Genomic DNA, 55,848 nt, shown 5'->3' with positions numbered 1-55,848 from the left:
CCGCTGTACCCGGACGGGATGTACAGGCCCTGCTGGTTGGACGAGGACCAGATGTCGTCGAAGCGGTTGTAGTCGGTGCGGGTCTCCGGGATGCCGACGCCCTTGCTGTCGGTGTGCAGCCAGATGCCGTCCAGGAGCTTCTTCGCCGTGGTCTTCGCCGCGGTGTTGTTGGCCTTCGCGCCGTAGTAGGTCAGCAGGCGGGCGTACGCTGCCGCGATGCCCACGTCGGTGCCGGTGCTGACCACGCTGACGTGCAGGTTGGTGTTCGCGGCCGGGCTGGCCGGGTTCCAGGTCGCCGGCGCGCCGGTCCACTGGAGCGTGTCGGGGATCTTGAAGTCGCCGTTCGCGGTGAACGTCGTGTTCGCGATCGCCCAGGCCACCCACTTGTCGAGCATCGTCTTGGCCTTGGCGTCACCGGTCGCGTAGTAGTACTCCGCGACCCGCTCCACCGACCACGCCTGGAAGCCGAACCACTGGTTGGACGGCGGGTCGTGGTAGACGGGCTTCTCGTCGTAGAACATGCCGTAGAACGTCGGCGTGCCGGCCGGCGGCACCGAGTAGTTGCCGCCCCAGCTGTTGGTGGCACCACCGGCGAACGCACCCTCGGAGGACTGCAGCCACTGGTAGAACTCCAGCTGCCGGCCGAGGCTGGTCTGCCAGTCGCCCTTCGCCGACGGGGAGCGCGGCGCGAACCCGCTGACGTTGGACAGCACGTACGCCGCCAGGGGGTTCTGGTAGCCCTGGTGGTTGTGGCTGGAGCCGATGCGCCACGACCACTGGCCGCCCGCGTCGCCGCCCCACGCGTAGTACCAGTTCAGCAGGTACGCGGCGGAGTCCTTGCCGGTGCCGGCGGCGCAGCCCGTCGACGTGCAGCCGGGCTTCTTGAAGTACTTGTCGTACATCGCGTACCGCAGGTAGTCGCCCATCTTGGCGGCCTTGCCGACGACGGTGGCGACGTCCGCGGCCTTGCCCTGGGCCGAGGCCCACTGCTGCGCCCAGTACGCGGCCTGGATGGCGCGCGCGTCGGCGTCGGGGGCGTTGGTGTAGCGCCACTGCTTGGCCGGCGAGCCGTCGATGAACAGCGGCAGGAAGCCGCCGTTGGCCTTCGCGCCGAAGCGGAAGTCCTCACAGGACGGGTGGGCGACGGTCTCCCACACCGACTCCTGCGGGCCGCGCTGGTAGGTGTTGATGTACGACACCGTGGAGCCCGGCTGCGGGGTGCACGAGCTGAAGCCGTAGACGTTGTCGACGTCCTCGAGCCAGTGCATGCCGTACACGTCGGTGTTGCCGTAGGTCGAGGTCAGCTCCGTGTACAGCGGGTCGACACCGACCTTCACCGACGAGTCGAGGTGGCCGCCCTGCTGCGGGTACAGGCTGGGCTGCCCGGCCTCGGGCGCGTAGTCGGCGGGGTCGTTCGGGTTGTAGCCGCCGGTCGGCTGGTTGGCGTGGGTGGGGATGATGTACTTCTCCATCGTGTCCCAGGCCTTGTTGAACGGGGCCCAGTCCTGCTTCACCCGGCCGTACTGCGCCTCCAGCCACAGCCAGAAGCTGAACGCCTCGGACGTGGTCTCGTGGCCCCAGTCCGGCGCCTCGACGACGAGCGTCTCGATCGAGTGGTAGGGCACGCCCTCCGGCGAGAAGTACCCGGAGCTGTGCAGCTTCTGGTACTGCTCGAGGAACCGCTGGACGTACACGCCGCCGGCGACGTCGTCATCGCTCTCGTTCGCCGGTACCGACGCCGACGCCCAACCCGTAGCGGTCAGGTTGATCGTCGCGGCACCGTTGGTGGTGTCCGCGTCCTGGGCGCCGGAGACGGTCACGACCTGCGCGACGTTCCAGTTCGCGGTCGTGAACGTCAGCGAGGTCGGCGACACGGTGATGTCGGTGTCGCCGGTACGGGCGACCGCCACCGTCACGTTCGACGTGGGTGCCTGGTTCAGCTTGACCGACAGCGGCGTCGAGCCGCCCTCGGGCACGGTCAGCGGCGACGGCGTGGCCAGGATCGACGGCCCGACGAACGGGTCGACGAACACCGGCACCGCCGCGGACGTGCTCACCGCGCCCTTGCTGTCGTAGGCCTTCGCCTGCAGGCTGTACGCCCCCGTCTGGCTCGGCACGTTGGCCCAGCTGTACGTGTACGGGGCGGTCGTGTCCTGCCCGAGCAGCAGGCCGTCGTGGTAGAACTCGACCTTCGCGATCGAGTCACCGGCGTCCGGGTCGCTGGCGGTGACGGCGATCGGGATCGTCGCCGGCGCCGTGTACCGGGTGTTGGCGGCCGGCGAGGTGATGGCGACCGTCGGCGCCTGGTTCGGCCCGGTGCAGGTCACGCCGTTGAGCGAGAAGCTCGTCGGGTTGACGTTGGTGCCGCTGTACCCGGCGTTGAAGCCCGGGTTGACGGTGCCGTTGCTGGGCAGGCTGCCGTTCCACGGGGCGTTGCGGATCGTCACCTGGCTGCCGGTCTGGGTGTAGTCGCCGTTCCAGCTCTGCTGCACCTGCTGGTTGCCGGCGAACGTCCAGGACACGTTCCAGCTTGTCAGAGGGTCGCCGAGGTTCGTCACCAGCAGATCGCCGGTGAAGCCCGTCGGCCATTGGCTGCGTACCGAGTAGACGACCGTACAGCCGGCGGCGGCGTGTGCGGGTCCTGCCGGCATGACGAACAGCGTGCCGGCGGCCAGGAGGCCGACGGACGCCACACGCATCCAGCGTTGGGTCCGGGTGGTCATGTGTGGGGTGCTCCTCGTGAAAGTTTCTGGGCGGAATACGGGCACGCGACAGCGCGGCGGCGTTGGTACGTAAGCCAGTCGCTGCGTGTGCCCCGTCGGCTCCCAGACGCGAGGTGGCGCTGATTCTGGCATGGGAGCGCTCCCGGGACAAGCGTCCTGATTTCACCTATGGTCGCGACGGCTATCGATCCACCGGAGGTGATGCCAACCCTTTTCGCGGCTCCCATCGCGAACCGGGGTACGGCGGCCGGCGTCTGCAGCGCCGCCGCCGTGCCCACCCATTTCGTGTTAGTTCTCAGCGGTACGGGTTAGACAACCCCGATGTCGACAAGGAAAGGGGACCGTCATGACCCGTCCGATCGCGGACCTCGAACAGCACCCGGACATCCTCGAGCTGCGGGCCCACTACGACCGCGCGGCGGAGACGCCGACCGCGCACATCACCGACGGCGGGCTGCTGCTCGCCGGGATCTACCTCACCCTGTCGCCCTGGATCGTCGGCTTCGCGCCGTTCGAGGGTGACCTCGCGGTCAACAACTTCATCTGTGGCGTGGCCGTCAGCTTCCTCGCCATCGGCTTCGCCGCGGCGTACGGGCGCACCCACGGCCTCACCTGGGTGCCGGTGGTGCTCGGCGTGTGGACGTTCGTCGCCCCGTGGGTCATCCAGGGCGCCCACCCGTCCGGCGGCTCCATCGCCAACAACATCGTCATCGGCCTCGTCATCATCGCGCTCAGCCTGATGACGATGATGACGATGCGCCTGCCTTCCGGCCGTGGCCGTGGCCGTGGCCGCGACCGTGACCGTGACCGCGAGCGGGACCGGCGGTGACATGGCGGTCATGTGAGGTGACCACTGGTCACATCGGGGTGAATTCTTCCCGGCTCGGCGTGCGCCGGCCGGGAAGAGTGGCTAGACATTCAGCGTGAACCGCGACAGCCGCCTACCGGCCCTCACCGGTCTGCGCTGGGCGGCGGCGCTCGTGGTGTTCGGCCAGCACACCCTGGAGCTCTTCTACGACTCGGACCTGGTCGCCCCGCGACCGGTCCGGGCCGTGCTGTGGGCGATGCTGGTCAACGGCGGCGCGGTGGGCGTCTCGTTCTTCTTCGTGCTGTCCGGCTTCGTCCTGACGTGGTCCGCCAAGCCCGGCCCGTTCTACTGGCGGCGGTTCACCAAGATCTACCCGGCGACGCTGGTGACCACCCTCCTCGCCCTGGTCGTGGTCGGCGGCGCCGCACCGCTGCAGCTGGCCATCCACCTGACGCTCACCCAGACCTGGTTCCCGCATGCGTCGGTCTTCCGCGCGCTCAACCCGGTGAGCTGGTCGCTGTCGTGCGAGGCGTTCTTCTACCTGTGTTTTCCGCTCCTGTACCGGCTGCTGCGCCGGCTGGGACCCAGAGGTCTGTGGACGGTCGCCGCCCTCCAGGTCGCCGTGGTCCTCGGGATCGGCGCCGCCCTCACGTACGCCGACCGCCCGTTCGCGCTCTGGTTCGGCTACGTGTTCCCGCCGGTCCGGATGGCCGAGTTCACCCTCGGGATCGCCGTGGCGCTGCTCGTGCGGTCCGGCGCGTGGCGCGGCCCGGGCCTGCGCTGGTCGTTCGTGCTGGTCGGGGCCGGCGCCGTCCTCGCGCTGAAGGCCCCGTACCCGCTCAACCAGCACGCCCTCACGCTCGTGCCCGTCACCTTCGTCGTCGCCGCGGCCGCCCGCGCCGACCTCACCGGTGTCCGCACCGTCTGGACCCGCCCGTCGCTGCGGTACCTCGGCGAGGTGTCGTTCGCGTTCTACCTGGTGCACTACCTGGCGTACCTGGCCTATGACCGCCTCGGCCTGCTGCCGCACCGCGCCGGCCCGCTCGTCGCCGCCCTGATCACCGTGTCGGTGTTCGCCAGCAGCCTCCTCGGCGCCATGGCCGTCCACCACGGCGTCGAGCTGCCCGCCCTGCGTCTCCTGCGCCGCCGGCCCCCCACCGCCACCGTCGCCGGTTCCGACGCGGCCACCGTCGCCGGGGCTGACGCGGCCACCGTCGAAACCCCGCTCCCGGCCGCCGCCCGTCCCTGACGGCGTCCGCCCGCTGTGCGACACCGTCCGGATCGCCGTCGTGCGGGGCGCCCGGACCCGTTACGCTGCCTCCCCGTGATGGACTTTCTCGAGGTGTCGGCAGGGTTCCCGAGCCAGCAGGACGCGGCGTACGTGGCACGCTCGGTCATCCACACGCGGCTCGCCGTCGCAGCGCGGGTCGAGGGCCCTGTGCTGTCCATGGGCTGGCGCGACGGCACCCTCGTGGAGGCCGAGGAGTGGCGGCTGCTGCTCACCGTCCAGGCGGAGCGGTTCGACCAGCTGGCCGCGTACATCATCAGGCGCCACCCGCGGCCCGACCCGCAGATCGTCGCCGTCCCGCTGCGCCGGCACGTCGGCGTCGAGGCCGTCGAGCCCGCGCCGTCGGGCGGCGTCCCCCTATGACGGCAGGCGTTCGAGGGCGGCCTCGACGCGGGTGGCGGCGCCCGCGTAGTGCAGCTTGCGGGCCAGTCGCAGCGCCTCCTCGGCCTCGGCCGCGTCGCCCTTCGCCAGGGCGTGGATGCGGCGCAGGTCAGGCTCCGCGAGGCCGCCCTGGCCCGGCAGGCCCCGCTCCAGCGCGGCACCGGCGACCTCGGCGGCCTCGGTGTCCCGGCCGAGGGTGAGCAGCGCGTCGGCGTAGAGCGCCTCCAGCCGGCCGAAGCGGCGGATTCCCTCGCCGAGGGCGACGCGCGCCTTCGCCATCCGGTCCACCCCGGTCAGGTCGCCGGTGCGGACCTCGGCCCAGCCGAGCACCATCGCCGCGAGCGCCTGGTACTCCAGGTGCCCGCCGCGCTCCGCGAGGCGCAGCGTGGCGCGGGCCGCCGTGATCGTCGCCGGCCCGTCGAACCGGTCGGCGGCGACCGCCGCGGCGTAGTGGCTGATGTACATGTCGAGGAACGGCTCACCGACCCGGGCGGCACGCTCCCGGGCGGCACGCAGGTGCCGCTCCGCGGCCTCGTGATCGCCCAGCATCCCGCACACGATCGCCGCGGGTGCCTGCGCGCCGACGACCGGGTCCCAGTTGACGATCGGGAACGCCGGCAGGTCCCCGCCGGGCAGCGCCTCCAGCGCCGTCTCGAAGCACCCGCGGGCGCGTGGCAGGTCCAGCACCGACAGCGCCGCCGCGCCCTCGTGGACCTCCGCGACGATCGTCGCCCACGGGTCGGTGCTGCCCTGCTCGCTCGCCGAGCGGGCCATCGCGACGCCCCGCGCGACGTCGCCGGCGGCGGTGTGGAACGACGCGTACCCCCACAGCGCCGGCAGGATGTCCAGCACCGGCCGGCCGCGCAGCCGCACCAGCAGCGGCTCCATCGCCGCGTACTGGGCCGCCACGAACGGCGCCAGGTAGCCGTCGGTCGCCTGGTGCATGTACGCGAGCCGGATCCGCAGGTCGAGCTCCGCGACGTCGCGGCGCTCGCCGGCCGGGGCGCGGTGCAGCACCCCGATCGCCTCCACCAGCAGCGCCGACGCCTGCTCGTGGGCAGTCAGGTCGTACGCCTCGCCGGCCGCCTCGACCAGCGCGGGCACCACGTCGAACGGCGACAGCACCGGCAGCGCGGCCCGCAGGTGGGCGGCCAGCTCGGCGACGGTGGCGAGGCCCGTGTCGCGCAGCGCCTGGGCGGCCCGGGCGTGCAGCCTGGCCCGGCGCAGCGGCCCCTGGTCGAGGTACGCGGTCTGGCGGACCAGGTCGTGGGAGAAGCGCAGCAGCCCCGGGTCGTCGGTCGCGGTCAGGACCCCGCTGACGACCGCGGTGTCGAGCGTGTCGAACAGCGCCAGCTCGTCGATCTGCACGACCTCGCGCAGCACCGGCACCGACACGTCCCGGCCGAGCACCGACGCGACGGCGATGACCGCGTTCACCTGCGCGGGCAGCTTGGCGAGGCGGCGGCGGACCACCTCCTGCACCCGCACCGGGACGTGCTCCGGCGCCAGGGTGTGCTCGGCGACGAGGACCCGCAGCAGCTCCACCACGAAGAACGGGTTGCCGCCGGTCCGGTCCAGCAGCATCTCGACGGTCTCGGCGGGCACCTCGGCGCCGGTCACGTCCCGGGCGAGCGCGGCCACCCCGTCGGCGCCGAGCCCCTGCAGCGGCAGCCGCACCGCGGACGGGTCGGCGAGCAGCTCCCCCAGCGCACCCGCGAGGGGCGCCTCCGGGGCCAGCTCGGCCTCCCGATAGCCGACGGCGAGCAGCACCGCGCTGCGCCGGACCGCCTTGGCGAACATCGTCAGCAGCACCGTCGACGGCGCGTCCAGCCAGTGCGCGTCGTCGACGACGAGGACCAGCGGCCGGTGCGTGGCGAGCCGGCACAGGCCGTCGACGATCCCCTGGTACAGCCGGGACCTGGCCAGCTCCGGGTCGGCGATCCGCTCGGCGGCGGGCAGCGGCAGCGCCTCGCTCAGCGTCGGGTCCAGGACGGCAGGCAGGTTCCCGTACGGCGCGAACGCGGTGGCGAGGGCGTCGGCGGCGCCGGGTGCGGCGGCGACGGCCCGCAGGATCTGCGCCCACGGCAGGAACACCGGCGGCGCCTCCCCGTCGACGCCGGTCCCGGTGCCGACGAACCCGGTGGCGCGGGCGGCGAGCTCCCGCAGCAGCGCGGACTTGCCGATGCCCGGGCTGCCGGAGACGAGCAGCAACCGTCCCCGGCCGGCGGCCGTGCCGGCGAGGAGCTCCTGCACGGTCCGCAGCTCGGCGTCCCGCCCGACCAGGCCGCCGTCGTCGGCGTCGCGCCCCTCCGCACCACTGTCACTGTGGTCACCCGGGCCACCCGACTCTGGCGGCATTTCGGACATATCGCCCGCGGCCGGGGGGACGACCTTGGAACTTGGCGGAGTGGACGTCGGGGCGGCCGGCGCCGGCTCGGCCAGGTGCGGGGCCTGCCGGAGGATGTCCTGCTCGAGCTGCTGCAGGGCCGGGCCCGGTTCGATGCCGAGCTCGTCCACCAGGCCGGCCCGGGCCCGGCCGTAGGCGGCGAGCGCCTCGGCCTGCCGGCCCGACCGGTACAGCGCGAGCATCAGCTGACCCCAGAGCCGTTCGCGATACGGGGCCTCCGCCAGGGCGCTCTCGCTCAGGTAGGCGACCTCGGCGGCACGTCCGAGCCGCAGCAGCGCCTCCGACCGCTCCTCCACGGCGATCAGGCGCAGCTCCTGCAGGCGGCCCCGCTCGGCGCGGGCCAGCGGGGAGTCGCCGAGCTCGGGCAGCGGATCCGCGCGCCACAGGTGCAGCGCGTCGGTGAGCACCTGCAGCGCCATGGCCGGGTCGGTGCCGGTGCGGGCCTGCTCGACCGCGGCGGCGAACCGGGCGGCGTCCACCGCGTCCGCCGGCACCATCAGCTGATACCCGGGCGCGCGGCTGACCAGCACCGTCGACCGGTCGCGGGCGGTGCGGCCCGGTTCGAGGGCGCGGCGGAGGCGGGACACGTACGCCTGCAGGGAAGCGATCGCCCGCTCCGGCGGCTCGTCGGACCACAGCTCGTCGATGAGCCGCTGCACGGACACGGTCCGGCCGGGCTGCATCGTCAGCATCGCCAGGACGGCGCGCTGCTTCGGGGTGCCCGTGTCGACCGGGCCGCTCTCCCCGACGACCTCGAGCGGGCCCAGGATCCGAATCTGCAGGATGCGTTACTCCCGGAGCTCCACCTCGGCCGCGGACGCTGGCTACAGCTCCACGGCGAACGATCCGTCGTCGTACGGTCCGAAGCCCGCGGCCTCCAGGAGCTCCTCGCCGTGCGCCAGAGGCGCCGCGACGAGCCTACGGGCTGGACCGGCCCGCAGGGCGTCCACCAACGAGATCAGCACCTGAACGGCGAGGTCGGAGCGTCCGCCCGGCGCGACGAGACCGACCAGTCGGACGATGGACTCACCCGGCCGGACGGCAGCCAGGGCCGCGGCGGGCTGCTCGTCCCCGTCGGCCGGGTCGATGAGCTCCCACCACTCCAGACCGTCGAACAGGAACTCGTCGACGACGGACACGCCGAGCGCGAGCCGGGTCACGGCGCGCCGCCCGGCCGGCACCCGCCGCACCAGCCGAAGTGTTTCTTTCACGTGCCCCAGCTAACCCCGCCGTTCTTGCAAACGGCTTGCTGCCTCGCATCCGGGCGCTCATCCGCCCGAATAGCCGACACTGAGCCGGGTGCCGCCACTCGTCCGCCACTCGATCGGCCGCCCGGCCCGCAGGTGGGTGCCCATCGCATACCAGTCGTCCACCGGCAGTCCGACGACGAACCCGTCCTCCATCGGGTCGACCGTCACCGCCGAGCCGCCCTGGATGAACAGCAGGAAGTGCACCCCGGGCTGGTTCTGCGACCGCGGCCGCGCGGCGACCACCTCGCTCGGCGCCGACCGGTCCGGCCACCACACCCGCACCCGGCCCGTCATCGTCGTGTACCGCGGGATGAGCGCGAACCGCGGCGGCATCTGGATCCAGGCCCCGCCGAGGACCGCGTGCCGCTCCCGGTCCACGATGATCATCAGCTCGCCCGGGCCCTCCACCACCATCACGTTCTCGTCGCGGAGATTGCTGACGTCGTCGAGGACGGTGGACCCGTCGTACGTGTCCGAGTCGACGACCGGCGGCCGGGACGGGTCGAACCACCACGGGTAGGGGAAGCACGACTCGGTGGCGGCGAGGTTCGCCAGCACCCTCCCCCCGCCGTGCCGCCCGACCGCCTCCATCTCCCCGTCGAACAGCGGGACCAGCAGCAGCGGCGGCCAGTCCGCCGGGAACCACGCGCCGTCGCCGGCGGCGTGCAGGATCAGCGCCCCGCCGACCTCCCTGCCGCCGACGTCGATCGGCTGGCCGAACCCGACGACGTGGTTGACCCGCATCCGCCAGCCCTGATGCACCGCGGCGGAGTACATGCCGAGGATCAGCTCGATCAGCCCGCTGTCCAGCGGCTCCTTCCCACCGCCGCCGGGTGGCAGCACGACCGCCGTCACCTCCACCAGGCCCGCCGCGGCCAGCCCCATCGTGGAGTACACCCACAGCATCGTGCCGGCGGGCAGCCCCGGGAACCCGTCCGGGTCGTCGGGGACCTCACACTCGTCGACCGTGATGACGAGCGCCCCGTCCGCGGCGACCACCCGGCCCGCCTGCGCGACCGCCGGCAGCCGGACCGGCCCGTCCGCGCCGCGCGGCAGCGGCACCGACCCGACCGGCCACCGCGACTGCCAGTGCTGCGGAAACCGCTCGTGGACGGGCACGGGGACCGGGCCGCTCCCGCCCGGCACGAACTTCCGCATCACCGGACGGGCCGAGACCCGCAGATCCCACCCGAGCTGCCAGGTCCGGCCGCCCTGCGTGACCACGGCGTTCAGCCGCCACCGCAGCAGATCCACCTCGTCGGTGACAACCGCGAGCACGATCCGGCGGGCCTCGCCGGCCGGCACCTCAAGAGGCCACACCGGCCCGGGCCGCAGGCGGCGCCCGTACGCGTCCCGGGCCGGCCGCCGGCGTTGCGGTCGCAGGCGGCGACGAACGCCTCCACGAAGCCCCAGTCGGGCACCGTGCGGCCCTGCAGCTTGTCGTCGATCGTCGCCCGCGGGTACGGGCGGCCGGCCTGCCGGGTCAGCCGCTCGATCTCCCGCAGTGACGGCTCCCCCGCCAGGCGCCTGCATCCCCCGAGGTGTTCAGCGAAGGCCGCCAGCGCGGTCGGTGTGGACACCCGAAAATCGTAAGTGGCCGATGCCCGTCCGGATGTCCGGCAACTGTCCGGAGATCCGGACGCGCTGTCACACGTGTTTGAAGCGGGAGACCAGCCGCTGCAACTCGCCGGAAAGGCCCGCCAGCTCGCCGCTGGCCTCACGGCCGGCCGCCACGCTCCGGTTCGTCTCCTCCGCGGCCGCGGCCACCTCCGCGATCGTGGCGGCGATCGTCTGCGCGCCACCGGCGGCCTCGGCGACGTTGCGGGTCATCTCGCTCGTGGTCGCGGTCTGCTCGTCGACGGCCGAGGCGATCGTCGTCTGGTACTGCGAGATCTGCCCGATGATCATGCTGATCTGCTCGATCGCGGCGACCGCGCTGCCCGTGTCGGCCTGGATCGCGCGGACCCGGGTGGCGATGTCCTCGGTGGCACGGGCGGTCTCCTGCGCCAGCTCCTTGACCTCGCCCGCCACGACGGCGAAGCCCTTGCCGGCCTCCCCCGCCCGGGCCGCCTCGATGGTCGCGTTCAGCGCGAGCAGGTTCGTCTGCTCCGCGATCGACGTGATCACCTTGACCACGTCGCCGATCTCGGCCGAGGACTGGCCGAGCTTGGACACGGTGTCGTTGGTGGTGGTGACGACGGTGACGGCCTGCCCGGCGACCCGGGCCCCCTCGCTGGCGTTGCGGGCGATCTCCCGGATCGACGCCGACATCTCGTCGGACGCGGCGGCGACCGTCTGCACGTTGCCGGAGACCTGGGCGGCGGTCTGGTCGGCCTCCCGGGCCCGCGCGGACACCGCCTGCGCGCTGCCGGCGACCCCGGCCGTGACCGCGTCGAGCTGGCTGGAGCTGCGGGCCACCAGCTCGGCGCTGCGCGCGAGGGCCGCGACGGTCTCCCGGACGCTGGCGGTGGCCCGGTTGACGGCGCCCGCCATGCTGCCGATCTCGTCCCGGCCGCCGACCGGCGCGGTCGTGGACAGGTCCCCGGCCGCCATCGCGTCCATGGCCCCCACCACAGGGGCGAGCCGGCGGGTGATCGACGCGGCGACGTACAGGGCCAGCGCGGTCGCCACGACCAGTCCGACGATCAGGGTGAGCAGGACCTGCAGCCGGGCGGTGGAGTACTGCGAGTGGGCGTCCTGCACCGCGGCGTCGGCGTCGGCGGCCTGGTGGTCGGCCAGCTCGGCGACCGCCGCCTCCATGCCGGGCACGACCTTGTTGAAGTCGATCGTCGCCGGCTTGCCCTGGGCGAGGTCGGCCATCGCCCCGGTGAACTGCTGCCACAGCGACGTGAACTCGTCGACGGTCCGCTGCGCGGCGGCGCTCCTGGGCAGCTTCAGGTACTCCTCAAGCGCCGTGTCGAGCTGCTTGATCGCGTCGCCGGTGCCCTTCTGCGCCAACGCGATGACCTGCGGGTCACCGCCCGACCCGAGCTGCATCGCCGCGTTGTGGTTGATCAGCGACTGGGCGCCGCGGATCTGGCTGAGCAGCACCAGCTCCTGGACGTTCTCCACGCGCAACTTGCTGACCTTGCCGTCCATCGCCGACATCCGCGACAGCGCGAACGCCCCCGTGATGACGGCGGTCAGCGCCATCGCCGTCAGCGCGAACAGGATCTTGGTCCGAATCCTGCGGTCGGCCAGCCAGCCGCCGCCCTTGACCGTTCCCGTGTCCGCCACTGTGCACCATCCCGGAATCCGGCGAGTCTCGCACTCCTCGACATCGGCGCCACATCGCGAAACTTGAGCCACTCGAATGCGGCCGCACACACCCCCTATGCCGTCCTAGGACGCTAGGATCTAGATGGTTGTGTCGTGGCGTCGCATCGTACGGGGGATGAAACATGAACTGGAGCCAACGACTCGGCACCATCGGCGTGTGGCGCGGCGTCACGCTGCTCGATCCGCCGATGGCCAGGTCGATCGAGGAGCTCGGGTACGGCACCATCTGGCTGGGCGGCTCCCCCGGCTCCGACCTGCGCCCCGCCGAGGCCCTGCTCGACGGCACCGACTCGGTCGTCATCGCCACCGGCATCGTCAACATCTGGTCGTCCGACGCGGCCGAGCTCGCCGACTCGTTCCACCGCATCCACGCCAGACACCCCGGCCGGCTGCTGCTCGGCATCGGGTCCGGGCACCGCGAGGCCAACCCGGACCGCACCCGCCCGGTCGAGTCCATGGCCCGCTACCTCGACGTCCTCGACGCGCGCGGCGTGCCCGCCGAGCACCGGGTGCTGTCCGCGCTCGGCCCCCGCATGCTCGCCCTGGCCGCCGAACGCAGCGCCGGCACCCACCCGTACCTCACCGTGCCCGCGCAGACCCGGGAGGCCAGGACCGCCCTCGGCCCGGCCGCGCTGGTCGCCCCCGAACAGACCGCCGTGCTGGACCCCGACCCGGCCACCGCCCGCCGCAGCGCCCGCGCCTTCCTCGCCATGTACCTGCAGCGGGTCAACTACACCACCAACATGCTGCGCGCCGGCTTCACCCCCGAGGACCTCACCGACGGCGGCAGCGACCACCTGATCGACAGCATCGTCGCCCACGGCGACGCCCCCACGCTTGCCGCCGCCCTACGAGCCCACCTCGACGCCGGCGCCGACCACGTCTGCGTCCAGCTCCAACCCGCCGACACCGACGTCATCCCCGCCCTCCGCGCCATCGCCCAGGGCCTCTAAGCCTCCGCCAGGCGTTCGGACAGACGCGCCTTCGCCGCGGGCCAGTCGGTTCGGGCCATCGTGTAGACCAGCAGGCTCGGCCCGCCGGCGACCCGCGGTTCGCGGCCGTTCAGGGTGGCACCGATGCGGGTGATCGCCGCCTGCGAGCGCACGTTCTCCGGCCTGATGCGCCAGCCGACGGCCGCGTAGCCGAGCGTGTCGAAGGCATAGGTCATCGTCAGGAGCTTCGTCTCGGTGTTCGCCGCGGTACGCCACCACTTCCTGCCGAACCACGTGCCGCCGATCTCGATGCGCCCGTCGCCGCGCTGCCAGCTGTGCAGATTCGTGGTGCCGATCGCTGATCCCTCGTCCCGAGCCACCACGGCGAACGCGACCCGCTTCCCGTCGTCGACGTCCTTGATGCGCCTGGACACGATCTCCCGCAGTTCCGCCTCGGTACGCGGAGTGGGCGCACTCAGCCACCGCCACACCTCGTCATCCCGGCCACCGGCGCCGAACAGCGCGGGCACATGCGACTCGGCAAGCGGCTCAAGACGTACATGGCGGCCTTCAAGGACTGTCGAACTGGGAACCAACGACATGGCGCCGACGCTACCCAGCATCCGCGCCACGCCGCAGCCCACACACGCCACGATCCGTCAGCGACGACTGTCAGCTCAGCGTTGACGGCTCGCGCTGAGGGCACCCGGGCACCCGCCGAGTCCGGCGCGACTCGCGCCCGAGCTCGCGCACGGAACCAACCTTCACCGCCACCAACCACCAGCGCCGGCCACCCCAGCCGCCGCCACAGCGCAACGGCCGGACACGAACAGCATCGCCACCAGTTCGGCCGCCGACCGCCACCTCCGCCGACCGCAGGCCACCAAGCTCCACCCACTGCGGGCCACGGAACCAACCACCACACCATTCACCGCCACCAACCACCAGCGCCGGCCACCCCAGCCGCCGCCACAGCGCAACGGCCGGACACGAACAGCATCGCCACCAGTTCGGCCGCCGACCGCCACCTCCGCCGACCGCAGGCCACCAAGCTCCGCCGACCGCGGGCCACCGAGCTCCACCTACCGCGGGTCGCCAGCCCCAAAAACCGCCGCCACCAAGCTCCACCTACCGCGGGCCACCGGCGCCGGGACGCCGGCGCGCCGCTCCCCGACCGGCACTCGCCGGCCCTTCTGCCGCCGTGCCCGGCCGCCGACCGTCCACCGCCGCGCCGCCGGCGTCCCTGTTACTCGTCCGGGCGGTGGTCGCCGGTGGCGCCGTCGAGGAGCTCGCGCATGACGTCCAGGTGGCCGGTGTGGCGGGCCACCTCCTCGACCATGTGGATGAGGACCCAGCGGAGGGAGACCTTCTCGCCATACCAGGCGGTGCCGGTCGCCTCCACGTCTAAGGAGTCGATGACGGCGTCGCAGGTGGCGCGGGCTCGGGCATAGAAGGCGAGCACGTCGGCGGTGGACTCGCCCGGCTCGACGCGCAGGTCGGCCTCGGGGTCGTCGTCGCGGAAGGGCAGCGGCTCGTGCTCACGGCCGAACGTGTCGCAGAACCAGCCATACTCGACCGCGGCGAGGTGCTTGACCAGGCCGAGCATCGTGCTGCCCGACGGGGTCATCGGGCGGCGCAGCTGCTCGTCGTCGAGGCCGTCGAGCTTCCACAGCACCACGTCGCGGTGCCGGTTGAGACTGGCATGCAGACTCTGCTTCTCATCACCGAGATACGGCACTCGAATCGTCACGCCCGCACCGTAACAGGGAGGTGCTCGAAGGGCTGCTGCGCCGCGAGCCGGCCGAGCGGCTCACGGCCGGTCAGGCGCGGGCGATGCTGTCGGAGGTCGCCTCGGCGCCGGCCCTGGCAGCCCCGTCGACGGCGACGTTGCGGCTGCCCGGTCCGGCGTCGGCGGCGTCGGTACCGGCAGCGCCCGCCGATCCCGTGGCAGGTCCGACGCCGGTACGAGCCGGAACCGCGCACGGGGTGAACGGCAGGGACGCCGACCGGCGGCGGACGGTCGCCCGGATCCTGGTGGGTGCGCTCGGGCTGATGCTGGTCGCCGGCGGCGTCGCCGGTCTGGTCGCGGCGACCGGCGACGACGGCAGGGCCCAGTTCGTGGACGGCTCGCAGGTCGACATGAAGGTCACGGCCACCACGTGCGCGGACGGCGCCACGCCACCTGGCACCGTGCCACCACTCCCCGAGTCGACCGTTCACCGTATCCTTCGCGGCCTGACCCCAAGCGCTCCCGAATCGGCCGCGCCGCCGCCCCGGGCACGTTAGCGTTGGAGGGGCTTGGGGGCGAGGCTGCGGGGGTTCACAGGTGCGGAAACCGATCGCGGCCACGCTGCGCCCGCAGTTCACCTGGCTGATCCTCGTGCTGCTGTCCATCGGCGCGGCGCGGGTGCTCGCCGGCCACTACCTCACCGGCGTCCACGACGGGCGGCTGCAGGCCCTCGACGACGCGCGGCAGGCCAACCAGCGGATGCTGCGGGACCTCACCGACATCGACACCGCCGCGCTCAGGTACCAGCTGACCGGCGACCCGGCCTACCTGGAGGCGTTCCGCGCCGGCTCAGCGGACTACCCGGTCGCCCGGTCGGCGGCGCTGCGGGCCGCTCCCGACGACCGGACCCGGGTCCTCGTCCGCGACCAGGACCAGGCCGCACAGCGGTGGCTGGCGCAGGTGGCCCTGCCGATCAGCGCCCTGCCCGCCGGCCGCCCCGGCGTCGACGCGGACCGCAGCGCCCGGGGCAAGGACCTGTTCGACGCGATCCTCACGGCGAACACGGCCGTGACCGCCGCGGTCGAGGACACCCAGAAGACCACGACGGCGGCGTACCGCCGAACCGGCCACGCCCTCGAGGCGACGCTCGCCCTGCTGTCGCTGCTGCCGGCGCTGATCGCGGTGCGCGTCTACCGCTCCGTCCGCCGGCTGCTCACCCCGCCGCGCGCCCCTCTCGACGAACCGCCCACCATCGCCCCGTTCGGCGGGCCCGCCGTGCATGACCTTGACGTGCCGACCGGTGGGGGTCGGATCGCCGACGCCGACCTGGGTGCGGGCGCCCTGCCTGACCACGTTCACCGCCCGTGACCCGCCGCGCCGCCACGCACCGACAGGCACCGAAGGCACGGGCTCGGTGCTCGACGCCGCCCGGGTGGCGCTCATCGCGGAGATCGTCTCGCCGAGCAACGCAAGCGACGACCGGCTGCTGAAGTTGCACTTCTACGCCGCAGCCGGCATCCAGTGGTATCTGCTGGTGGAGCAGGAGCCGCTGCGGCTTCGGCTCCTCCGGCTCGCCGGCGAGCACTACGTGGAACACACCGCCGTTGGCGGCGGCGAGGTGCTTGATGTGCGGGAGCCGTTTCCGTTCAGGATCGACACCGCGTCGTTACCGCGCTGAAAGCACCTCGCCGCCGTCGGGGTTGCTACTCGGCGTAGGGCTGGTCCTTGCCCTGGGCGCTGTAGGCGAGGCTCCACACGTAGCCGTCCAGGTCGGCGAAGGTGGCGCCGTAGCCGCCCCACTGCAGGGCGGCGGGTGGCTTGAGGATCGTAGCGCCGGCCTTCTCCGCCTCGGCGATGATCTCGTCGACCCGGTCCTCGCTGCGGACGATGTACTGGAGGACCATGCCGCTGAAGCCGCTGCCGTCGGCGCTCGTGCCGACCTGGTCGGCGAGGCCCTCGCGGCCGTAGAAGCCGATCAGCGAGCCGCCGTCCTGCTCGAAGAACACGGACACGCCGTAGTTGTGCTTGACGGTCCAGCCGAGGCCCTCGGTGTAGAACCGGGTGGCGCGGTCGAGGTCGCGGACTCCGAGCAGAATGGAGCTGACGTGCGCTTGCATGGGTTGACTCCCGATCGTCGACGGTGTGCTGTCACAACCGGCCTGGTTCGCCGGTCATCTCCTATGACAGGCCGCGACGGAGGAATGTGACGGATGATCGAGAAAAATTGGGTGAGCGAGCGGTTCGCCGAGCACCAGAGCCGCCTGCACTCGGTGGCGTTCAGGATGCTCGGCTCGTCGGCCGAGGCCGAGGACGCGGTGCAGGAGGCCTGGCTGCGGGTCAGCCGGGCGGACACCGGCCAGGTGGAGAACCCGGCCGGGTGGCTGACGACGGTCGTCGCCAGGGTGTGCCTCAACATGCTGGAGGCCCGCAAGGCCCGGCGCGAGGATCCGGCCGGCGCGCTGCCGCCCGAGCCGGCGACCGCCACGGTGCGGCCCGCGGACCCCGAGGATGAGGCGCTGCTGGCCGACTCGGTCGGGGTGGCGCTCATGGTCGTGCTGGACACGCTGACGCCCGCGGAGCGGCTCGCGTTCGTGCTGCATGACGTGTTCGCCGTGTCGTTCGACGAGATCGGTCCCGTCATCGACCGGTCGCCGGCGGCGGCGCGGCAGCTCGCCAGCCGGGCGCGGCGGCGGGTGCAGGGTGCCGCGGCCGCGTCGGACGCCGCGCAGTCCCGGCGGCGGGAGATCGTCGACGCGTTCCTCGCCGCCTCCCGCAACGGCGACTTCGCCGCGCTGCTCGAGCTGCTGCACCCGGACGCCGTCTCCGGCGACGCCACCGGCGCCCACGCGGTGGCCGCGGTCTTCTCCGGACGGGCGCAGGCGGCCCGGCTCGCGCTCGTCGACGGTGTGCCGGCGGCCGTCTGGTCCCACCGTGGCCTGCCGAAGGCCGTCTTCGACTTCACCATCACCGACGGCCGGATCTCCGGAATCGCCATCGTCACCGACCCCGACCGGATCAGCGACCTGGACATCGTCTTCCTGAGCAGGTCCTCCGACGGCGACGCCGGCCCGGAGCGGACCTGAGGCGCCGCCCGGAAGCGCGAGCGGTCAGGGGCAGGCCGACCTGGTCGGCTGGGACGTCACTCTGCTGCACGGCGGCGGGGCGGCCGACAGGCGGTTGCCGGCGGCGACGGTGATCCCGGCGAGGGTCAGGACCGAGGCCGCGACGAGCAGGCACGGCGCCAGGAACGTCCGGAGGACGCCGCGGTCGGTCAGCTCTTCGACTTCTGCAAGCGGTTCGAGTAACACGTTGGCAACGATCTCATGCCTGTCAACCGTCCGTGTCGCCCGGGTGTGTGGATCTTCCCCAAGGCCGCCGACCGGAGCGCGGACGGCGGCCCGGAGGAGGTCAGGGGCGGACGGCGGCCCGCGCGGCGGTCGGGGTGTCGGCGGCGAGGGCGGCCTTGGCGTACTGGACGCACTCGTCGTACGTGTGGGCGGCCAGCGCCTCCCGCACGGCCGGGATGCTGCGCGCCGCCATCGACAGGCTGGTGATGCCGAGACCGACCAGCACCAGGGCGAAGTCGGGGTCGGCGGCCGACTCACCGCAGACGCCGACGGGTTTGCCGGCTTCGCGGCCGGCGGCGGCGCAGGCGGCGATGAGCGAGATGAGCGCGGGCTGCCACGGGTCGAGCAGGTCGGCGAGGTCGCCGCACATGCGGTCGGCGGCGAAGGTGTACTGGCTGAGGTCGTTGGTCCCGATGCTGAGGAAGTCGACGTCGCGCAGGACGGCGCCCGCACGCAGCGCCGCGGCCGGGACCTCGATCATGACGCCGGCCGTGCGCAGCCCGTGCTCGCGGCACGAGGCCGCGAACGCGGCGGCCTCCCCCGCCGTGGCGACCATCGGCGCCATGACCCAGACGTCGGCGGACGTGGCCGCGGCGGCCGCGGCGATCGCGGACAGCTGGGTGTCGAGGACGGACGGCATCGTGCGGGCGACCCGCAGGCCGCGGATGCCGAGCGCCGGGTTGGGTTCGTCGGCGAGGCGCAGGAACGGCAGCGGCTTGTCGGCGCCGGCGTCGAGGGTCCGCACGACGACCTTGCGGCCGGGCAGCGCGGCGAACACCTCCTGGTAGGCCGCGACCTGCTCGGCGAACGCGGGCGGCTCGGTGCGGTCGAGGTAGAGCAGCTCGGTGCGGAAGAGCCCGACGCCTTCCACGGAGGGGGCCAGGTCGCGGGCCGAGCCGATGTTGGCCAGCAGCGCCACGGGGTGGCCGTCGGACGTCGCGCCCGGGCCGGTGGACGCGGAGCGCCGTGCCAGCAGCTCCCGCTGCGCGTCGTTGACCGCCTGCGCGGACAGTTCCGAGATGCCGGGTGCGACGGCGCCACTGGAGCCGTCGAGGCTCACCAGTACACCATCCGAAATCTCCAGAATCGAACCGCAGCGCACCACGGCGGGGATGCCCAGGGTCCGGGCCAGGATCGCGGTGTGGCTGGTCGGCCCGCCCTCCTCGGTGATCAGGCCCAGCACGACGGCCGGGTCGAGGCCGGCGGTGTCCGCGGGCGCCAGGTCGCGGGCGACCAGGATGAACGGGTGGCCGGGCGACGGCACCCCGGGCATCGGCAGCCCCAGGGACGCGGCGACCAGCCGGTCGCGGATGTCGTCGAGGTCGCTGACGCGTTCGGCGAGGTAGCCCCCGGCCGCCTCGAACGCCGCCCGGTGCTCGGCGAGCGCGGCGTCGAACGCGTGCGGTGCGTCCGCGCCGCCGTCGACCGCGGCGTCCACCGCCTCGAGGAGCATCTCGTCGCCGGCCATGAGCACCTGCGCGCGCAGCACCTCGGCGGCGGTGGCGTCGCTCGCCAGGTCGGCGCGGCGGGTCAGGTCCGCGCACACGGCGGCGACGGCGTCGCGGGCCCGCGCGCGTTCCGCGTCGGCGTCGATCACGGCCGGCGCGGGCGGCAGCGGGGGCGGCGGGGCCAGCCGGTGGACCGGCCCCGCGGCGCGTCCGGGGCTGACGCCGATGCCCTGCAGCTCACCCATCTTCGGCGTCCAGGTCGCGCTGCAGGAGGTCCGCCAGGGCGTCGACGGCGGCCTGCGCACCGTCGCCGTCGGCCTCCAGGGTCACCTCGGTGCCCTTCTTCGCCCCGAGCGACAGCACGGAGAGCATGCTGCGCGCCGGGACGGCCTTCTTCTCGCCGGTACGGATGGTGACCGGCACGGGCTGTTTGGCGGCCGCGGCGACGAACAGCGCGGCGGGGCGCGCGTGCAGGCCGCTGGCGGAGCCGACGAGGACGGTCCGGGTGGGCATCAAGCACCTCCTACGGTTCGATGGTGACCTTGATCGCCTCGCCGCGGGCCACGATGCCGAAGGCGTCGAGGGCGTCGGCGAGGGGCAGGCGGTGGGTGATGAGGTCGGCGACGGGCACGGCACCGGAGGCGATGAGCCGCAGCGCCTCCTTGTTGTGCTCGGGGCTGGAGCCGTTGGCGCCGACGATCGTGAGCTCCCGGTAGTGCACGACGTTGGAGTCGACGGAGACGACCGGCTTGTCCTTCGGCAGGCCGCCGAAGAAGCTGATCCTGCCCTGCCGGGCGGTCATCTGCAGCGCCTGCTCCTGGGCGGCACCGGACGCGGCGGCGGTGATGACGACGTCGGCGCCGCGGCCCTCGGTGAGCTTCATGACGGCGTCGACGACGTCGGTCTCGGCGCCGCAGATCGCCGCGTCGGGGCGGACGAGGTCGGCGGCGAGGTCGAGGCGCTCCCGGTTGAGGTCGACCAGGAAGACCCGCTTGGCGCCGCGGGCCCGGGCGAGCCGGACGTGCAGGCAGCCGATCGGGCCGGAGCCGACGACGACCACGTCGTCGCCGTCGCCGACGCGGGCGAGGTTCTGGCCGTTGAGGACGCAGGCGAGCGGTTCGGCGACGGAGGCCTCGGCGTAGCTGACGCCGTCGGGGATGCGGTTGAGGCCGTCGACGTCGAGCACGTTGCGCGGCACCACCATGAACTCGGCGAAGCCGCCGTCGAAGTGGTACCCCATCGACACCTGGTTGGAGCAGACGGTCATGTGGCCGCGCGTGCACTCGCCGCAGCGACCGCACGGGATCGCCGCGATGACCTGGACGCGGTCGCCGGCCTGCCACCCGGTGACGTCGGCGCCGACCTCGACGACCTCGCCGGCGATCTCGTGGCCCATGACCCGCGGCGGCACGATGTGGTGGTGTCCATGGTTGTAGATCTTCACATCGGTGCCGCAGGTCGAGCAGGCCCGGACGCGGATCTTCACGTCGGCGGGGCCCGGGGTGGGCTCCGGCGCGTCCTCGATGCGGACGTCGCCGGGGGCATGGAATGTCAGGACTTTCACTGGTTTTCCTTTGTAAGAAGGCGTTGTACGAAGCCGGCATCCGTCGCGTCCCGCAGCGCTTCGGCTTGATCGGGGTCCATGAGCACCTCGGCCAGGGACGCCAGGATGTCGACGTGGCCGTCCCCGGCGGCGGCGATGGCGACGCAGACGCGCACGTCGTTGCCGTCCCAGTCGACGCCGTCGGGGAAGCGCAGCACCGCCAGGGCGTCGCGGCGCACGTTCTCCTTGCTGTTCAGCGTGCCGTGCGGGATGGCGACGCCCTCGCCGATGAACGTGGAGACGCTCCGCTCACGGGCGAGCATGGCGTCGACGTACTGTTCGCCGACGGCGCCGACCTCGACGAGCACCGCGCCGCAGCGGCGGATCGCCTCGTCCCGCGATCCGGCCCGCTCGTGGAGCCGGATCGCGTCGCGGGTCAGCAGGCCGGCCTGCTGACCAGCCTGGTCGGCCGGCTGGTCGGCGTGGTCGGCCAGCTGGCTGGCGTGTTGGGTCGGCTGGTCAGCCACTGAGCTCACCACCACGCTGGACGGCATTGACCACCTTCGTCACCGCCGGGTCGCCGATGAACACCTGGATGGGCACGATCACCTTGTCGGGGGCGCTGACCCGGGCCCGGGCGGCGAGCCCCGCGTGGCAGATGACCACGTCCGCGTCTGCCGGGATCTGGTTCACCGGGGTGTGCTCGACGGTGACGGCGCTCTTCGACAGCTGCCGGCGCAGGGTGCTGGCGAGCATGACGCTGCTGCCCATGCCGGCGTCGCACGCGACGACGACCTTCTTGATCGCAGTGCCGTTGATGGTGGGCATGCGCTATACCTCCTGGCGGGCCGTCGTCGTGGTGCGTGCGGGTCCTTCTTCGACGACCGCGGCGTCCGCGGCGGCGGCCGTGTCGTCGTCGACCCCGTCGGCGGGCGGCTCGCCCCGGCCGAAGCCCATCAGGACGGAGGCGACGGCGAAGGTGACGGCGGCGGAGATGACGATGCCGAGCAGGACCGCGAAGTAGCCGCCCTTCGGCGTGACCGCCATGTAGGCGAAGATGCTGCCGGGTGCGGGGGTGGCGACGAGCCCGGCACCGGTGACCATGAAGGTGCCGACGCCCGCGGCGCCACCGGCGATCATGGCGAGGATCAGCTTCGGCTTCATCAGCACGTACGGGAAGTAGATCTCGTGGATGCCGCCGAGGAACTGCACGATGATCGCGGCCGGGACGCTGGGCCGCAGGGCGCGGGGGCCGAAGAGCATGAACGCGAGCAGCAGGCCGAGGCCCGGGCCGGGGTTCGACTCGATCATGAACAGAATCGACTTGCCCTTGTCGGCGGCCTCGGCGACGCCGAGCGGGCCGAGCACGCCGTGGTTGATGGCGTTGTTGAGGAACAGCACCTTCGCCGGCTCGACCAGCACCGACGTGAGCGGCAGCAGGTCCTTGTCGACGAGCCAGTCCACGCCGGAGCCGGCGCGCTTGGTGAGCCACTCGACGACCGGGCCGATGCCGTACACGCCGCCGATGGCCATCGCGCCGCCGATGATGCCGGCGCTGAAGTTGTCGACCAGCATCTCGAAGCCCGGCCGGATCCGGTTCTCCACCAGGCCGTCGAAGAGCTTCAGCAGGTAGGCCGTCAGCGGGCCGATGAGCATCGCGCCGAGGAACATCGGGACGTCGGCGCCGATGACGAGGCCCATGGTGGCGACCGCGCCGACGACCGCGCCGCGCTGCCCGTGGACGAGCCGGCCGCCGGTGTAGCCGATGAGCACGGGCAGCAGCACGCTGATCATCGGGCCGACGAGCCCGGCGAGCTTCTCGTTGGGCAGCCAGCCGGTCGGGATGAACAGTGCCGTGATCAGCCCCCAGGCGATGAACGCGCCGATGTTGGGCATGACCATGGCGGCCAGGTAGCCGCCCACGCGTTGCACGGAGGCCTTGAAGCCACCGCCTTGGACCTGCGGGGTGTAGGTCGACACGGGGGATCTCCTTCAGGAGGGAGGGCCGGAGCGCAGCAGGGGGCGGAGCTGGTCCGGTTGGGGGTGGATGGTGACGTTGTGGCGGATCAGGTCGGCGGGGCCGGGCATCCGGCTGCCGGGGAGGCTGACCGCGGCGGCGCCCCAGGCGAGGCCTTCGGCGAGCGCGGCGGCGCCGCGGGCGCCGGCGGCGAGGAACCCGGCGAGCAGGGCGTCGCCGGCGCCGACGGTGCTGCGCGGGCGCGTGACGGGGCAGGTGCCGGTGACGACCCCGTCGGCGTCGACGAGGACGGCACCATCGGCGCCGAGGCTGGCGACGACAGCGTCCGCGCCCCACGCGCGCAGCTGCTGGCAGGCCTCGACCACGTCGCCGAGGGCGACGAGGGGCGCGCCGACGACCTCGGCGAGCTCGTCGCGGTTGGGTTTGAGCAGGGTCGCCCCGGCCGAGGCGGCCTCGCGCAGGGCGGGGCCGCTGGTGTCGACGGCGACGCGGATGCCGGCGGACCGCAGCCGGCGGCACAGCTGGGCGTACGCGTCGACGGGCAGGCCCGGGGGGACGCTGCCGCACAGCACGACCCAGTCGGCGCTGCCGGCGCGGGTCAGGACGCGGTCGGTGATCTCGTCGAACTCGGCGCGAAACATCGCCGGACCCGGCTCGTTGACCTTGGTGACGGTGCCGTCGGGCTCGGCGAGCGTGATGTTGGACCTGGTCCGGCCGGTGATCGGGACGGCGAGGACCTCGACGCCTTCCGCCTTCAGCAGGCGCACAAGCTGCCCGCCCTCGTCGCCGCCGCACGGCAGCACCGCGACGGACGGCACCCCGTTGGCGAGCAGCGCCCGGGAGACGTTGACGCCCTTGCCGCCGGGGTCGAGGTGGGCGGCGGTGGCACGGATGACCTCGCCGCGGCTGAGCGCGTCGACCTCGACGGCCCGGTCGAGGCTCGGGTTGAGCGTGACGGTGACGATCATGCCCGGGTCACTCTCACGCCGGCGGCCTCCAGGTCGCCGACGAGGTCGTTGTCGGCGACGGTGTCGGTGATGAGCAGGTCCAGGTCGGCGAGCTCGCCGAACCGGGCCAGGTAGTCGTTGCCGAGCTTGGTGTGGTCGGCGAGCAGGACCGTGCGCCGAGCCGCCCGGATCATCGCCCGCTTGACGGCCGCCTCGGCCGGGTCGGGCGTTGTCAGGCCGCGCTCGACGGAGATGCCGTTCGTGCCGAGGAACGCCACGTCCACGTAGAGGTCCGCGAGGGGCCGCAGCGACCAGTCGTCGACGGTGGCGAGGGTCTTGCCGCGGACCCGGCCGCCGAGCAGCAGCACGTTGAGGTTGGCGCGGACCCCGAGGGTGGTGGCGATGACCGGCGAGTTGACCACGACGGTCAGCTCCCGGTCGGCGGGCAGCAGCCCCGCCAGGCGGGCGGTGGTGGTGCCGGCGTCGAGGATGATGGCGCCTTCGTCGGGCACCTCGGCGAGCGCGACCTTGGCGATGCGCTCCTTCTCCTCGATGAGGACCGCGTCGCGCGTCGCCAGGGCGGGCTCGAACCCGATCCGCTCGACCGGGATCGCCCCGCCGTGCACCCGGCGCAGGACGCCGGCCCGCTCCAGCATGGTGAGGTCGCGGCGGATCGTCTCGGTCGTGACGTTGAGCTCGTCGGCCAGGCCGGCGACCTCGACCCGGCCCTGCGCGCGGGCGATCCGGAGGATCTCCTGCTGCCGTTCTTCGGCGTACATCGTGTTGTTTCACCGCCGTTTCGTTTTGCTTGTGCTTTGTTTACGCCCGCTTGTGTTGGAAGTCAAGAGTGGGCCCACAACGAACCAGATGACGAGCACCATCGACACCTGACCCATGCCGTTCTTCAGCGCGGCGGTGCGCGCCGGGTCGCCGATCCACCAGATTCCGACCGCGAGTAATGCGCAGGTCACGGCCCATGCGATGGCCGCGAGGCCGAACAGGCGCCACTCGTGCGCCCGCCGGTTGGCCGGCTTCTCGGGCGCGGGTCCACCGGCGAAGCGGTGCGCGAACCGCACATCCGCCCAGCGCACCACGGTGTGCGCGAACGCGAGGGAGAACCCGAGGTACAGCGCGGCGAGCGCGTGCGTCGAGCCTGCGGTCGCGCCGTTGTGCAGGTCGACCGCGCAGGCGACCAGCAGCGCGAGGTCCACCAGCGGCACTCCCGCCAGCACGACGGCGCCGGCGGTGGGGCGGCGCAACGGGTACCGCAGCAGCAGCCCCAGACCGAGCACGATCCAGAACGCGATCTCACAACCGATGATGAATCCGATGACCATGCTCCTGAGCGTTCCGCTAGTCAGCCGCGATGGCATCGGTCTTGAGACGGCCCAGGGCCTACATCCTTCGTCGCATACCGCCGGCGCCGCTTGTTTGATGGAATCGAGGCATGCGGGGACGGATGGTGGACGTGGTGCTGGCCTTGGCCGGGCTGGCCGTCGGCGTCCTCATGTTCGCCACCGGGCAGTATCAGGCGCAGTTCGGCGTCTGGTGGCTCGTGCCGCCCCTCGTCGTGTGCTGCGGGGCCGTCCTGCTGCGCCGCACCGCTCCGGTCGCGTCGGTCCTCGTCGGCACCGCCGCGCTCACCGCCGACGTGATCGTCGGGCCGTCCCTGGCGACCCCGCTGGTCTACACACAGGTCCTCTATGACGCCTGCGTGCACGGCCGGCAGTCCCTCGCCCGCGCGCTGCTCGCCTGCTCCGTCGCCGGCTCCGTGATCACCGCCGTCGTCGCCCTCGTCGTGTTCCGCGACGTGCGGGCGCTCGGCCTCGCCGTGCTCCTCGCCCTGGTCACCGTCGTGCCCGTGCTCACCGGCACACACGTGCGCCACCACCGCGAGCAGGCGTTCGTCGCGCGGCAGCTGGTGCGCCTCACCGAGCTCGACCGGACCAACGCCGTCGCCGCCGAGCGCGCCCGCATGGCCCGTGAGCTGCACGACGTCATCGCCAACCACCTCAGCGCCGTCGCCATCCACGCCACGGCGGCGCTCAGCACCGACCTCGGCCCCGACGGCACCCGCGAGGCGCTGCGCGTCATCCGGGAGAACAGCGTCAGCGGCCTGGCCGAGATGCGCCAGCTGGTCGGGTTCCTCCGCGACCCCGCGGGCGGGTCGGCGGCCGAGGACGTCACGGCGGGCCTGGCCGACCTGGAGGACCTCGCCGGGCGGGCACGGCGTTCCGGATTGGCCGTTGCGGTGTCTGTACGGGGCGAGCCGGCCGCCCTGCCGACCTCGGTGGACCTGGCCGCCTACCGCATCGTGCAGGAGTCCCTGACCAACGCCCTCAAGCACGGCTCCGGCGGCCCGGTGTCCGTGTCGGTCGCCTACCTGCCGTCCACGGTGGACATCACGGTGGCCTCCCCTTCGGCCGCTCCGGCCGGGAAGCCCGACGGCCGCCCCGACGCGGACACCGACGCGACCGGCGCCGGGGCGGGTGTCATCGGCATGCGCGAGCGCGCCGAGCTGCTCGGCGGCTCCCTGTCCGCTGGCCCCCATGCCGGCGGCTGGCTCGTCTCCGCCCGCCTCCCCCGCACGGTGAACGCATGACCCGCCCAGAGCACCGCCCTGAGCCGGCCCGGCAGCGGACCCACGGCGCAGGTGACGCCATGAGCAGTTCCGAGTGCCACCCTGGATCGGCCCGGCAATGGACACACGGCGCAGGTTTCGCCATGAGCGGTTCGGAGCGCCCTCCTGGATCGGCCCGGCAGCGGACCCATGGCGCAGGTGACGCCATGTGCCGACCGGAGGACCGTCCTGGATCGGCTCGGCGGTGGACGCACGACGCGGGTTTCGACGCGAGCCGCTCGGAGCACTTCCTGGATTGGTTCGGCAGCGGACACATGGCGCCGGTGGCGCCGTGAGCCGCCCCAGCACCGGAGGAGACCGGCGCCGATCGAGAGCACCGCGCCGAGCCGGTCCGGCCCGGAACCTCGGCCGAGGTGGCACCATGACCAGGCACGGCCGCTCACCGGCAGCGCGGCGACGACAGGGCGCTGCGGTCATCCGGTCGTGGGTTCTCTCCGGGAGCCCGGAGTCGCCGCACGTCCGGCTCGGATCACTGCGGCCGAGCGGTCACGTGGCGTCGACAGCGCGTCAGGCCGGCCCGGCACCGGCACCCGGCAGCGACGCCGCGACGACCGATCCGGAGCACACCGGGCGCTCATGTGGGATCGGCAGTGCGTCGGACCATGACAACAACGAAACGCAACCAAACCAACGGCGGCACAACGCCAGGGCAGGCGTGCGGCGTCGACAGCACAGCGGGGCGGCCCGGTGTCGGAGCGTGGCCGAGGTGGTGGCGTGACGACGCGGGTGCTCGTGGCCGATGATCAGGGTGCGGTCCGGGCCGGGCTTGTGCTCATCCTCGGGTCCGCTCCTGATCTCGACGTCGTCGGGGAGGCCGTCGACGGGCGGCAGGCGGTGGAGATGGCCGCGGCGCTGCGGCCCGATGTCGTGGTCCTCGATGTGCGCATGCCGCGGCTCGACGGCATCGCCGCGACGCGTGAGATCGTTGCGCTCGGGATTTCCGGCGTGTTGATTCTGACCACGTTCGACCTTGACGAGTACGTCTTCGGCGCGCTGCGGGCCGGGGCCGCCGGGTTCCTGCTCAAGGATGCCGAGGCTGCCGACCTGCTCGCCGCGGTCCGGGCCGTGGCACGGGGTGACGGTGTCATGGCGCCGGCCGTCACGCGTCGCGTCATCGCCACGTTCGCCGGGCCGCCCGCGCCGCCGGTCGACCTGTCGGGGCTCACCGACCGGGAGCGGGACGTGCTGCGCTGCCTCGCCGACGGGCTGTCCAACGCCGAGATCGGCAGCCGCCTCGGGATCGCCGAGGCCACCGCGAAGACCCACGTCAGCCGGGTCCTGGCCAAGCTCGGCCTGCGCAGCCGCGTCCAGGCCGCCATCGCCGCCCAAGGCCTCCCCATGACCTGAACCGCGTCCGACCGCTGAGCCCGCCGCTGACTGGCCCGTCGCGGTGGTGAGGCGTCCCGCCACAGCCGGCGCAGGGCCGTCCGGACCGGCTCGGCCGTCGTCCTGCCGAACCCACCGACCGCAGCTCCACCGGGGCTCGGCCAACGTCCCGCCGAACCGGGCGACCGCAGCTTTACCGGGCTCGGCGGTCGTCCTGCCGGACCCAGCGACCGCAGCTCCACCGGGGCCCGGCCGACGTCCCGCCGAACCGGGCGACCGCAGCTCCACCGGGGCCCGGCCGACATCCCGCCGAATCCCGGCAACGGCAGCTCCGCTGAGCCGCCGCGGCGCCGCATGTGCCGCCCGACCGGCGACAAGCGGACGTGGGGTGGAAGACGACCGCCTCCACAACGTCGCACGGCGGCGACCGCGGCCGCTCGCCTTCGGCGTCCTCGTCCAGGAGCCGGTCGTCCTCAGGCCACGACCGCCGTCGCGCGTGGGCCGGGTCAGGTCAGCTCGCCGGGCAGCAGGCTGTAGATGAGGCTGTCCCGGCGGCCGCCGCGGAAGGGCATGTGGGAGCGCAGCAGCCCCTCGAGGGAGAACCCGCACCGGGTCGCGACCCGCTGCGACGCCGTGTTGTCAGGCCCGCACGTCAGCTCCAGCCGGGCGATCCTCAGCTCCGCGAACGCCCACCCGGCCAGCAGCCGGACCGCCTGCGTCGCGGCGCCACGGCCGCGGCCGGCGGGCGCGAGCCAGTAGCCGATCGCCGCGCTCCCCCGCGTCGGCCGCACCTCGTGCAGCGAGACCTCGCCGAGCAGCACGCGCTCGTCGCCCGGCTCGACCACCGCCAGGCTGAGCGCGTCACCGTGCGATCGCGCCCATTCCTGCCCGGCCAGGTGCTCGCGCGCCTCGGGCTCCGTGAACGGCTCGTCCCGCCAGGAGAACCGCCGCATCACCGGATCCTCGAACGCCCGCACCACCCCCGGCACGTCCCCGTCACGCCAGGCCCGCAGCCGCACGACATCCCCGGCCAGCGCGGGCACGGGGAAGTGGAGTTCTGCCATGACGGGATCCTCCCCGGACCGGCGCGGCGGCGCCGTGCGGGATCAGCCGCGAGCCTTCGCGTGGCGGGCGAGCTGCGCGGTTGCCCGTTCCTGGCCTTGTGCCTGCGGCGGCACCGCCACGAGCGAGGGCACCGACGGTGCCGGGGCGGACGCGCCGGCGGAGCCTGCCCGGTGCAGCTTGTGCCAGCGGAGCCGGGCGCCGGTGAGGGCCGTGCCGAGAGACTGGAGGAGCACGAGGTACATGAGCTGGCGGTACACGATCTGCTGCAGCGGCAGGACCCACAGGACGCGGAGCTTCTCCTTGTCGAGGCGGAAGGCGACGACTGCGGTGAGGACCTGCAGGGCGAACATGACGAGCCAGGCGCCGGTGGTGGCCTTCCAGCCGGAGAAGCACAGGCCGTACACGAGCAGGATGTCGATGAGCGGGGCGAGCAGCGGGAGCGCGATGCCGAAGAACGCGATGAAGGGCAGGCCGATCCGGCCGAACCGGCCCGAGGGGCCGCGGTCCACCAGCGACCGGCGGTGCTTCCACATCGCCTGCATGGTGCCGTAGCTCCAGCGGTAGCGTTGCAGCCACAGCTGCCGGAGGGTGGCGGGGGCCTCGGTCCAGGCGCGGGCGCGCTCCTCGTAGACGACGCGCCAGCCGGTGCGGCACAGCGCCATGGTGGCGTCGGTGTCCTCGGCCAGGGTGTCGTGGCTGATCCCGCCGATGTCCTGCAGCGCCTCGCGGCGGAACGCGCCGATCGCGCCCGGGATGGTGGGCATGCAGCGCAGGATGTCGTACAGGCGGCGGTCCAGGTTGAACCCGATGACGTACTCGATGTGCTGCCACCGGGCCACGATCGAACGGCGGTTGCCGACCTTGACGTTGCCGGCGACCGCGCCGACCGAAGGATCGGCGAACGGCTGCACCAGGTGCCGGATCGCGTCCGGTTCGAAGACGGTGTCGCCGTCGACCATGACGATCAGGTCGTGCTGCGCCATGGCCACGCCGACGTTGAGGGCGTTGGGCTTGCCGCCGTTGGGGATCCGGACCACCCTGACGTTGGGGATCCGCAACGCCTCCACCAGCGATGCCGTGTCGTCGGTCGAGCCGTCGTCGACGACGACCACCTCGATCCCGCCGGGATGGTCGCCGCCCGCCAGGGACCGCACCGCCGCCTCGATCCCCTCCTTCTCGTTGTAGGCCGGCACGATCACCGAGACCGGTAGCTGCACCGGTGGGCCCCACCGCCACGACGCGGCCCGCCGCCGCCGCGCGTGCCGGCCCGCGAGCAGGAACAGCGCCACGGTGCGGGCGACCGTCAGCAGCCCGGCTGCCAGGAACAGCACGCGGAGGGTGGCCGTCACCCAGTCGGCCAGCACGACGGCGGTGGCCAGGGCGAAGGCGCGCCGCTTGTCGACCGCGCCCGCCGGCGCCTCGACGACCGCCTGCCCGGCGAGCGTGCGGGCAAGGCCCTGCGAGACGGTGGTGAAGGTGTAGCCGCGCCGCTGCATCAGGGGGATGAACTTGTCCAGCGCCGCGACGGTCTGCGCGCGGTCGCCGCCGCCGTCGTGCATGGGCACGATCGCGCCCGAGTCGCCCGGCGGGGTCGCGCCGGCGACGATCGCGTCGACGCCGGGCCTGCTCCAGTCCCGGCTGTCCACGTCGGCCATGATCGTCAGGTAGCCGAGCCCGCCGGCCTCCCGGATCAGCGGCCACTCGGTGTTGTCGATGGCGCCGGCGCTGGAGGAGTACGGCAGCCGCAGCAGCGCCGACTTGATGCCGGTGGCGTGGACGACGGCGAGCTGGGTCTGCGAGTACTCCAGCTCCCGCTGCCACCGTGGCAGGCGGTCGAGCTGCGGGTGCGTGAAGGTGTGGATGCCGATCTCGTCGCCCTCCCGGGCCAGTTCGCTGACGATGTCCGAGTGCCGCAGCACCTGGGAGCCGACGACGAAGAACGTGGCGTTGACGTGGTGCCGGCGCAGCACCTCCACGATCCGCGGCGTCCACTCCGGGTCCGGACCGTCGTCGAAGATGAGGGCGATGGTGCGGTCCGGCAGCCGGTAGGAGCGCACCGTGCCGTTGCGGGTGTCGATGATCGGGCCGCCATGGATGACCTCGGCCGGGACCTTGGTGTGCTGCCCAGCTCTCGCGGTGTGGTCGGGGTGGAACTCGGCGTTGGCGTAGGCCTCGGCCAGCAGTGCCCCGACCAGCACGGTGAACGCGACCAGACCGAAGATCAGGCGGCTGAACGACACCCGCTTCCGCACACGGGTCACGCCGGGCCCACACCGATGACCACGGCGATGCCAAGGGTGGAGGTCGGTGAGGCGCTCGGCGGCGGTGTGGTCGACGTGGTCGGCGCCGTCGATGCGGTCGGCGTGCCCGACGCGGCCGGCGGTGAGGCGGAGGGCGCCCCGCTCGTCGTCGCCCCGGACGGTGGGGCGCTGGCCACGGAGCCGCTCGGCCGGACGGACGCGCTCGCCGAGGCGGGCGCGGAGCTGCTGCGGGCGGTCCCGGCGCCGGTGGGCCGCTTGACGGGCTGGCCGGGCGCGGGCGGGCTCTTCCTGGCCGGCGGGGTCGCGGACGCGGACGGTCCCGGCGCCGGGAACGACAGCAGGTCCAGCGGGCCGGTGAGCAGGAACGCGGCGACCAGTACCAGCGCCGCGTAGGCCAGTGCCGCCACGCCGCCCAGGTGGAGGAAGAGTCGGATCCGCCGTCCACGTCGGCCCGTGGAATCTACGAAGACAGGTGCTGAAACGTCAGCGGTGGTGGTGACGTCGGCCGGGGCATTCACGGACACCGCGCCAGCATAGGAGCGGCCGGCCGTCGAAATCGCAGGAAGAACGGCCTCGGCGAACGGCATCGCCGAATCTCCCATCCCGCTCACCCGGCGATTCCCGCGGTCTCACCCGGGCGGTACCACGGCGCCGGTGCCGGACTCACCCAGCGATGGGAGTCTGCCCGCAGGACTTGACATGTGACCTTTGGGTCACATAACTTCGAGTAGTGGATGACGACGACCGCGTCTTCAAGGCCCTCGCGGACCCGAGCCGACGGTTCCTGCTTGACCTGCTCTTTGAGCGTGACGGCCGCACGCTGACGGAGCTGGAGTCGGAGCTGGAGATGTCACGCTTCGGGGTCATGAAGCACTTGAAGGTGCTCGAAGAGGCGGACCTGGTCGTGACCCGCCGGATGGGGCGGGAGAAGTTGCACTTCCTCAACCCGATCCCGATCCGCCAAGTGCACGACCGGTGGATCGACAAGTACACCGAGCACCACGTGACTGCACTGCTGGAGCTGAAGACCGACCTCGAAGGGGACGACGAACCATGAGCAGCACGCAGGTATACAAGGTCTACATCAAGGCGAGCCCGCAGAAGATCTGGGACGCGATCACCACGCCGGAGTGGACGTCGCGGTACGGGTACCGCGGCGCCAACCACATGGAGCTGCGCCCGGGCGGCGAGTTCCGGGGGATGTCGAACGAGGGCATGATCGCCGCGGGTGCGCCGGAGCTCGGCGTCGACGGCGAGATCGTCGAGGTGGAAGCGCCGTTCCGGCTCGTGCAGACGTGGAGGATGCTGATGGACCCGAACCACGTGCCGGAGGGCTTCACCCGCCTCACGTACGAGCTGAAGGAAGGCAAGGACGGCGTCACCTCGCTGACCGTCACGCACGAGATCGGCGACGAGGCGGGTCTGGCGGAGATGCTCGCCGGCGATCTGGAGGACGTGGGCGCGGGCGGCGGCTGGCCGTGGATCCTCAGCGACCTGAAGTCGCTGCTGGAGACCGGCGTCGCCATGACGGACTGACACCGCGACGGCCGGTGCCACGGGGGCGCCGGCCGTCACCACAGGCCCGTGCCGGCCAGGGTCAGCGCCACTCCTCCACGTGCGCGGCGATGAACTCGCCCATCGAGGTCGGGCGTCGTCCGGTGATGCGTTCGACGTCGGGCGACAGCGGGGCGAAGCCGCCCGCCCGGACGCGGTCGTAGAGGTCGGCGAGGATGTCCCGCACCCACGGGTCCAGGCCCTCGAGGCCCTGCTCGGCCGGCGGGTCGTCGGCGCGGACGGCGACGCCGAGGTGTGCGGACAGTTCGGCCGCGACCGCCCGTACCGGCAACGCGGCGGGACCGGTGATCGTGTATGCCCGCCGGTCGTGGTCGAGCGGCGACAGCAGGACGGCGACGGCGACCGCCGCGATGTCCCGCGCGTCGACCCAGGCGATCGGCGCACCGCCGGACGGCAGCCGGAACACCCGGCCGGCGCGGATGTCGTCGCGGTAGAAGCGCGGGTCGGTCAGGACCTGGTGGAACCAGGAGGGCCGCAGCACGGTCCAGCCGGCGGCGCGGCCGGTGACGGCGTCCTCGACCCGCCGGGCCCAGTGTCCGGCGGCCAGCGCGCCGGCGCCCTGCTCCGACAGCAGCACGACGTGGGCGGCGGGGTTGAGGTCGATGAGCCCGGCCACGTGCGCGGGCGCCTCCGGCACGTCCGGCCGCATCAGGTACACCGCGTCCACGTCCTTCACGGCGTCCGGCCAGGTGCCCGGATCGTCCCAGGAGAACGGGACCGCCGCGCCCGGCTGCGACGACCCTTCCCGGACGACCACCCCGGGCCGCCGCAGCAGCCGGGCGACCACCTCCCGCCCGGTCTTGCCCCGGGCGCCGGTCACCAGCACCGTGCGGCTCATCGCGCCCCCTCCGGCCGTGCCGGGTGCCACTCCCGCGCTGCCACGCTCATGCATGCCTCCGACATAGATACTTGATGCAATCAAGCATCATCGTAAACACGAGAACTTGAGGCAATCAAGCTTTTTGGTAGAGTGATCCCGTGGCCGTTCCGTCGGGCCCGGTGACCGCGTCGACCGACGCCGAGCGGGCGATGTTCCAGTTCGTCGACGCGTATGACCGCGCCTACGAGACCGCCGCGACGAAGCACGGCCTGAGCGTGGCGCAGGCGTGCGTCCTCGGCCGGCTCGCCGACCCCCGCGGCATGCGCGAGCTGGCGGACGAGCTCGGCTGCGACGCGTCGAACGTCACCCAGATCATCGCCCGCCTCGAGGGCCGCGCGCTCGTCCAGCGCCGGACCCACCCGAGCGACCGCCGCTCCCGGCAGATCGTCCGGACCCCTGACGGCGACGCGCTCTACGCCGGCTTCGAGGAGTCGTTCGCCTTCGCCCGCGCGGCGATCGCCAACCTGAGCGCCGAGGAGCAGGACCGCCTCACCACGCTGCTCCGCAAGGCCCTCGGCACCACGGACTGAAGGAGTCATCCTACGTATCTGGCAGCGGGAAGCCGTAGATCACGGATAGTCTCGGACGAAGCAGAGCCTGGGCAGGCATTGACGAAGACAGACGTCCAATGTTAACTGCTTGTCACATGAGACTCGACGGCGCGAGGCTCCCGCTCCACGTATGCGAAGGAGAGTTCCTGTGGGCAAGCCCCGCCGACTCGCCCTGCTGGCGGCCGCCACCGCCTTGATGGGCACGTTCATCACCATGGTCCACGGACAGAGCGCGACGGCGTCGACCACCGACGAGGTGTTCAACCCCGGCACCGGCGCGCTCGACGTGAACTACGGCTCGTACCTGAGCAAGCACGACATCGTCTACAACAGCCCCCAGACCAACCCGCTGTACGGGCTCACCGTCGGCAACGGCAAGACCGGCGCGATGGTCTGGAACGCCAACGGGCTCACGATGCAGGTCTCCGGCGTGGACCTGTCGCCGCAGTCGGCGTTCGCGGCGGGCCTGGTGAACCTCAACACCAGCCCGGCCCTCGACGCCGGTTCGAGCTCGTATCAGCAGCGGTTGTCGCTGTACGACGGCACGCTGACCACGAAGTACGACAACAACCGCACCGTCACGATCATCGGCGTGCCCGGGTCCGAGGTGATGGGCGTGCACGTCGAGGACGGCCGCACCGGGCTCGGCACGACCACCCTCGACCTGAGCATGTGGGACCCGGCGAGCGTCACCAACAGCGCCGACGTGCCGAACCTGGACACGTGGAAGCAGGTGAGCACGTTCGCCGACGCGACGGCCGCCGGGTTCAGCCGCGGCCAGAACGACCCGAACAACTTCGGCTACACCCTCGCGGCGACGGTCGAGGGCGCCGCGTACACGACGCAGGTCGTCAACGGCACGCGGGTGCGGCTGAACATCACGCCGACGGCGAACTACACGATCTGGTTCACCGCGGCGAGCCGGGTCAACTCCCCCGGCGCCAACTCCGTCACGCAGGCGCGCAACCAGCTCGCCGCGGCGAAGAACACCGGCTACCTCAACAACCTCAACGCGTACCGGGACTGGTGGCACGCGTTCTGGGCGAAGTCGTTCGTCCAGTACTCCGGCGCGGCCGGTACGGGCGACTACCTGGAGAACGTGTACTACCTGTCGACGTACATGATCGCCGCCGGTGGGTACGGGAACTACCCGATGCACTTCATCAACGGCGTGTTCCGGGCGACCGAGGACCGCACCAAGTGGAGCAACGGGTACTGGTTCTGGAACCAGCGGGACGTCTACAACTCGTTCCTCGCCTCGAACCACGCCGACCTGTTCGCCACCGAGAACCGCCTGTACAGCCGGAACCTCGCCGCGCTGAAGGCCTACACGCAGACCAGGTACGCGATCGACGGGCTGTGGGTGCCGGAGACGATGGGCTGGGACGGCAACGCGCGCGGCACGATCAACAGCGACTACGTCAACGACATCTACTCCACCGGCACCGAGGCCGCCTACAACATGTACCTGCAGTACCGGTACACCAACGACACCGGCTACCTGCAGAACACCGCCTACCCGTACATGCGGGAGGTGGTGAAGTTCTACCAGTCGAAGCTGAGCTACGACTCCGGCACCGGCCGCTACTACATGGCGACGTCCAACGCGCACGAGACGTACTGGGACGTGAAGAACGCGATCACGGACCTGGCCGCGGTACGGCTGATCTTCCCGCTCACGATCCAGGTCAGCAACCAGCTCGGCCTCGACGCGGGGCTGCGGGCGGGGTGGCAGAACGTGCTGGACCGGATCGAGCCGTACAAGACCAGCAACGGCGCGTGGCTGCCGCACGACCCGCCGGCACCCGCCCAGCAGCGCAACGGTGAGAACGTCACCTCGGAGCTGATCTGGCCCTACGACCTGACCGGCATCGGCGCGCCCGACTTCCAGACCGCGCTCAACAGCTGGAACACGCGGCCGAACCCGTACAGCAACGTGTGGGCCAACGACGCGGTGCAGGCGGCCCGGCTCGGCCTCGGCGACCAGGCGCTGCAGGGCATGAAGCTGATGCTGCAGCGCTACCAGAACTACCCCAACGGCATGACCAACAACACCAACGGCGTGTTCGAGTACCTCGGCGTGCACCTCGCGGCGATGAACGAGACGCTGCTGCAGTCGTACAACGACAAGATCCGGGTGTTCCCCGCGGCGCCGAACGACACGAACTTCGTCGGCAGGTTCACGCTGCTGGCGAAGGACGGGTTCCTGGTCAGCTCGGAGCGGGAGGGCAACGAGACGAAGTACGTCGGCGTGAAGAGCCTCTACGGCAAGCAGGCCCGGGTGGTGAACCCGTGGGGCACCGCCGAGATCCGGGTGCGGCGCGCCTCCGACAACGCGGTCCTGGCGACCACGACGTCCGGCGAGGTCACCTTCGGTACGGCCGCCAACACCGTGTACATCGTCGAGCGGACCGCGAAGCCGCTGACCTCCTACACCTCGACGTCGCTGTCGGGCACCGCCAACAACGGGGTCAAGGCGCTGTCGGGCACCGCGTCCACGCTCGGCACGGGCGGCGCCGGCACCCCCGGCCTCGTCAACAACACGGCGCTGACATACGACGCGAACTGGCACCTCACGACCGGCCGCGGGTACGGCGACTACAACGACGACACGCACCACTCGACGACCGTCGGCGCCGCCGCCAGCTACACGTTCACGGGCACGGGCGTCGAGCTGCTGTCGGAGCGGTTCAGCGACATGGGCAACATGGACGTCTACATCGACGGCACGCTCCAGGCGAACGTCAACCTGTACCTCGCCGGCGCCCGCCAGGCGCAGCAGGTGGTGTACAGCAAGACGGGCCTGACGAACGGCACCCACACCATCCGCGTCGTGAACAAGACGACCTCGGTCGGCATGATCGACGCGCTGCGGATCATCACCGGCGGCACGCCGCCGGCGGGTGGGCAGTCGCTGATGGCGCAGGTCAACAGCCGGTACGTGACCGCCGGCTCCAGCCCGTTGATCGCGAACTCGACGACGGTCGAAACGGCGCAGCAGTTCGAGGTGGTCGACCTCGGCGGCGGCAACGTCGCGCTGAAGGCGAAGGCCAACGGTCAGTTCGTGTGCGCGGAGAACGCGGGCGCCAACCCGCTCGTGGCGAACCGCGCGTCGGCCGGCGCGTGGGAGACGTTCCGGCTGATCCGCAACGCCGACGGCACCGTCAGCCTGCAGGCGACCGTCAACAACAAGTACGTCGTCGCGGAGAGCGCCGGTGCCGCCGCCCTCATCGCCAACCGTGACGCGATCGGTCCGTGGGAGAAGTTCCTGCTCTCCTGACACGCAGCGGGGCGGGCCCGCCAGCCCGCCCCGCTTCCCCGGAAGGGACACAACTGCATGCATCTGACCCGACGCGGGTTGCTCGGCGCCTCCGCCACGGCGCTGGGCCTCTCCGTGCTTCCGCTCGCCCCGCGCGGCGCCTCGGCCGCCGCCGGGCCCGCGCCCGACGTGCACGTCTTCTACTACCCGTGGTACGGGACCTACCGGCACTGGGACCAGGGCGGGCACACGCCGCCGCAGGATCTCGGCGCGAACTACTACCCGGTGCGCGGCGCGTACAACTCCGGGGACGCGGCCGTCGTCGAGCAGCACATGGCGTGGATCGCGGCCGCCGGCATCGGCGTCGTCGTGACCAGCTGGTGGGGGCAGGGCTCCTACGAGGACAACCTGGTGCCGCTGATCCTCAACGCCGCGGCCAGGAACGGGCTGAAGGTCGCCTGGCACCTGGAGCCGTACTCCGGCCGGACCGCCGCCTCGACCGTCGCCGACATCAACTCCATCATCGCGCGGTACGGGTCGCACGCCGCGTTCTACCGCGACACGGCGCGCGAGCTCCGCGGCGCGTACTACGTGTTCGAGAGCCTGCGCATCGCCGACTGGACCGCGCTGGACCAGGTGCGGGGGTCCTCGATCGTCCTCGCGCAGACGACCGACACGAGCAAGGTCGCGCACTTCGGCGGGATGTACACCTACGACGGGATCGCCGCGGCGACCGCGCCGGGGTGGGCGAACGCGAACGCGTACTGCCGCGCGAACGGCCTGGTGTGGGCGCCGTCGGTCGCGCCCGGCTACATCGACGACCGGGCCGTGCCGGGTAACACGACGCCGACGCTGGGCCGCGACAACGGCGCCGCCTACGACCGGGCCTGGAACAACGCCCTCACCCAGGGCGGCACGCCGTCGTGGGTGTCGATCACGTCGTTCAACGAGTGGCACGAGGGGTCGTCGATCGAGCCCGCGTCGTCGAACCCGCCGTCGGGGTACGGGTACCTCACCTACTCGGGTGCGTACGGTCTCACCGGCACCGCGGCGGAGACGGCGTACCTGACCCGCACCAAGTACTGGGTCGACCGTTTCGTCCCCGGTACGGGTAGCGGCATCGGCCTGCGTGCAAGAGCGAACGGCCGGTTCGTCACCGCGGCCACCGGGACGCTGATCGCGAGCGCGACGGCGTGGGAGCCGTTCGAGCAGGTCCCGCTCGGCGGCGGCAACATCGCGCTGCGGGCCAGGAACGGCCTGTTCGTCTGCGCCGAGAACGCGGGCGCCGCGCCGCTGGTCGCGAACCGGGCGACGGCGGGCGCGTGGGAGTCGTTCCAGCTGCTCAACAACGGCGACGGCTCGTTCAGCCTGCGGGCGAACGTCAACGGCCGCTACGTGTGCGCGGAGAACGCGGGGGCGGCCGCGCTGATCGCCAACCGCACCGCGATCGGGCAGTGGGAGAAGTTCGACCTCGTCACGCCCTGACCGTCACCGGGCAGGTGCCTGCGCCGGCCGCGCGGGCCCCTGCCCGGCCCACCGGCGGCCGGCGCTACGGCGGTCGCCGCCCGCTTAGTTCGAGCCTTGACTGTTAGACCTCTAACCTTTAGAGTTCTCATCATGGACGCGCCGGAGCCCACCACGACCCTCGACCTGCTCCGCTGGATCGGTTGGGCGCAGCGGAAGGCCGGCGAGGACTGGATCCGGGCCCGCGAGCTCAGCCACGAGCAGAGCTTCGTGCTCGGCTACCTGGTCCAGCACCCCGGCGCGATCCAGCGTGACATCGCCGAGATCACCCGCACCAGTGCCGCGAGCGTCACGAGCCTCCTCCAGGGGCTCGAGCGCCGGGAGCTGGTCGAGCGCCGGACGGAGCCCGGCAACGAGCGCAGCAAGCGCGTCTACGCCACCGCGGCGGGCGCCGAGCTGATCTCCGGGTTCGACACCGCGATGGCCGCGGCCGAGGCGACGATCCTCGCGCCGCTGGACCAGGCGGAGCGGGCCACCCTGCACGCCCTGCTCACGAAGATCACCTCGGAGCTGCCGCAACCCACGCGGTCGTGACCAGGCCGTAGGCCACCCAGCAACCCAGCACCGCGCCGGCGGTTCCGTCGGCGTGCCCACACACCTGTCACCGTGCCGGCGGACGCCGGCGCGGGCTCAAGCCTGCCCGGAAAGGAGCGGTCCCATGAGCAGCGCGACCCTCGAATCCCCGGTGGCCGCCGACGCCGCCGGCACCAACCGCTGGTACCTGTCGACCGCGCCGATCGTCCGCGCCCTCGTGCACCTGTGTGTGCCGATGGCCGCCGCGATGATCGTCACGGCCGTCTACAACCTCGTCAACGCGGGCTTCATCGGCATGCTCCACGACACCGCGCTGCTGGCCGCGCTCACGTACGGCGCGCCGATCCTCGGCCTGGTCATGGCGGTCGGCAACGTGTTCGGCGTCGGCGGCGGCGCCCTCGTCTCCCGGCTGCTCGGCGCCGCCGAGCACGACCCCGCGAAGGCCGGCGGGATCCGGCACGTCGCGTCGTTCTCGGTCTGGGGCTCCGTCATCGTCGGCGCCGTCGCCGGCGGGCTCGGCCTGGCCCTGCTGGACCCGCTCGTGTCGCTGCTCGGCGCGGACGCCGCGGCCGTCCCGGCGACGAAGGCCTACGTCGGGGTGATGCTCGCGTTCGTCCCCGTCCTCGCCGCCGCGGTGTGCCTCGAGCAGCTCGTGCGGTCGGAAGGCGCCGCCCGGCAGGTGATGACCGGCCTGATCGCGTCCACGGTCGCGAACCTCGCCTTCGACGTGCTGTTCATCCTCGTCCTGCACTGGGGCGTCGCCGGGGCGGCCCTGGCGATGGGCCTGGCCAACGTCGGCGTCATCGCGTACTTCGCGACCTGGCTGCACCGCAACAGCGAGCACCTGCGCATCGCACCGCACTGGTTCACGCTCGCCCGCACCGTCGTGGCGCCGGTCCTCGGGGTGGGCGTCGGCACCCTGCTGCAGTCCGCGTTCCTGATCGTCACGTCGCTGGTGCTCAACAACCTCGCGGCCGCCTACGGCGACGGTCCCCTCGCTGCGATGGGCGTCGCGGTCCGCATCGCGCAGATCCCGGAGTTCCTCGTCATGGGTGTGACGCTCGGGGTGCTGCCGCTGCTCGCGTACGCCTACGGCAAGGGCGACCGGCAGCGCCTCACCGCCGCGCTGCGCGGCTCCGCGATCACCGTCGGCGGCATCGCCGTGACCTTCTCCGCGATCGTGTTCCTGCTCCGCGAGCAGGTGTTCACCGCGTTCGTGGCCGACCGCTCGGTCCTCACCACCGGCCTCACGATCCTCACCGCGCAGCTCGTCGCCATGGTCGCCAACGGCTTCACCGGCCTTCTCACGTCGCTGTTCCAGGCGACCGGCCGGGCCGTCGCGGCGACGGTGATGTCGATGACGCAGGGCATCCTGTTCGTGCCGGTCGTGCTGCTCGGCAACCTCTGGTTCGGCCTGCCGGGCATCATCTGGGCCCTCACCGTCACCGAGGTCACCGTCCTGCTCGCCGGTGTCGTGCTGTGGCTCGCCTCGCGCCGCGCCATCGACCGCGGCCTCGCCGAGGGCAGCCCGGAGCGCGCCGAGCAGGCCCTCGAAGCGGCCTGAGCCGTGCCTTCCCGGAAGCGTCCTGAGCGCTCAGCGGACGTCGTTGCAGCGGCGCAGCGTCCAGCGGGGCGCGGGCCAGGCCGTCGGGTCGCCACCGGTCGTCCACTCGGTGACCGACGCCGGCGCCACCGCCAGGTCGAACGCCCGGTCGAGCGGCTGGGCGGCGAGGGCGTGGAAGGAGCTCTCCACCGTCTCGGCGTGGCCGACCAGGATCGCGGTGCCGCCGCGGTGCAGGTGCGCGATGTCCAGGATCGCGCGGCCGGTGCGGGCGATCAGCTCGGCCCACGTCTCGTTGCCCTCCTGGGACGGGCGGAACACGCCACCGCCGGGCACCCCGTGCGCAGCGTGGAACTCGCGCATCGGCATGCCGTCGGCGTAGGACGGCGTATGCCACGTGCACAGCCCGCAGTGCTGCTCCGGGACGGCGGCGAACGCGGCGGCGATCGGCCCCGCGGTCTCGACGGCCCGGCGCAGCACCGACGAGTACACGGCGACCGGACCGGCGACCTCCTCGCGGAGGCGCTCCGCGAGCCGGCGGGCCTGCCCGTGGCCGGTCTCCGTCAGGCCCTGGCAGCCGTTCGGCCCGCCGACGACCCCGGCCGTCTTGTGCACCGACTCGCCGTGCCGCACGAAGAGCAGCCGCGTCTCCATCCGGACATGATGGCAGCCGGGCGCATGCGGCAGGATGGGCGGCGTGGAACTGGACCTGCACCGGGGTGAGCTGACCGCGTACTGCTACCGGATGCTGGGGTCGTTCCACGACGCCGAGGACCTGGTGCAGGAGACGTTGCTGCGGGCCTGGAAGGCGCGCGACCGGTACGACAGCGACCGCGCGTCGGTGCGGACGTGGCTGTTCCGCATCGCCACGAACGTGTGCCTGACCGCACTCGAAGGGCGGGCGCGGCGGCCGCTGCCGTCGGGGCTGGGCGCGCCGAGCGACGACCCCGGCGCGCCGCTCACGCCCGCGACCGACATCCCGTGGCTCCAGCCGTTTCCCGACGCGCGGTTCGACGCCGACGCCCGCACCGACCTGCGGCTGGCGCTGATCGCGGCGATGCAGACCCTGTCGGCGCGCCAGCGGGCCGCGCTCGTGCTCCGCGACGTCCTGCAGTTCAGCGCCGCGGAGGTCGCCGAGCAGCTGGACACCACCGTGCCGGCGATCAACAGCGCCCTGCAGCGCGCCCGGGCGGCGGTCGCCGCGTGCGACCCCGGCGTCGTCGCCGAACCCGGCGACGCCAAGGTCCGCGGCGCCGTCGACCAGTACATCCGGGCGTTCGAGGCCGCCGACGTGTCCGCGCTGGTGCGGCTGCTGACCGACGACGCCGTGCTGGAGATGCCGCCGGTGCCGCTGTGGTACCGCGGGCGCCGGGACTACGGGCGGTTCATCGAGCGGGTCTTCCGGATGCGCGGCACCGGCTGGGTCATGACGCCGCTCACCGCCAACGGCCAGCCCGCGGTCGCCGCGTACGCGGCGCAGGCCGACGGCGTACACCACCTGCACACGCTGCAGGTCCTCACCGTCGTCGACGGTCGGGTCGCCCACAACGTCACGTTCGCCGACCCGGCCGTGCTCGAATTATTTGATCTGCCGAAGGTGCGATGAGTTCCGCCGGTGCCGCCGGTATGTACGGGTGAGCATCGACAGAAGGGACCATCATGAGCGTCATCGTCATCGAGTTCATCACCCTCGACGGGATCGTGTCCGACCCGGACGGGTCCGGCGGCACCCCGACGGGCGGCTGGGCGTTCCGGCACGGCCCCGCGTCCGTCGCCGGCGACAAGTTCCGCCTCGGGCCGCTGCTGGACGACGGGGTCATGCTGCTCGGCCGCACCACGTGGCAGCTGTTCTCCACGCTCTGGCCCGAGCGCGACGACCCGTTCTCCCAGCGGATGAACGCCGTGCCGAAGCTGGTCGCCACCAGTACCCTCGAAGACACCACCGCCTGGCCCAACTCGCGGGTGCTGGACGGCGACCTCGTCGCCGCCGTCAAGCAGGAGCAGCGGGACATCGTCGTCACCGGGAGCCTCAGCGTCGTGCACACGCTGATGGCGGCGGACCTGGTCGACGAGTACCGGCTGCTGACCTTCCCGACCGTGCTCGGCACCGGCCGGCGGCTCTTCCCCTCCGACGGCCCGCCCACCTACCTGGAGACCGTGTCGGTCGAGCAGGTCGGCGCCGCGGTCCTCACCCGGTATGCCCGGCCGGGGACCGCCTTGGCATGATCGCCCGATGGGCGTCATGTACGACTACTTCGCCGCCGGGTCGGACGAGCGGGCGGCCACGGCCCTCGACCTGCCCGCCGGCCCGGGCGGTCCGCTGCCCGCCGCGCCGGAGCTGATGGACCGGGTCCGCGCCGGGGACATGGCCGCCCTCCAGGAGCTGCGGACCCCGCGGGTCCGCTGGGGCGAGCACGGGTTCCAGGTCCTGGAGGTGAAGGGCCTCGACCCGGTCGTCATGCTGGCGACCCTGGAGGAGCTGATCACCGGGGTCGCCTACGACGACATCGTCGAAGGCCCGCGCGCCGGCGCCGACATCGCGGCTGCGGACGACGGCGAGCGGATGGTGGTGACCGTGACCGACGAGCTGCAGCAGGCCCTGGCCCGGTGCTCCCCCGACGACCTGGCACGGGCCGCCGCGGCCTGGGCGCAGACGGAGGAGCTCGGCGGCGACGGCGACGTGGAGCCGCTGACGGTCTTCCTGGGCGAGCTGGCGATCCTGGCGCGCGACGCCCTCGGCCGCGGCGAGCGCCTGTACTGCTGGGTCTGCGTCTGACCGGCCGCGGTTGACAGCTCCCCGCGACCGGATCAGAGTTGTCCGGTGCGGGTATGAACTCCTCGCCTGGGTCGAGGCGCAGCTGGACGGTCGTCAGGCGATCCGGGCCGTGCGGTCGCTGCACGGCGGCGAGAGCCCCTGGTGGATCGATGTGGCACCGGCGTCCGCGCTGGTGCTGCGGTGCCCGAGCAGCCGGATCACCGCCGAGCAGATCGCGACGAACGCGGCGGCGCTGACCGTCGCGGAGCGGCACGGCCTGCCGGCGCCCCGGCTGCTCGCGGCGGCGCTGGACGGTCCCGCGCCGCGGACCTTGGAGACCGTCGTGGCCGGGACGAGCACCTGGCCCGCCATGTGCTCCGCCGAGCTGCTCCGGGCGGCGGGCGCCGCGCTCGCCCGGGTGCACGCCGTCGCCCTGGACCCGCTGCCGCGGCTGCCGTTGCGGCCGCGGCCGATCGCGGTCGACGACTTCGCGGCCGAGCGCCGGGCGGGCCGGATGCCGGCGACGCCGCTGCTGCTGCGGGCCGACGCCGTGGTGCGGGCGCTCCCGGCACCCGGTGGGCCGGCGGTCTTCGTCCACGGCGACAGCTGGCCCGGCAACACGATCGTCGTGGGTTCCGCGGTACGGGCGCTGATCGACTGGAAGACCGCCGGCGCTGGCTCTCCTGGCGTCGACCTCGGCGAGCTGCGAAAACAGGTCGCCATCCTGTACGACGACGAGGCACCCCGGCTTGTCCTGGAGGGCTGGGAACGCGCCGCCGGGACGCGCGCCGCCGACGTCCCGTACTGGGACGCCGTCGCCGCCCTCAACACGCCGACGGCGCTCTACAGCCCGCATGCGACGACGCGCCGCGACGCGTTCCTCCGGGCCGCGATCGCCCAGCTGTGACGCCGGTCCGCGGACATGGCTGGCCGTGACGCCGGTCCGCGGATCGGCTTGCCATGACGTTGGTCAATACCTGAACACGGACACCGTGCGGCGCAGGTCGCCGGCGATGCCGTTGAGCTCCGCGGCCGTGTCCGCCGTGCCCTGGGCGACGCCGGTGGTCTCGTCGGCGACGGTGGCCACGCTGGTGACGTTGGCGTTGATCTGGTGGGCGCGGCCGGCGACCTGGCTCACCGTGCGGTTCATCTCGTTCGTCGTCGCCGACTGCTCCTCGACCGCCGCCGCGATGCTCGTCTGGGCGTCGCGGATGGTGGTGATGACGCCGCTGATCTGCTCGATGGCGGTGACCGCGGCGGTCGAGTCGCGCTGGATGGCCGCCACCCGCTGGGCGATGTCCTCGGTGGCCCGGGCCGTCTCCTGGGCGAGGTCCTTCACCTCGGTGGCGACGACGGCGAAGCCCTTGCCCGCGTCGCCGGCCCGCGCCGCCTCGATGGTCGCGTTCAGGGCGAGCAGGTTGGTCTGCTCCGCGATCGACGTGATGAGCTTGACCACGGTCTCGATCTCGCCGGAGGACTGGCCCAGGCGGTGCAGCACGCCCGCGGCCTCGGCGGCGTCCCGGACGGCCCGGTCGGCAGTCCCGGCCGCGTCGGAGGTGCTGCGGGCGATCTCCCGGATCGAGGCGCCGATCTCCTCGGAGCCCGTCGCGACCGAACCGATGTCCTGGCTGATCTGGTCCGTCTCGCGGGACGCCGCCCGGGCCTCGACCGCCGACCGCTCGGCGCTGCCGCTCATGCCGCCGGCGGCCTGGCTGAGCCGCTCCGACGCGGAGGAGACCCGCCCGACGAGCTCGTCCACCCCGCGCAGCGACTCGCCGAGGCGCTCGAGGCCACGGTTGAGCGCGGCGCCCATCCGGCCGACCTCGTCCCGGCCGGCCACGTCGAGCCGCCCGCCGAGGTCGCCCTCGGCCATCGACTCCAGGACGCCGACCGTGGCGCGCAACGGCCTGGCGATCATCCGGCTGATGGCCCACACGAGGGCCGCGGCCAGGAGCACCGCCGCCACGATCATCCCGGCGATGAGTGTCCGGGAGCGGTCGTACGCCCGCTGCGACGTCGCGAGGGTGTCCCGGGCCTTGGCGTCGACGGCCGCGTCGAGCCGGTCCAGCGCCTGCTGGCCGGCCGCGAGGAGCGGGTCGGCCTTCGTCTTGCGCAGCGCGGTGATCTGCTCCAGGTCCGCGTCGGCGACCTTCGCCAGTGGCAGCACCTCCTGCTCGAGCACCGCGCGGTAGCCGGAGAGGGCCTCCTCGAACCGGGTGTGGTCGGCCGGGTCACCCGCCGCCGGCAGCACCTTGAACTCGTCCCACGCCTGGTCCAGCGAGGCGTTGGCCTCGTCGATCGAGGCGAGCGCGGCCTGCCGGTCGGCGTCGGAGGAGACCATCGCCAGGTTCGCGACGTGGTTCTGCACCATCAGGAAGTGCAGCGCGACGGCGTCGAGGTCGGCGATGTCCTGCAGATTGTCGCTGTACATGCCGCGCAGCCGATCCTGGGCGGCGCCGAGCTGGCTGACCCCGAGCATCCCCACCGCGACGAGCAGCACGCACACCACGGCCACCGTCGACGCCAGCTTCCCGGCGATCGGAAGGTTCCGAACCATCCCAAACACCCCCTGCACCGCCCATCGGCCGCGCGGCGCCCGGCTTGAGCGTTGCCGCGCGAAGGGTCAGGCATCCGCCTCGACGGCGAACGCCACCGCCCGCTCGATGTCCGACACGGCGACCGACGTCCTGACAGGGTACGCACCCAACGGCATACCCCACCTTCTCACGCCCGCGCCGCCAAAGTCGGGGAGTGTGGCGGCTCAGTAGCCGAGCGCGGTGGCGGCGACGGAGCGGAGTTCGGCGGCGACCGGGGCGGGCAGGTACAGGTCGGCGAGGTCGCGGGGTGAGTCGCGGAAGACGATGCCGTAGAGGGTCACGGCGTCCAGGTAGCGGGCGGTGTCGTTGGGGTGCTTGCCGTCGGGGTCGATGAGGAACGGGGCGCCGTGGATGGCGATCAGTGTCTCGAACGCGTCGGCGATCGGGGCCACGACGTTCGGGGTGGGCAGGGCGGCCGACAGGGCCGCGTAGTTGGTGTCGATCGCCGTCTTGGCGGCGGCGCGGGACGGGAACGGGGCGGGGTTGACCAGGGCCCAGTTCTTGAACAGCACCACCCGGCCGCCGGGCTTCAGGGTGCGACGGAACGTCGGTGCGTACAGGCTGAGCAGGGTGCCTTTCGCCGCGGGCAGGTTCGTGGCGACGAGCGTGCTGTACTCCTGCAGGACGATGACGTCGTAGCGCCTGCCGCCGCCGAGCGCCCGCGCGACGAGGCCGCCGTCCCAGGTCTGCCGCAGCGTGTAGCCGGAGTGGATCACTTCGGTGACGTCGGCGGTGCGGCCGGCGGACGAGGCGAGCCGCCGGACCAGCGCGGGCGTGTCCTCGCCGGTGGCGGCGGTGAACGAGCCGAGCAGGCTGTTGCCGACGAACAGCACGTCCAGCACGTCGGCGCGGGCGCTTCCCTGCGACGTCCGCGGCGCCACCCACACCAGGACTGCGGCGAGGAGCACGACGACGGCGATGTACGCCCGGTGACGGTACGGCATCAGGCGCGACCCCCGAACGCGACTACAGACTGTGCCCGATCAGCGTGGGGACCGCCGCGCCGGCTGTCAATCCACCGAAGGGTGCCGCACGGTGGGGCAAACCCCCGACGGAACCGGGATGATCGCCACCCTGGCGGTCTGGTCCCGCGCCATGCCCGCACCGCCCGGCACCCGGGCACCGGCCCGCCCGGCGAAGCGCCGCCGCACCACCTGGCTGCGGGGTGCGGACATGCGCCGCTCAGGCAGCGGCCGGCGATCTCCTGCGGGCGAGCGCGCCGAGGGCGGTCCCGGTGCTGCCGACCACGGTGAGCGCGGCGAGGGCCACGCAGATCCAGCGGTCGTCCGCCGGACGCTCGTTCGTCTCGATCCGTACGTGGTCCGCCTCGATGCGGATGGGCTCGCCCCGGTAGAACGTCACCCGGACGGGACGGTCACCCGCGTTCGGCGGGTGCTTGACGTTGGTGCTCATCGTCAGACGGCGCCCGGCGACATCCACCTGCGCGAGGTTCGTCGTGACCGAGGCCAGCGTCCCGTCGAGCTCGGCCAGGCATCTCGCCGGCGTGAACTCCTGCTCATGCGTGCACTGCGGTGCCGTGCGCAGCCGCTCGTCCTCCACGTCGCTGCGCCAGGCGAGCAGCAGCAGACCCGCCCCGACGACCCACCCCACGGCCACCATGACCAGCAGCTCTCCGTTGGTCCAAGGTCGCTGCATCGCCCGCATGGATCAATGCTCGGACACCACGCGAGCCCCCGCAACGCCTTTGCCGCCGCGGTACACCGGACGGCACCCACGGAGCAGTGGCTGAGCTGCGACCGCGCCGGCGGTGCTTCATGCCTCACCGTGCTCGGCGGGGGTGTGGAGCGCGACTGCGGCGAAGGTGGCGACGAGGGCGGCGTTGACGGCGACGGCGAGCCAGCCGATGTCGGCGATGTGCGCGACGGGCCAGGCGAGGGCCGCGACGGCGAGCAGGACGACCGTCCACAGTGGCTGGGTGCGGCGCAGGACGGCGGCGCCGAGCAGGAGGGTGAGGGGGAAGAACAGACCGAGCGGCTTGATCAGGGTGGCGGCGCCGGACGCGTCGACGAGGTCGGTGTCGCCGAGGGAGACGTGGATGGTGTTGAAGCCGTAGGCGACGTTGCCGGCGGCGCCGAGCGCGCCGACGACGAGCAGGACGGCGGCCAGGGCGCCGCGGCCGAGGGCGACGAGTCGCAGCATGAGCAGGATGTACGCGGTGGCGCCGAGCACGTGGAAGACGGCGGCGAGGGGGTCGTCCCAGCCGCGGACGGCGTACAGGACGTCGGCGATCAGGTAGATCACCGGGGCGACGAACAGTGCCGCGGTCAGCACGCGGTCGACGGGCGTGGCGGGGCGTGCGGTCATGTCGGACTCCTGAGAGAGGCGGGTACCCGTACCGTGGCCGCCGCCACCATCGGGAGGCATCGGGGCCGGCCCTGGAACATTGCCGGGTTAACCCTGCTTCCGTCGGGCGCCTGCGCTGGCACGATGTGGACGTGGCGCGCGACGGGACGCTGGGCAGAGCGGCGGTGGGTGCCGCGACGGCCGTGCTGGTCGCCGGCGGCGCCGCGCTCGGCTGGCACGTCGGGAACCTGCACAACGGGCTCATCGCGGCGGCGTTCACGGCGGTCGGGCTGTTCGTGCTGCGGCGCAGCCCGCGCAACCCGGAGGGGCGGCTGTTCGTGGCCACCGGCGTCGCACACGCGGTGATGTACGCCGGCCGCCAGTACGGGCTGCATCCGGGGCCGCTGCCGGGCGCGTCCTGGGTCGGCTGGTGCGGGGTGTGGCCGCTGCCGCTGGTCCTGGTGCTGATCGGGGTGACGGTGATGGGCTTCCCGACCGGGCGGCTGCCGTCGCGCGCCTGGCGGCCGGTCGTCGGCGTGCTCGGCGCCGTCGGACTGGTCCTGTCGGCGGTGTCGGCGCTGTGGCCGGTCGAGTACGGGCGGACCGGTCTCGTCGCCGCGCACCCGCTGCACCTGCCGGGCGCCGCGGCGGCGGAGGCGTTCTACGGGGTGGCGCGGCCGTTCGGGTACCTGCTGCTGCAGCTGACGTGGGTGGCCTGCGTCGTCGTCCGGATGCGGCAGGCGCGTGGTGACGAGGCGCGGCAGCTGCGCTGGTTCGTGTACGCGGTGACGGTGTCCGCGGCGGTGATGCTCGTCGGGCTCGCCGTGTGGCGCTCACCCGTGCCCGGTGCGCTGACCGCGCCGCTGATCGCGGCGGCGGCCGGTGCGGCGATCCTCAAGTACCGCCTGTACGACATCGACCCCGTCATCAACCGGTCGCTGGTGTTCGGCGCGATGGCCGCGGCGGTGACCGCCGGCTACGCCGTCGTCGTGACCGGCGTGGGGCGGCTCGTCGACGGGCACGGCACGCTGCTGTCGCTGGCCGCCACCGGGGTGGTCGCGGTCGCGTTCGAACCGTTGCGGCGCAGGGTGCAGCGGATCGCGGACCGGCTCGTGTACGGGCGGCGCGCCACCCCCTACGAGGCCCTCGCCCGGCTGTCGGCGCACCTGACGGCGCCCGCCGGCGGGCTGCTCGACGGGATCTGCACCACCGTCGCCGACGCGGTGGGCGCCCGGGAGGTCGTCCTGTGGACGGGACCGCCGGACGCGCTGCGGGCCGTGTCGGTCTGGCCCGCGGCATCGCCCGTACCGGACGGGGCGCGGCGGCTGGCGGACCTGGTGGCCGTGCCCGTACGGCACGACGGCGGGTTCCGCGGCGCGCTCACCGTGACCAAGGCGCCCGGCGAGCCGCTGTCGGCGGCCGAGCAGCGGCTCGTCGGTGACCTGGCCGCGCAGGCGGGGCTGGTGCTGGAGCTGCGGGCCACCGCGCAGCGCCTGGTCGCGGCCGGCGACGCCGCCCGGCGGCGGCTCGAACGCGACCTGCACGACGGCGCGCAGCAGCGCCTGGTGACGGTCGCGATGGAGCTCGGCGGGGTGGTCCGCTCGGCGACCGCGGCCGGCGCCGACGACGTCGCCGCCCAGGCCTCCGCCGTACGCGAGCAACTGCTGGAGGCGACGGCCGAGCTGCGGGAGATGGCGCGCGGGCTGCACCCGGCGGTCCTCACGCAGGACGGCATCGAGGCCGCGACCGGCTTCCTCGCCGACCGCTCGCCGCTGCCGGTGCGGCTCACCGTGTCGGTGGGGCGGCGGCTGCCGGCCGAGGCGGAGGCGACCGCGTACTTCGTGGTGAGCGAGGGCCTGACGAACGCCGCCAAGCACTCCGGCGCCACCGTCGTCTCGGTGACGGTCTCGCTGGCCGCCGCGGGTCTCGTCGTGGAGGTGGCCGACGACGGCACGGGCGGCGCGGCGGTGCGCCCCGGCAGCGGCCTGGAGGGGCTCATGGACCGGCTCGCGATCCTCGACGCGCGGCTGACCGTCGACAGTGGACCGGCCGGCACCCGGCTGCGGACGGTGATCCCGTGCACGTGATGCTCGCCGACGACGGCGTCCTGTTCCGCGAGGGCATGGCCCGCATCCTGACCGAGGCCGGCTGCACCGTCACCGGTCAGGCAGGTGACGTCGCCTCGCTGCTGGCGCAGGTGCGCGCCGCTCCCCCGGACGTGGCGGTGATCGACCTGCGGATGCCGCCGGGCTTCGCCGCCGAGGGCATCGAGGCGGCGGCCGCGATCCGCGCGTCGGCGCCCGGGGTCGGGCTGATGCTGCTGTCGCAGTACCTGGAGGTGCACCACGCGCTGCGGCTCATCACCGAGTTCGACGGCGGGGTCGGGTACCTGCTGAAGGACCGGGTGTCGGACCTGACCGCGTTCGCCGTCGACCTGCGCCGCGTCGCGCACGGCGACACCGTCATCGACCCCGAGCTCGTCTCCAGGCTGGTCGCCCGCCGCCGCGAACGGGACCCGCTCGACGACCTCACCGACCGCGAGCGCGCGGTGCTCGCCCTGATGGCGCAGGGCCTGTCGAACGCGGCGGTCGCCGCCGACCTGCACCTCGCGATCAAGACCGTCGAGGCGCACGTCACATCGATCTTCACCAAGCTCGGCCTGGTCCAGCACGAGCGCGAGCACCGCCGCGTCCTCGCCGTCCTCACGTTCCTGCGCGCCTGAGGCTGCTTCCCGCGCGCCCCAGGCTTCCCGCGCGCCCGAGGCTGCTTCCCGCGCGCCCGCGGCTACGATGCGCACCGTGAGCTCCCCGCTCTACCGCCGGCACGGCTTCACCGCCGACGGGACCGCCCAGGACGACGACGGCGTCCGGGAGATCCGGATGGGACGCCGCCGGCACCGGCACCCCGAGCTCGGCGCGTTCGAGGCGTCGCCGTTCGAGTGGCGCGCGCTGTCCCCGGTGCGGCTGGGCGGCACGGACGAGGTGACGCTCGTCCTGACGCCGATCGCCGGCGTCGACGATGGCCAGGGCCCGCTCTTCGACACGGCGGCCGGCGTCGTGCGCCACCTGGACCCGCACGCGCTGCGGCGCAGCGTCGCCGAGGCCTGCCTGGAGCTGTACAACGACACCTGGCGGCAGGACGACGTCGAGCTGGACGAGCCGGCGTTCACCGCCCGCATCACCCCGGCCGCCGTCGACGTCACCGAGGAGGACGTCACGGTGTACCTCGACGACGGCGGCCTCTTCGGGCAGCACTCCATCGTCGTGTACCTCGACCTGGACCTGACGGTCATCGACGTGAAGCTCGCCGGCTGACCTGGACGCCCAGACGAAGCGCGCTAGGCGAGCGCGACCTCGCGCGGCGGGGCGGTGAAGTCGCGGACCGGCAGCGGGGCGAGGCCGTCGTGCTGGACCGTCGCGACCGCGCCGATCGCGGCCTCGGGCACGCCGGCGGGGATCCCGGCCTGGCCGGTGCGGGCCCACGGCGCGGTCGCGATCATGCCGGCGGTGGCCAGCTGGGGTCCGGCGATCACGACGGAGCAGGCGCGGCGGCTGTCCGTCACGCCCGACTGGCCGGCCACCGGGCGGCCGACGGTGGCCCGGACGGTGCTGGCCGGCACGGCACCGGCGCCGCAGCGGTCGCCGAACGCGGACGCGTCGCCGACCGGGCAGCGGGCGGCGTCGATCGCGGCGCGGGCCACCTCGGGGCGCAGCACGGACTCGCAGTTCGGGCCGACGCCGGGCACCTGCGCGCCGGTGGCGTCGGTGACCTTGGCGACGGGCAGCGGGTCGCAGTGGGTGCCGTCGGCGGCGAGGGTGGCGTACGCGTTGGCCAGGTCCAGCGTGCTGGTCGCCGAGACGCCGAGGGTGAACGCGCCCCACATCGCGCTGTTCTTGCCCAGTGCCTGGTCCTCCTTGGCGCGGAAGGTGATGCCGAGGCGCTGCGCGAGGGCGACGGCCTTCTCCACGCCGATCCGCTCCTCCAGCTCCACGAAGTAGGTCACCACCGTGTGGCCGAACGCGTCCCACATGGTCCGCCGCCCCGACTGGTACGCCTTGTCGCCGGCGTTCGTGGGGCAGTAGTACCCGCCGTTGCAGGCGAGCGGGCTCTGCGGGTCGATGCGGAACTTCGACTGGTACACCTTCTTCGTGTCGATCGCGTGATCCAGCTTCAGCCCGCCCTCCAGCGCCGCGGCGAGGGTGAACATCATGAACGGCGCGCCGGCCTGCGTGCCGGGCATGTTCTCGTCGCCGGCGACGAGCGCGTCCGTGGCGTCCGGCCCCGTGTACGGCCACGCCGGCGGACCGTCGCCCGACGGCACGCCGGGGCTCACCGCGGCGGCGGCCGCGCGGCGGAAGTTCCGGTTCGCGGCCATCGCCCTGATCAGCCCGGTGCCTGGCTCGATCGACGCGACGGAGAACACGTTCGGGTCGGTGACCGGCACGACCGCGTCGACCCGCTGCTTGGCGGCGACCTGCAACTTCGGATCGAGCGAGCCGACGATGCGGTACCCACCCTGCCGCAGCCGGCCGGTGCGCTCCGCCTTGTCGGCTCCGAACGCCTCCTGGCCCTGCCACCAGGTGACGACGGAGTCGCAGAAGAAGCCCCAGTCGTTCACCGGCGCCCGCAGGCAGCTCTCCCGCGGGTCCTCCGTGTCGAACCGCGCGATCAGCGTCGTGCCGTCCGCCGCGAACAGCTCCGAGGCCCGCGCCGCAGGCGCGGCGGTCCCCTTCGGCGGGTCGGTGTCCCTGGACCGCCAGACCACGACGCCGACCACCGCGGCGACGACCAGGACCGCCGCCAGCAGCACCGTCCGCCGCCCGCCCGGCCTGTCCTGGTGCGCCGACTCGATGATCGACACGTTCGGCCCGTCCCCCGCCACCACAGCCTCCGTCGTTCGCTTCGTCGTTCGCTTCGTCGTTCGCTTCGTCGTTCGCTTCGTCGTGAAGGTCGGATGTTATCGACTCACGCCGCTGCCCGCTGCCCACCGAAGGTTCGTGCAAGGAATACCGAAGGTCGGCGGTCCACCGTGTACGGGCGCCACCACCGGCGCCTGTCCACGAAGGACCCGTCATGTCGCAGAAGCCGCCCGTCGTCCTCACCACCGCCGGCCTGCTGGTCGGCCTGTCCGGCGTCCCGGCCCACGCCGCCCTCGTCAGCACCGACCCGATCAAGATCACCGAGCAGGAGCTCGACTTCGGCGCCGACCCGTGGGTGCTCGGCGCCCCGCAGAACAGGGCCGTCCTCGGCTGGGACAACACCAACGGCAACTACTCCGACGCCGGCACCGACTACGCCGACTACTGATCGTCGCCCGGCCGCCCGGCCCGCCGCCGCACCGAGCGGGCCGGCCGTTCTCCTCGTAGGGTCGGAGAGGACGAGGAGGGATGACGATGGAACAGATCACCTCGAAGGACGGCACGACGATCGCGTTCGACCGGATCGGGCAGGGTCCGCCGGTGGTGCTGGTCGCCGGGTCGGCCTCCGACCGCTCGGACAAAACTCCCCTGGCGGAGCACCTCGCCCCCGACTTCACCGTCCTGAACTACGACCGCCGCGGCCGTGGCCCCAGCGGCGACACGCAGCCCTACGCCGTCGAGCGGGAGGTCGAGGACATCGCGGCGGTGATCGACGCGGCCGGCGGCGAGGCCGGGCTGTTCGGGGGGTCCTCGGGCGCGGCCCTGGCGCTGCTCGCGGCGAGCGCCGGCCTCCCGGTCACGAAGCTCGCGCTGTGGGAGCCGCCGTACCTGCCGCAGGGCATGCCGACGCCACCGCCGGACCACGTCCAGCGGCTCGAGACGATGGTCGCCGACGACCGGCGCGACGCCGCGGTCGAGTACTTCATGTCCGCGGTCGTCGGCCTGCCGCCGGAGGCCGTCGCCGACATGCGCCGGAAGCCCTTCTGGGCCGAGACCGTCGCGCTCGCGCACACCCTCGCCTACGACGCCCGCATCCTCGGCGACTACCGCCTCCCGGTCGACCACGCGAAGCACCTGACGCTGCCGACGCTCGTACTGGCGGGCGGCAGGGACATGCCGTTCATGCGCGACACCGCGGCGGCCCTCGCCGGCCTCCTCCCGGCAGGCGAGGCCCAGTTCCTCGACGGCCAGCCCCACAACGTCGACACCGCCGTCCTCGCCCCCGTCCTGAGGGCCTTCTTCAAGGGCTGACCCGGCACGGCCCGCACGAGCCTCACTCGTGCCAGAATTCCCGGGTGGCCGGACCGGGGAACTCGATCGTCGAGGTCCCACTGCTCGAGGTGCTCCCCCGCGACTGCGCGCCGGTCGTCGGGGAGATCCGCCGCCTGGCCGGTGAGCTCGACACCCACGCCGCCGGCCGCGTCGCGTGGCGCTGGTTTCCGGAGCGCAGCCACCCCGCGGGCCACGGACCCATGCTGCTCGACGCGTCGATCGCGCTGTTCAGCACCGACGTCGACTGGCTGGAGCTGACCCTCGACCTGGCCTGTCGCCCGGACCTGACGGTCAACGCGGCCGTGGAGGTCGCCTGCTGGTGCCGGCCGGACCACAACACGCATTACGTCCGCGATCAGACCTGGCAGGTCACCAACGGCGCCGACCTCGTCGACGCGTTCGCCGCCGGCATCGCGATGCTGCAGCCTGCCCTGGACCACGGCCCTTTCCACCCGCTCCCCTGGCGCGCCGAGGCAGGCCTGCCACAACCAACCGACTGGGCCGCATCCCGATGATCGAGTAGCGGGTCCGGTCGCCATGGCAGCCGGATCCGCTACTCAGTCATGGGCAAGACACGGGGATGCCGCGCGCACGCGCGAAGGCCGCCGCGGCGCGCCGGAGGCGCGCAGCCGGCACAGCGCAGCATGACAGCGCACGCCGGCCGCGGGGGGGGGCTGCCGCGAACGGGGGGCGTCCCGAGGTCAGGGTCGGCGCCGCCGGGCCGGGGGTGGTCGGCAGGGCTGCGATGGGGGTCATCGGAAGTG

The 55,848-nt window shown here is 72.8% G+C and carries 56 protein-coding genes (1 of these 56 only partly in view); 28 read left to right on the top strand and 28 right to left on the bottom strand.

The window, feature by feature from the left end:
- On the bottom strand, positions 1-2,699 hold the 5' portion of the coding sequence (locus tag AB0I21_RS12405) for a glycoside hydrolase family 48 protein (RefSeq protein ID WP_360560757.1). The gene continues 205 nt to the left of window position 1, outside the view; the window shows 2,699 of its 2,904 coding nt (coding positions 1-2,699); it begins with the start codon at positions 2,697-2,699; the stop codon falls past the left edge of the window.
- Positions 2,700-3,069: 370 nt separating this feature from the next.
- On the opposite strand from AB0I21_RS12405, the gene AB0I21_RS12400 reads away from it, so the two are divergent.
- The 3 genes from AB0I21_RS12400 to cutA all read left to right on the top strand — a co-directional run bounded on the left by AB0I21_RS12400 (position 3,070) and on the right by cutA (position 5,182).
- Positions 3,070-3,552 carry an SPW repeat protein gene (locus tag AB0I21_RS12400; RefSeq protein WP_360560583.1) on the top strand — a complete coding sequence of 161 codons (483 nt, stop codon included), beginning with the start codon at positions 3,070-3,072 and terminating at the stop codon, positions 3,550-3,552.
- A 94-nt stretch (positions 3,553-3,646) separates the two neighbouring features.
- Positions 3,647-4,780 carry an acyltransferase gene (locus AB0I21_RS12395; RefSeq protein WP_360560581.1) on the top strand — a complete coding sequence of 378 codons (1,134 nt, stop codon included), beginning with the start codon at positions 3,647-3,649 and terminating at the stop codon, positions 4,778-4,780.
- A gap of 78 nt (positions 4,781-4,858) precedes the next feature.
- Positions 4,859-5,182, top strand: a complete 324-nt coding sequence (gene cutA, locus AB0I21_RS12390; protein WP_360560755.1) for a divalent cation tolerance protein CutA — start codon at positions 4,859-4,861, stop codon at positions 5,180-5,182.
- On the opposite strand, the gene AB0I21_RS12385 is transcribed toward cutA, so the two are convergent.
- The 5 genes from AB0I21_RS12385 to AB0I21_RS12365 form a co-directional block, all read right to left on the bottom strand.
- The gene (locus tag AB0I21_RS12385; protein WP_360560753.1) at positions 5,177-8,374 is read right to left on the bottom strand and encodes a BTAD domain-containing putative transcriptional regulator; all 3,198 of its coding nucleotides are present in this window, start codon (positions 8,372-8,374) and stop codon (positions 5,177-5,179) included. The two genes, cutA and AB0I21_RS12385, sit on opposite strands and share 6 nt — an antisense overlap.
- 57 nt (positions 8,375-8,431) lie before the next feature.
- Positions 8,432-8,818 (bottom strand): hypothetical protein, encoded by a 387-nt coding sequence (locus AB0I21_RS12380; protein ID WP_344507711.1) that lies wholly within the window; start codon positions 8,816-8,818, stop codon positions 8,432-8,434.
- 57 nt (positions 8,819-8,875) lie between these two features.
- Positions 8,876-10,162: a hypothetical protein gene (locus tag AB0I21_RS12375; RefSeq protein ID WP_360560579.1), complete on the bottom strand. Its 1,287-nt coding sequence runs from the start codon at positions 10,160-10,162 to the stop codon at positions 8,876-8,878.
- A complete protein-coding gene (locus tag AB0I21_RS12370) occupies positions 10,087-10,437 on the bottom strand; it encodes a hypothetical protein (protein WP_360560577.1) in 351 nt (116 codons plus the stop codon). Before AB0I21_RS12370 ends, AB0I21_RS12375 begins: the two co-directional genes overlap by 76 nt.
- A 67-nt stretch (positions 10,438-10,504) precedes the next feature.
- Positions 10,505-12,094, bottom strand: a complete 1,590-nt coding sequence (locus AB0I21_RS12365; RefSeq protein WP_360560575.1) for a methyl-accepting chemotaxis protein — start codon at positions 12,092-12,094, stop codon at positions 10,505-10,507.
- A gap of 164 nt (positions 12,095-12,258) precedes the next feature.
- On the opposite strand from AB0I21_RS12365, the gene AB0I21_RS12360 reads away from it, so the two are divergent.
- Positions 12,259-13,089, top strand: a complete 831-nt coding sequence (locus AB0I21_RS12360; protein WP_360560573.1) for an LLM class F420-dependent oxidoreductase — start codon at positions 12,259-12,261, stop codon at positions 13,087-13,089.
- Here the strand turns inward: AB0I21_RS12360 and AB0I21_RS12355 are convergent.
- Positions 13,086-13,670, bottom strand: coding sequence for a GNAT family N-acetyltransferase (locus AB0I21_RS12355; protein ID WP_360560571.1), 585 nt, complete (start codon positions 13,668-13,670; stop codon positions 13,086-13,088). The two genes, AB0I21_RS12360 and AB0I21_RS12355, sit on opposite strands and share 4 nt — an antisense overlap.
- A gap of 644 nt (positions 13,671-14,314) precedes the next feature.
- Positions 14,315-14,818 carry a DinB family protein gene (locus AB0I21_RS12350; RefSeq protein ID WP_344507699.1) on the bottom strand — a complete coding sequence of 168 codons (504 nt, stop codon included), beginning with the start codon at positions 14,816-14,818 and terminating at the stop codon, positions 14,315-14,317.
- A 20-nt stretch (positions 14,819-14,838) separates the two neighbouring features.
- On the opposite strand from AB0I21_RS12350, the gene AB0I21_RS12345 reads away from it, so the two are divergent.
- Genes AB0I21_RS12345 through AB0I21_RS12335 form a run of 3 tightly spaced genes read left to right on the top strand, consistent with a single transcriptional unit; the run spans position 14,839 to position 16,475 of the window.
- Entirely contained in the window at positions 14,839-15,354 is a 516-nt protein-coding gene (locus AB0I21_RS12345) for a hypothetical protein (RefSeq protein ID WP_360560570.1), read from the top strand.
- A 40-nt stretch (positions 15,355-15,394) separates the two neighbouring features.
- On the top strand, positions 15,395-16,165 hold the full coding sequence (locus tag AB0I21_RS12340; RefSeq protein ID WP_360560569.1) for a CHASE3 domain-containing protein: 771 nt from the start codon (positions 15,395-15,397) through the stop codon (positions 16,163-16,165).
- 46 nt (positions 16,166-16,211) lie between these two features.
- Positions 16,212-16,475 (top strand): Uma2 family endonuclease, encoded by a 264-nt coding sequence (locus tag AB0I21_RS12335; RefSeq protein WP_360560568.1) that lies wholly within the window; start codon positions 16,212-16,214, stop codon positions 16,473-16,475.
- Positions 16,476-16,500: 25 nt separating this feature from the next.
- Here the strand turns inward: AB0I21_RS12335 and AB0I21_RS12330 are convergent, their stop codons facing one another.
- A complete protein-coding gene (locus AB0I21_RS12330; protein WP_360560566.1) occupies positions 16,501-16,914 on the bottom strand; it encodes a VOC family protein in 414 nt (137 codons plus the stop codon).
- A gap of 93 nt (positions 16,915-17,007) precedes the next feature.
- Between AB0I21_RS12330 and AB0I21_RS12325 the strand changes: the two genes are divergently transcribed.
- The gene (locus AB0I21_RS12325) at positions 17,008-17,880 is read left to right on the top strand and encodes a sigma-70 family RNA polymerase sigma factor (protein ID WP_360560565.1); all 873 of its coding nucleotides are present in this window, start codon (positions 17,008-17,010) and stop codon (positions 17,878-17,880) included.
- A 24-nt stretch (positions 17,881-17,904) separates the two neighbouring features.
- Here AB0I21_RS12325 and AB0I21_RS12320 read toward each other — a convergent pair whose 3' ends face one another.
- From AB0I21_RS12320 to AB0I21_RS12275, 10 genes are all read right to left on the bottom strand, one after another.
- Positions 17,905-18,105 (bottom strand): hypothetical protein, encoded by a 201-nt coding sequence (locus tag AB0I21_RS12320; protein ID WP_360560564.1) that lies wholly within the window; start codon positions 18,103-18,105, stop codon positions 17,905-17,907.
- A gap of 100 nt (positions 18,106-18,205) precedes the next feature.
- Entirely contained in the window at positions 18,206-19,837 is a 1,632-nt protein-coding gene (ptsP, locus tag AB0I21_RS12315; RefSeq protein ID WP_360560562.1) for a phosphoenolpyruvate--protein phosphotransferase, read from the bottom strand.
- Complete coding sequence (locus tag AB0I21_RS12310) at positions 19,830-20,105, bottom strand: HPr family phosphocarrier protein (RefSeq protein ID WP_360560560.1); 276 nt, start codon at positions 20,103-20,105, stop codon at positions 19,830-19,832. The genes ptsP and AB0I21_RS12310 overlap by 8 nt, the downstream gene beginning before the upstream one ends.
- Before the next feature lie 10 nt (positions 20,106-20,115).
- Positions 20,116-21,156, bottom strand: a complete 1,041-nt coding sequence (locus AB0I21_RS12305; RefSeq protein WP_360560558.1) for a zinc-dependent dehydrogenase — start codon at positions 21,154-21,156, stop codon at positions 20,116-20,118.
- Positions 21,153-21,578 carry a PTS sugar transporter subunit IIA gene (locus AB0I21_RS12300; protein ID WP_360560751.1) on the bottom strand — a complete coding sequence of 142 codons (426 nt, stop codon included), beginning with the start codon at positions 21,576-21,578 and terminating at the stop codon, positions 21,153-21,155. The genes AB0I21_RS12305 and AB0I21_RS12300 overlap by 4 nt, the downstream gene beginning before the upstream one ends.
- A 76-nt stretch (positions 21,579-21,654) precedes the next feature.
- Entirely contained in the window at positions 21,655-21,963 is a 309-nt protein-coding gene (locus AB0I21_RS12295; protein ID WP_360560557.1) for a PTS lactose transporter subunit IIB, read from the bottom strand.
- Between the two features lie 3 nt (positions 21,964-21,966).
- Complete coding sequence (locus AB0I21_RS12290; RefSeq protein WP_360560555.1) at positions 21,967-23,115, bottom strand: PTS mannitol transporter subunit IICB; 1,149 nt, start codon at positions 23,113-23,115, stop codon at positions 21,967-21,969.
- Between the two features lie 12 nt (positions 23,116-23,127).
- The gene (gene pfkB / locus AB0I21_RS12285) at positions 23,128-24,081 is read right to left on the bottom strand and encodes a 1-phosphofructokinase (RefSeq protein ID WP_360560553.1); all 954 of its coding nucleotides are present in this window, start codon (positions 24,079-24,081) and stop codon (positions 23,128-23,130) included.
- Complete coding sequence (locus tag AB0I21_RS12280) at positions 24,078-24,839, bottom strand: DeoR/GlpR family DNA-binding transcription regulator (protein WP_360560551.1); 762 nt, start codon at positions 24,837-24,839, stop codon at positions 24,078-24,080. Before AB0I21_RS12280 ends, pfkB begins: the two co-directional genes overlap by 4 nt.
- 9 nt (positions 24,840-24,848) lie before the next feature.
- Complete coding sequence (locus AB0I21_RS12275) at positions 24,849-25,397, bottom strand: hypothetical protein (RefSeq protein WP_360560549.1); 549 nt, start codon at positions 25,395-25,397, stop codon at positions 24,849-24,851.
- Positions 25,398-25,507: 110 nt separating this feature from the next.
- On the opposite strand from AB0I21_RS12275, the gene AB0I21_RS12270 reads away from it, so the two are divergent.
- Both AB0I21_RS12270 and AB0I21_RS12265 read left to right on the top strand, forming a co-directional pair.
- Positions 25,508-26,662 carry a histidine kinase gene (locus AB0I21_RS12270; RefSeq protein WP_360560548.1) on the top strand — a complete coding sequence of 385 codons (1,155 nt, stop codon included), beginning with the start codon at positions 25,508-25,510 and terminating at the stop codon, positions 26,660-26,662.
- 753 nt (positions 26,663-27,415) lie between these two features.
- Complete coding sequence (locus AB0I21_RS12265) at positions 27,416-28,048, top strand: response regulator transcription factor (protein WP_360560546.1); 633 nt, start codon at positions 27,416-27,418, stop codon at positions 28,046-28,048.
- A gap of 485 nt (positions 28,049-28,533) precedes the next feature.
- Here AB0I21_RS12265 and AB0I21_RS12260 read toward each other — a convergent pair whose 3' ends face one another.
- Both AB0I21_RS12260 and AB0I21_RS12255 read right to left on the bottom strand, forming a co-directional pair.
- Positions 28,534-29,091, bottom strand: a complete 558-nt coding sequence (locus tag AB0I21_RS12260) for a GNAT family protein (RefSeq protein ID WP_360560545.1) — start codon at positions 29,089-29,091, stop codon at positions 28,534-28,536.
- Between the two features lie 42 nt (positions 29,092-29,133).
- Positions 29,134-31,353, bottom strand: a complete 2,220-nt coding sequence (locus AB0I21_RS12255) for a bifunctional polysaccharide deacetylase/glycosyltransferase family 2 protein (RefSeq protein ID WP_360560543.1) — start codon at positions 31,351-31,353, stop codon at positions 29,134-29,136.
- Positions 31,354-31,380: 27 nt separating this feature from the next.
- Here AB0I21_RS12255 and AB0I21_RS12250 point away from each other — a divergent pair, with 27 nt between their 5' ends.
- The 3 genes from AB0I21_RS12250 to AB0I21_RS12240 all read left to right on the top strand — a co-directional run bounded on the left by AB0I21_RS12250 (position 31,381) and on the right by AB0I21_RS12240 (position 32,889).
- Entirely contained in the window at positions 31,381-31,746 is a 366-nt protein-coding gene (locus AB0I21_RS12250; protein WP_360560541.1) for a hypothetical protein, read from the top strand.
- A gap of 337 nt (positions 31,747-32,083) precedes the next feature.
- Positions 32,084-32,410 (top strand): metalloregulator ArsR/SmtB family transcription factor, encoded by a 327-nt coding sequence (locus tag AB0I21_RS12245; RefSeq protein WP_344507661.1) that lies wholly within the window; start codon positions 32,084-32,086, stop codon positions 32,408-32,410.
- Entirely contained in the window at positions 32,407-32,889 is a 483-nt protein-coding gene (locus tag AB0I21_RS12240) for an SRPBCC domain-containing protein (protein ID WP_360560539.1), read from the top strand. Before AB0I21_RS12245 ends, AB0I21_RS12240 begins: the two co-directional genes overlap by 4 nt.
- 61 nt (positions 32,890-32,950) lie before the next feature.
- Here the strand turns inward: AB0I21_RS12240 and AB0I21_RS12235 are convergent, their stop codons facing one another.
- Positions 32,951-33,766: a hypothetical protein gene (locus AB0I21_RS12235; protein ID WP_360560538.1), complete on the bottom strand. Its 816-nt coding sequence runs from the start codon at positions 33,764-33,766 to the stop codon at positions 32,951-32,953.
- A gap of 140 nt (positions 33,767-33,906) precedes the next feature.
- Here AB0I21_RS12235 and AB0I21_RS12230 point away from each other — a divergent pair, with 140 nt between their 5' ends.
- From AB0I21_RS12230 to AB0I21_RS12210, 5 genes are all read left to right on the top strand, one after another.
- Positions 33,907-34,338: a MarR family transcriptional regulator gene (locus tag AB0I21_RS12230; protein WP_360560536.1), complete on the top strand. Its 432-nt coding sequence runs from the start codon at positions 33,907-33,909 to the stop codon at positions 34,336-34,338.
- 169 nt (positions 34,339-34,507) lie between these two features.
- Complete coding sequence (locus AB0I21_RS12225) at positions 34,508-37,639, top strand: carbohydrate-binding protein (protein WP_360560534.1); 3,132 nt, start codon at positions 34,508-34,510, stop codon at positions 37,637-37,639.
- Positions 37,640-37,696: 57 nt separating this feature from the next.
- Positions 37,697-39,103, top strand: a complete 1,407-nt coding sequence (locus AB0I21_RS12220) for a hypothetical protein (RefSeq protein WP_360560532.1) — start codon at positions 37,697-37,699, stop codon at positions 39,101-39,103.
- A 132-nt stretch (positions 39,104-39,235) separates the two neighbouring features.
- Positions 39,236-39,676, top strand: a complete 441-nt coding sequence (locus AB0I21_RS12215) for a MarR family transcriptional regulator (RefSeq protein WP_360560530.1) — start codon at positions 39,236-39,238, stop codon at positions 39,674-39,676.
- A gap of 124 nt (positions 39,677-39,800) precedes the next feature.
- Complete coding sequence (locus tag AB0I21_RS12210; protein ID WP_360560528.1) at positions 39,801-41,240, top strand: MATE family efflux transporter; 1,440 nt, start codon at positions 39,801-39,803, stop codon at positions 41,238-41,240.
- A gap of 30 nt (positions 41,241-41,270) precedes the next feature.
- Here the strand turns inward: AB0I21_RS12210 and AB0I21_RS12205 are convergent, their stop codons facing one another.
- Positions 41,271-41,891: a histidine phosphatase family protein gene (locus AB0I21_RS12205; RefSeq protein WP_360560526.1), complete on the bottom strand. Its 621-nt coding sequence runs from the start codon at positions 41,889-41,891 to the stop codon at positions 41,271-41,273.
- Between the two features lie 43 nt (positions 41,892-41,934).
- Here AB0I21_RS12205 and AB0I21_RS12200 point away from each other — a divergent pair, with 43 nt between their 5' ends.
- Genes AB0I21_RS12200 through AB0I21_RS12185 form a run of 4 tightly spaced genes read left to right on the top strand, consistent with a single transcriptional unit; the run spans position 41,935 to position 44,899 of the window.
- Positions 41,935-42,843 (top strand): sigma-70 family RNA polymerase sigma factor, encoded by a 909-nt coding sequence (locus AB0I21_RS12200; protein ID WP_360560524.1) that lies wholly within the window; start codon positions 41,935-41,937, stop codon positions 42,841-42,843.
- A 53-nt stretch (positions 42,844-42,896) separates the two neighbouring features.
- Positions 42,897-43,463: a dihydrofolate reductase family protein gene (locus AB0I21_RS12195; RefSeq protein ID WP_360560523.1), complete on the top strand. Its 567-nt coding sequence runs from the start codon at positions 42,897-42,899 to the stop codon at positions 43,461-43,463.
- A 7-nt stretch (positions 43,464-43,470) separates the two neighbouring features.
- Complete coding sequence (locus AB0I21_RS12190; protein ID WP_360560522.1) at positions 43,471-44,013, top strand: hypothetical protein; 543 nt, start codon at positions 43,471-43,473, stop codon at positions 44,011-44,013.
- Positions 44,014-44,023: 10 nt separating this feature from the next.
- Positions 44,024-44,899, top strand: a complete 876-nt coding sequence (locus AB0I21_RS12185; RefSeq protein WP_360560520.1) for a phosphotransferase — start codon at positions 44,024-44,026, stop codon at positions 44,897-44,899.
- Between the two features lie 63 nt (positions 44,900-44,962).
- On the opposite strand, the gene AB0I21_RS12180 is transcribed toward AB0I21_RS12185, so the two are convergent.
- The 4 genes from AB0I21_RS12180 to AB0I21_RS12165 form a co-directional block, all read right to left on the bottom strand.
- Positions 44,963-46,549: a methyl-accepting chemotaxis protein gene (locus AB0I21_RS12180; protein WP_360560518.1), complete on the bottom strand. Its 1,587-nt coding sequence runs from the start codon at positions 46,547-46,549 to the stop codon at positions 44,963-44,965.
- Positions 46,550-46,753: 204 nt separating this feature from the next.
- Positions 46,754-47,533, bottom strand: a complete 780-nt coding sequence (locus AB0I21_RS12175) for a hypothetical protein (RefSeq protein WP_360560517.1) — start codon at positions 47,531-47,533, stop codon at positions 46,754-46,756.
- Between the two features lie 238 nt (positions 47,534-47,771).
- Positions 47,772-48,245 (bottom strand): hypothetical protein, encoded by a 474-nt coding sequence (locus AB0I21_RS12170; protein WP_360560515.1) that lies wholly within the window; start codon positions 48,243-48,245, stop codon positions 47,772-47,774.
- Between the two features lie 117 nt (positions 48,246-48,362).
- A complete protein-coding gene (locus tag AB0I21_RS12165; protein ID WP_360560514.1) occupies positions 48,363-48,914 on the bottom strand; it encodes a hypothetical protein in 552 nt (183 codons plus the stop codon).
- Positions 48,915-49,045: 131 nt separating this feature from the next.
- Here AB0I21_RS12165 and AB0I21_RS12160 point away from each other — a divergent pair, with 131 nt between their 5' ends.
- The 3 genes from AB0I21_RS12160 to AB0I21_RS12150 all read left to right on the top strand — a co-directional run bounded on the left by AB0I21_RS12160 (position 49,046) and on the right by AB0I21_RS12150 (position 52,207).
- Complete coding sequence (locus AB0I21_RS12160; RefSeq protein ID WP_360560512.1) at positions 49,046-50,980, top strand: histidine kinase; 1,935 nt, start codon at positions 49,046-49,048, stop codon at positions 50,978-50,980.
- Positions 50,980-51,615: a response regulator transcription factor gene (locus AB0I21_RS12155; protein ID WP_344507721.1), complete on the top strand. Its 636-nt coding sequence runs from the start codon at positions 50,980-50,982 to the stop codon at positions 51,613-51,615. Before AB0I21_RS12160 ends, AB0I21_RS12155 begins: the two co-directional genes overlap by 1 nt.
- 76 nt (positions 51,616-51,691) lie before the next feature.
- Positions 51,692-52,207 (top strand): DUF2262 domain-containing protein, encoded by a 516-nt coding sequence (locus AB0I21_RS12150; protein ID WP_360560510.1) that lies wholly within the window; start codon positions 51,692-51,694, stop codon positions 52,205-52,207.
- Between the two features lie 23 nt (positions 52,208-52,230).
- Here the strand turns inward: AB0I21_RS12150 and AB0I21_RS12145 are convergent, their stop codons facing one another.
- The gene (locus tag AB0I21_RS12145) at positions 52,231-53,775 is read right to left on the bottom strand and encodes a penicillin-binding transpeptidase domain-containing protein (RefSeq protein WP_360560508.1); all 1,545 of its coding nucleotides are present in this window, start codon (positions 53,773-53,775) and stop codon (positions 52,231-52,233) included.
- Between the two features lie 191 nt (positions 53,776-53,966).
- Here AB0I21_RS12145 and AB0I21_RS12140 point away from each other — a divergent pair, with 191 nt between their 5' ends.
- The 3 genes from AB0I21_RS12140 (at position 53,967) to AB0I21_RS12130 (ending at position 55,599) form a co-directional block, all read left to right on the top strand.
- A complete protein-coding gene (locus AB0I21_RS12140) occupies positions 53,967-54,200 on the top strand; it encodes a hypothetical protein (RefSeq protein ID WP_360560506.1) in 234 nt (77 codons plus the stop codon).
- 86 nt (positions 54,201-54,286) lie between these two features.
- Positions 54,287-55,063, top strand: a complete 777-nt coding sequence (locus AB0I21_RS12135; protein WP_360560504.1) for an alpha/beta fold hydrolase — start codon at positions 54,287-54,289, stop codon at positions 55,061-55,063.
- A gap of 44 nt (positions 55,064-55,107) precedes the next feature.
- Positions 55,108-55,599, top strand: a complete 492-nt coding sequence (locus AB0I21_RS12130) for a hypothetical protein (protein WP_360560502.1) — start codon at positions 55,108-55,110, stop codon at positions 55,597-55,599.
- Positions 55,600-55,848: the final 249 nt, after the last annotated feature.

The organism is Dactylosporangium sp. NPDC050588, assembly GCF_040654975.1.
In the GTDB taxonomy this organism is placed as follows: Bacteria; Actinomycetota; Actinomycetes; order Mycobacteriales; family Micromonosporaceae; genus Dactylosporangium; species Dactylosporangium maewongense.
This window is presented reverse-complemented; position numbering and strand designations above follow the sequence as displayed.

Bases quoted from the DNA above. Each gene is read 5' to 3' on its own strand.
- AB0I21_RS12260 (WP_360560545.1), bottom strand. From the start codon at position 29,091: ATGGCAGAACTCCACTTCCCCGTGCCCGCGCTGGCCGGGGATGTCGTG.
- AB0I21_RS12215 (WP_360560530.1), top strand. From the start codon at position 39,236: ATGGACGCGCCGGAGCCCACCACGACCCTCGACCTGCTCCGCTGGATC.
- AB0I21_RS12190 (WP_360560522.1), top strand. From the start codon at position 43,471: ATGGGCGTCATGTACGACTACTTCGCCGCCGGGTCGGACGAGCGGGCG.
- AB0I21_RS12250 (WP_360560541.1), top strand. From the start codon at position 31,381: ATGCCAAGGGTGGAGGTCGGTGAGGCGCTCGGCGGCGGTGTGGTCGAC.
- AB0I21_RS12195 (WP_360560523.1), top strand. From the start codon at position 42,897: ATGAGCGTCATCGTCATCGAGTTCATCACCCTCGACGGGATCGTGTCC.
- AB0I21_RS12175 (WP_360560517.1), bottom strand. From the start codon at position 47,533: ATGCCGTACCGTCACCGGGCGTACATCGCCGTCGTCGTGCTCCTCGCC.
- AB0I21_RS12330 (WP_360560566.1), bottom strand. From the start codon at position 16,914: ATGCAAGCGCACGTCAGCTCCATTCTGCTCGGAGTCCGCGACCTCGAC.
- AB0I21_RS12155 (WP_344507721.1), top strand. From the start codon at position 50,980: ATGCTCGCCGACGACGGCGTCCTGTTCCGCGAGGGCATGGCCCGCATC.
- AB0I21_RS12235 (WP_360560538.1), bottom strand. From the start codon at position 33,766: ATGAGCCGCACGGTGCTGGTGACCGGCGCCCGGGGCAAGACCGGGCGG.
- AB0I21_RS12240 (WP_360560539.1), top strand. From the start codon at position 32,407: ATGAGCAGCACGCAGGTATACAAGGTCTACATCAAGGCGAGCCCGCAG.
- AB0I21_RS12205 (WP_360560526.1), bottom strand. From the start codon at position 41,891: ATGGAGACGCGGCTGCTCTTCGTGCGGCACGGCGAGTCGGTGCACAAG.
- cutA (WP_360560755.1), top strand. From the start codon at position 4,859: ATGGACTTTCTCGAGGTGTCGGCAGGGTTCCCGAGCCAGCAGGACGCG.
- AB0I21_RS12355 (WP_360560571.1), bottom strand. From the start codon at position 13,670: ATGTCGTTGGTTCCCAGTTCGACAGTCCTTGAAGGCCGCCATGTACGT.
- AB0I21_RS12360 (WP_360560573.1), top strand. From the start codon at position 12,259: ATGAACTGGAGCCAACGACTCGGCACCATCGGCGTGTGGCGCGGCGTC.
- AB0I21_RS12135 (WP_360560504.1), top strand. From the start codon at position 54,287: ATGGAACAGATCACCTCGAAGGACGGCACGACGATCGCGTTCGACCGG.
- AB0I21_RS12295 (WP_360560557.1), bottom strand. From the start codon at position 21,963: ATGCCCACCATCAACGGCACTGCGATCAAGAAGGTCGTCGTCGCGTGC.
- AB0I21_RS12180 (WP_360560518.1), bottom strand. From the start codon at position 46,549: ATGGTTCGGAACCTTCCGATCGCCGGGAAGCTGGCGTCGACGGTGGCC.
- pfkB (WP_360560553.1), bottom strand. From the start codon at position 24,081: ATGATCGTCACCGTCACGCTCAACCCGAGCCTCGACCGGGCCGTCGAG.
- AB0I21_RS12140 (WP_360560506.1), top strand. From the start codon at position 53,967: ATGTCGCAGAAGCCGCCCGTCGTCCTCACCACCGCCGGCCTGCTGGTC.
- AB0I21_RS12210 (WP_360560528.1), top strand. From the start codon at position 39,801: ATGAGCAGCGCGACCCTCGAATCCCCGGTGGCCGCCGACGCCGCCGGC.
- AB0I21_RS12275 (WP_360560549.1), bottom strand. From the start codon at position 25,397: ATGGTCATCGGATTCATCATCGGTTGTGAGATCGCGTTCTGGATCGTG.
- AB0I21_RS12165 (WP_360560514.1), bottom strand. From the start codon at position 48,914: ATGACCGCACGCCCCGCCACGCCCGTCGACCGCGTGCTGACCGCGGCA.
- AB0I21_RS12325 (WP_360560565.1), top strand. From the start codon at position 17,008: ATGATCGAGAAAAATTGGGTGAGCGAGCGGTTCGCCGAGCACCAGAGC.
- AB0I21_RS12310 (WP_360560560.1), bottom strand. From the start codon at position 20,105: ATGCCCACCCGGACCGTCCTCGTCGGCTCCGCCAGCGGCCTGCACGCG.
- ptsP (WP_360560562.1), bottom strand. From the start codon at position 19,837: ATGGGTGAGCTGCAGGGCATCGGCGTCAGCCCCGGACGCGCCGCGGGG.
- AB0I21_RS12270 (WP_360560548.1), top strand. From the start codon at position 25,508: ATGCGGGGACGGATGGTGGACGTGGTGCTGGCCTTGGCCGGGCTGGCC.
- AB0I21_RS12170 (WP_360560515.1), bottom strand. From the start codon at position 48,245: ATGCAGCGACCTTGGACCAACGGAGAGCTGCTGGTCATGGTGGCCGTG.
- AB0I21_RS12280 (WP_360560551.1), bottom strand. From the start codon at position 24,839: ATGTACGCCGAAGAACGGCAGCAGGAGATCCTCCGGATCGCCCGCGCG.
- AB0I21_RS12220 (WP_360560532.1), top strand. From the start codon at position 37,697: ATGCATCTGACCCGACGCGGGTTGCTCGGCGCCTCCGCCACGGCGCTG.
- AB0I21_RS12400 (WP_360560583.1), top strand. From the start codon at position 3,070: ATGACCCGTCCGATCGCGGACCTCGAACAGCACCCGGACATCCTCGAG.